Raw genomic sequence first — 57,671 nt, forward strand, 5'->3', positions numbered from 1 at the left:
CCCGGACCGCGATTCGATCATCTTCACCGGCGGCAGCAGCGATGGGCAAGACATCCATGTCACCGGGGTTGGGCCGGGAACCGCCCGACTCGTGCTGAGCGATGCCAAGGGGCGCGCCATTCCCGACACCTCCATCGCCATCACCGTCGCTCCAGCCGCCGTCCATTTGCGATACGTCGGTGCGGTGGGGCCGACAGGTGGCGTCACGGTGGGATTCCGGCAGACGCTGCTCCCGGACGAGCACGTCTACATTGACGTGCCATTAGGCATTCAATATGCAGCGCCGGTCAGGCTGCACAGCTCCAACGACGCCATCATTCAGCCATCTGCCACCACCGTACACGGCATCGATTTCACCGCCGACGACGGCCATTTCGACCTGATTGGCGGCACTGAAGCCGGGACGGCGTGGATCGTGGCAGATGGTCCGGGCATCATCCCCGACAGCCTGCTGGTGACCGTGGGGCAACCGCAGCTTCAACTCGTAGGGGCGACCACGGCCGACACCAACGGATTCGGCTTCGCGCTTCGGGCGATCGACCAGGCGGGACTCCTCCGACGCACCGTCGATTCGCTACGGTTCAATCTCCGCAGCACGAACTGGAGCGTGCTGTCGGTGGACTCTGCCTCGCTCGGCTTGCCGGGCATGGCGAGCGCGACCCCCGGGCACGCGACCGTCCATTTCGCCGGCCAGGGCACCGCGGCGGTTCAGATCAAGGATACGCGAACGGTGCCGTACGGCTACCAGCCCGCGGCCACGCGGCTCATCACGGTGGACGCGTCGCACCATCCGCTCACGGAGCTATTGCTCGACTCGCTCCCGCCGGTGAAACCCGGCGGGAGGTGACGGGACCTTCTGGGCGAGCACGCACGCGCGGCATTCGCGGCGTCTTACCGCTTACCGCCTTCTTTGAGGCACCGCCGGCATCTCGCCCTTCGAGAACCTCGGCAACATCTCATCCCGATTCGCCAACCCAAGCACCACGGCCGCGGTGAGGACTGCATTGTGCATGACGTCCTCCGGCACGATCCGCTCGTAGGTATCAAGGTCCGTATGCCACGTCGTGCTGTTGTACTCGATGCCGTCCTGCTGCGTGCCGATGCCGGGCAGGCCCGCCACCGCGAACGCACCGTCGTCGCTGCCACCCTCCACAGGCGCCGTCGACGCCGCGGCGCCGAACACGCCCCAGTCCTCGAACGGCTTCAGGTACTGCGCGAGGATCGTCGCTTCCGGCGGTCCGAAAATGCTCGCGCCGCGCACCCTGCCGGTGCCGTCGTCGATGTTCCAGTAGGCGTCGAGCTTGTTGAAATCCCTGGTGGGCTCTTCGGCGCTCCCGAAAGGCTGCTTCACGTAGGCGAACGACCCTAGCAACCCCCCTTCCGCACCGCTCCACAGGGCCACGCGGATGGTGCGCCGCGGCTTGGCGCCTACGGCCTCCAGAATGCGCGCGGCTTCCATCATGATCGCGCACCCGATGGCGTTGTCGGTGGCGCCGGTGGCGCTGGTCCACGAATCCAGGTGCCCGCCGAGCATCACGACCTCGTCGGCCTTGTCGGTGCCCGGGATCTCGGCCACGGTCACGTAGCTCGTCTTGCCGTCGGGGAAATACTGGTTCGAGACGTTGAACTCCACGCTCACCGGCGTGCCGTCCGCCATCAGCCGGTAGATGCGCCCGGCGTCGTCGTTGCGCAGAATCACGGCCGGGGGCTGCGGCGTGGTGTCGTCGTAGATCTGCCCGGGCCCGTTCTGGGCCACGATCACCCCGGGAATGCGCCCGCCCCCTGCGAGTTGAGCCGCGGCGCGGGCATATGCGTCTTCAGAAACTCGTTCACGCGCATGGTCACGTCGCGCGCCGAGAGATGGCCCTCCGGCGGAGGAGCACCACGGCCGCGCCCGAAGCCGCGCCCACCGCGCGCCGGCGCGTTCGGGTCCCGCGGCGCGTGGCGCTCGCGCACCTGATCGTCGGGCGTGCGCAGCGACCGCGGGTTGAAGTTCACCGGCACCTCGGCCGGACGGCCCACCATCACGATGCCACCGGTCACCTTGCTCGCCATCGACGCGAGATAGCTGTCCAGCTCCGTCGGCGTGGGCGTCTCCGGTGGGTCGAGGAGCACCACGTTGCCGCGCACGGTCCCCTTGGTGGAGGGCGACCAGCGCACCGCCTCGAACTTGAGGTTCGCCGTGACGGGTGACGTGATGTAGCCGCTCGCCTTGCCGGGCATCCACCCCACGCCGCGCCAGATGAACGGTTCCAGGAGGGATAGGAATTTGAATCCCCGTATGACCTGACGGGCGAGCGGCGCGGGCCAGCCGTCAGGTGCGGTCCGGCGGTGTCGCGGCTGGTCCCGCGTATGGCGAGGGCTGTTGCGACGGCCGGCCTGGGGCAGCCGGGCCTCGTGAAGCGGCCGCCGCGGGCGTCGCGCCCGCCGACGGGCATCGCACAAGCCCCTGGCCCGCCGGCGGGTACGCGATCAGGACGAGCCGCGGGAAGCGCGCCGCGCCGTCGGGGGCGCGGGCCGATCGTCGGGTGGGGACCCCCGCGCGGCTTCGCGGGCGCGGCGCAGGTGCGCCAGGATCCGATCGATCACCGCGCCCTCGGTAATGAAGGCGAGGATGTGCATCGCGCCGCCGCAGGCCGGACAGGCGAGCGGGTCCACTTCTTAATGGATGCGTCGCAGGAGCTCGGCCCAGCGCCGCCGCGCCTCCCGGAGCGGCAGCACGTCCTGCTCCGCCACCGCGACGGGCGCGGGCACGCCGGCTCCGGCGCTCGCCTTGCGCCGAGTGCTACGGGGCCGGTTGGCGTACCAGCCGTAGTAGCGCGTCATCACCTGGTGCTTGTTCGGGATGTGCGTGACGCGGGGCCGGGGTCCCTGAAAAGTGGTCCAGCCGGGGTCACGTTCTGACAGCGAGCTGAGACGAGGCCAGACGCTCGGGAGAGAGGAGGCCAGGGCTGCGGATCAACCGATGCACCGAAGCCCCAATCGTGGCCGCCCGGCGTGTGGCCAGATCCGTGACAAGAGCCATTGTCACGAACGGGTGCTCGTGACAAGGGTGAACGACACGACGTGCAGCCATTTCCCCTATGAAGATCACGCCGATCCCGTCATAACCACGTTTCGTGGCCCGTAGTTCGAGGGGTACAACGACGCCTCGTGGAGCTGCCACAGCGAGCTGACCCTCGCCCGTCGACTCGGCTCATTACCGCTGTTCGGCGTGGGCCGGACGTTCACGGCTTTCCGTGCAGGGCGGAGCCGCTCGGCCGCCGGCGGCGGGTTCACTTAACCCGACCGCCGCGCGGAGCGTGAGCACCATCTGCGGATTGCTTGCCAGCCCCGACGCGCTGAATCCGCTGGAGTCGGAACACCGCGTGCGGGTGTCCGCCATGCAGAGCATGGGGTTCGGAACCGATGGCCAATGGTCAACCACGTGGCCCTGGGAAGCCAACGCGCATCCCGTCCAGCCCCGGCTGTCTAACAGGACGCGGGCGACCGTGGGCTTGGGAATGCTCGCGACGCTTAGTGTCGATCCCGCGGTGCTCCGGTCGACCTACGGATCGCAGACACCCGCGGGGTTCATGGTCTTCCTGCGACTCCGTCCGCTTGCGCCAGGCTTGCGGGGAATGCAGGGGATGGGCGGCATGCCCGCCATGATCGGGGCGGGCCGTGACCGTTAGCCCGTCGTGAACGTGAACACCATGCCGTAGGTGCTGCTCCCGGGGGTCTGCCAACCCGACCCCATCTCGCCACCGCCCATCATGCCGCCGCTGCCCATCATCTGGCCGGTGGCCGCCTGCCCACCAAATTGCGTGCAGGTGCTCAGGTCCACCGCGTCTCCGCGATCGTCCATCATGTCACCTCCCATGTGGAGCGCGTAGGTCGTGTGGGCTTTGAGCGGAGTACTTGGCATGAAGGTCAGTTTCATCGAATCGGTGGACCACGTCGCCGTGCCACTCACGATTGCACCGGTGACCGTCCCTTCATGAAGGGAGACGTATATCTGTGCGCCGGCGCGCATGGCATGCGAGAACGAGACGACGATCGGAGCGGCGGGATCGATCCCGGTCGCTCCGCCCACCGGACTGACGGCCACAACCTGCGTGCGCGATGGGTTGGTAGCCGGGGCAGTGGTGGTCGACGAACTTCCGCTGCACGCGGTCAGGGCCGTGGTGGCAGCGAGCGTGAATAGCATGGACCAAGCGGAGCGGGACACGTTCGGCCTCCTGTTATCGCGAGCGCGCTCGCAAGAGGAAACGCGCGGTTCGTAGTGTGCGTGACCGGTCAACCATGTACTGGGCATGGGCTCAAGTCTGCACCGAACCGGTGGCCACGCAGTCGGGACATCTGGCCGTCCGTGTCAGGGAAACCGCGACCAGGGCTCGACACACTCGTCCGGTAGAAGCCTCGACGACCATGTGCTGGTCCTCCCGATGATCGGTCCCCCGCCAAGTGCGGAGTTTTCAAGAAGGTCGGGAGATCCGCCCGCGTTCGACTCGGGTGATCGTCTGGACGGGATCCGGGGGAGGGGGAGGACAGATGCGCACCGTGAGAAGCTATCTCCTGCTATTTGTCACGTGTGCCTGTGGTGGGCCGACCGTGCTTCCGCCGGCCGCGCCGACGCCGCTACGGATGAGCGGTGCGGCTAATGCCGCCGACTACGCCAAGTACCTCGCCGCGGGCACCGCAGCGATCGACGGCCGGGTCTTCGTGACTACTCAGGGCGACGACGTGACGATCGGGGCTGGCCGCCTAGTCACACTCGACCCGGTGACGCGTTACACCGAGGATTGGTTCCGGCAGATCGGCGCGGACTTCTACCGCTTCGATGAAGCCCCTGCCGATTCTCTCTTCCGGCTCGCGCGACGGATCACGACCTCTGACGCACAAGGACACTTCGGACTGGCTGCGCTCCCGGCCGGAACGTATCTGGTTCGCAGTTCGGTGATGTGGAAGCCCGGTGAAGGGTTTGCCGGACCGCTCGGCGTCGTCGTTGCGGATACGCTCACCGTCGGGGACGGCGAACGCCGCAACATCCTTCTGAATGTGATCGTGATGCACGGCCCCCTGCTGACCAGCGCCATCTTGACGAAGGCGCAGATCGGAGACAGAAGGTTTGCGGTGGTTGGCCGGGTCACCGGAATCTCCTGCAGGAAGGACTTATTGACAGAACCGCCACCGGACCAGTCCGTCGCGCGAAGCCTTCTGGTTGTGAACGCCCTGGTTCTCGGTGCTGGCGCGGTCACGAACGTGATCTGCGAGAAGGGCGGCTTCAGCCTGCGCCATAACTGCTTCAGTTACATCGAATGCAGGGGCGATGCCATCCGGTGGAGTCCATGATGGATGCAAGCGAGACACCGCGGGGCAGCGGGTACCGGCGCGCCCCTGGCGAGGGCTGAGCCGAATGGCGATGATCCCTGCTGATGAATCTCCGGAAGACGGTCGCCGACTATGAGCGCTGGCTAGGCCGGCAGCTGCCCCTCATTCGCGCCGACCTCGGACTCAAGCACCGCCGGATGCGCGAAGGCGCGTTGCCGTTCCTGCGCGCGACGTACTTCCGATGGGCCCAGCTGTGGCCCGACCTCTGTCCGGAATTGAAGGATGCCCCCGCCGTGCTTGCGGTGGGCGATCTGCATGTCGAGAACTTCGGCACGTGGCGCGATGCCGAGGGACGCTTGGCGTGGGGGATCAACGACTTCGACGAAGCGTGGCGGCTACCGTACGCGAACGATCTCGTGCGCCTGGCCACGAGCGTCATGCTTGCGGGCGATGCGTCCGCGCTTCGTCTCGATCCCGGCGCCGCCGCCTCCGCCATCATCACGGGCTACCGGGAATCGCTGGTCGCCGGCGGTCGACCGCTCGTGCTCGCCGAGCATCACCCGGCTCTTCGGCGGATGGCCATCCATCGCCTGCGCGACCCGGAGGCATTCTGGCACCAGCTCGACACGTCCGCGCCGGTGCGGAGCAGACTGCCCCCGAGTGCGACAAGCGCCCTGTCCAAGCTGTGGCCGGCGCGTGAGCTACCGTGGCGCATCGTCCATCGCGTCGCCGGACTCGGCAGCCTTGGCCGGCAACGATTCGTCGCGCTGGCCGAATGGAACGGGGGGCGCATTGCTCGCGAGGCCAAGGGGCTCACGGTGTCGGCGGGCGAATGGGCGGCGGGCCGACGCGAGCGGGATACGCCGCTCTACCGAGAAATCCTCGCCGGCGCGGTCCGTTGCGCCGATCCATTCGTGGCGGTACGCAAGCGGTGGCTCGTGCGCCGGCTCGCGCCGGACTGCTCCCGTATCGAGTTGGCGAGTCTCCCACGCGGCCGCGACGAGCGGCGCCTGCTGCATGCCATGGGCTGGGAAACGGCCAACGTGCACCTGGGAAGCATCCGCGCGCATCGCATCCTCTCCGATCTCGACCGACGGCCCCACGATTGGCTCGTGCGGGCCGCGGATACGATGAGTGCCGCCGTGAAGAAAGACTTCTCCACCTGGCGCCGGGAGACAGCCGCGGGCTTCTGACGGATTGCCGAAGCGTACGACGAGTTCCAGATTGTGCCGCACGCCGATGGCACCTCCGACCTGCACCTGATCCGGATTCCTGGGTATTATCGGGACCCTGGGCCGGCGCGCGTGTTCTCGATGCGCCTGACTCTTCGCAACTCACAACGACCGCCCGGCACAGCCACCCGTGTACTGGATCAGTAAGCTCCTCCATCGCCTCTCCCGCACGAAGCGCCGCTGGGCCATCCTGCTCGCGGTCGTAGGCCCAGGGATCATCACCATGGTGGCCGACAACGACGCCGGCGGAATCTCCACGTATACCCAGACGGGAGCGCTGACCGGCTTCAACATGCTCTGGGCGTTCATCATCCTCGTCCCCATGGCGTACTACGTACAGGAGATGACGGTGCGTCTTGGCGCCGTTACCAAGCGCGGGCACGCCGAAGCGATCTTCGACGCCTTCGGCCCCGTCTGGGGATGGTTTTCGGTGTTCGACCTGGTCGTCATCAACTGGCTGACCCTGGTCACGGAGTACATCGGCATGACGCAGGCCATGCGCCTATTCAATGTGCCCGAATGGGTCACCTTTGTCGGCGTGACAGGCCTGTTGCTGGCGATCGTGATCACGGGCAAGTACTGGACGTTCGAGAAGATCACCCTGTTCTTCTGTCTCTTCAATTTCGTGTACATCCCGGCGGCGATCTGGGCCATGCACACCGGGAACGTGAACGAGGGCTGGCTGCAGGTGGGGCGGGGGTTCTACGCGCCGCGGTTCCTGCTCAGCCCCCGGTTCGACGCGGCCGCTCTGCTCACGCTGGTCATGGCGAACATCGGCACTACCATCACGCCCTGGCAGATCTTTTTTCAACAATCGGCCGTGGTGGACAAAGGGATGGATGTGAAAGACATCCGGTACGGCAAGATCGACACGTTCGTCGGCGCGCTCGTGACCTGCGTCGTCGCCGCGTTCATCATCATCGCCGCGGCCGGCGTCTTCTATTATCATCCGGGCGGGCAGCTGGCCGTCGAGTCCGCCGCGCAGGCGGCGGCCAAGATGCCGGCGGTGATGCCAGGGGCGCACCTCGGACTGTGGGCCCGGACGCTGTTCGCGATCGGATTGTTCGACGCCGGTCTCCTCGGGGCATTGTGCATCTCACTGTCCACGAGCTGGGCGCTGGGGGAGGTGTTCGGCTGGGCCCACTCCCTCAACCGCAGCGTCCGCGAGGCGCCCTGGTTCTATGTGGCGTACGTGGCGATGTTGGGGTCGTCCGGCGTGGTGTCCCTGATCGCGAGTATCAAGATCCAGGACGCCATCACGATCTTCGTGCAGGTCGTCGCAGTCACGCTACTGCCGGCGGCACTCGTCTTCCTGATCCTGCTCCTGAATGACCGACCGCTCATGGGCGACTATGTGAACACCCGTTGGCAGAACATCGCCAATGGATCCATCACGGCATTCGTGATTGTCGTCTCGTCCATGTTCGGTCTGTCCGTGCTGTTCCCCAGCCTGTTCAGCGCACTCGGCAGGTGATGCAATGACGAATCCCATGACCGCTCCAACCCCGCCGGCGACCGGCCCCGACTACGACACGTATTTCTTTTCGGGGCTGCTCGGACGGCACGTGTGCGAAACCCGCGCCGAATTCCGCATCGGAAAGCTCACGGATCTCGTCTTCCGACTCAGCGAGCCGTATCCCGAAGCGGTGGGCATCTTCATCAGCCACGGCTGGGGCAACCCCACCGAGTTCATCCCGTGGGAGCGCGTCAGCCGCATCGACCGGGGCACGATCTTCGTCCTCCCGCCCGTCACCGGCGATCGGTACGCGCCGTTCGTCGACCAGCCGGGATGGATCCTCCTCAACGAGCATCTCGTGGGCAAAGAGATCTTCGACATGGAGGACCGGCGGCTGGAGATCGTGAACGACGTTCAACTCCTGAGCAGTCGGGGACGCATGATCCTCGCGCACGTGGACACGTCGTTCAACGGCTTCCTTCGCAAGTGGCGGCTGGACTGGATCGGCCGCCAGAAGGACCAACTGATCTCGTGGAAGTTCGTGCAGCCGCTTTCCATCGAAGACGCGACGTCGAGCCGCAAGGTGTCGCTCTCCCTCACCCGCTCCCAGATCCATGAAATGCCGAGTGAGGATCTCGCCGACGCCCTCGAAGAGCTGTCGGGACGCGAGCAGGAGGCGGTGTTCTCGGCGCTGGATTCGGACAAGGCGGCTGAAACGTTGCTCGAAGCCGAGCCGCGAGCCCAACGACAGCTCGTGGCCGACCTGCCTCCGGATCGCGCGCGGACGATCCTGTCCGGAATGTCGGCTGCCCAGATCGCCGACCTGCTCGAGGCCCTGCCACTGGATGATCGCCGCGACCTGATCGCGCTGCTGCCGGCCGATCGCGCCGAGCGGGCAAAGGCGATTCTCGCGCAGCACGAGCCCGCCATCGGCGAGCTCATGGCATCCACCTGCGTGGCCCTCGCGCCCGAAACCCCGGTCGCCGACGTCCTGCGCCATCTTCGCGAGTCGCGCCTGAACAGGCGGTTCCTGCACTATGTATATGTCGTGCAGCCGCCCGGCCAGGTGCTGGTCGGGGTCGCCGATCTGTTGGAACTGGTCGCTGCCGAGGTCGGAGCCACGCTCGGCGACGTGATGGCCACACCGGTGGTGTCGGCGGATCGGGACCTGCTGGAGGACGATGTGCGAAAGATGTTCGAGAAGTATCATTACCGCATGCTGCCGGTGGTGGACGCCGCCAACCGCTTGCTCGGGGTGGTCCATTCCAGGGACATGGGCGAATGATCGTGACGCCGGACTAACCTTCACGCCCGGTCAGGGAGAGAGGCCTCATGGCACGCATCGAGATGACGAGAACCGTTCGGACGGCGCTCCTCGTGCTCCGGATCTATCTATTGGGAATGCTCCTCCTCATCCTGGTGAAGTTCCTGCGACTGGGATGACCGGAGGACGCCTTCGAAGCCGCCTCGCGGTTCATGGGCGGGCGTTGGTCACCGGCGGCCTCGCACTGGGCGTCTTCGCCATCGGCTGGGCCGGGCTGCACACCGGCTTCTACCGCGACGGCCAGGTCATCGACACGCCGACCTATCAGCGGTACGGCGATGCGATCGCGAACACGCTGGTGCCGTACCGCGACTTCGGACTCGAGTATCCGCCGGCGGCGCTGCCGGTGTTCGCAATGCCGGCCGTGCTGCGGCCCATCGAGGGCGACTTGTCGAGCTACCAGCGCTGGTTCGAAGCGGAGATGTTCGTCTGCGGCGCGCTCTCACTGGTCCTCATGCTTGTGGTCCTGATCCGGCTGGACGCTGATCCGCTCCGGCTCCGCCTCGCACTCGGTCTCGCCGCCGGCGCGCCGCTCCTCATCGGTCCAGTCATTCTCTCGCGCTTCGACCTCTGGCCAGCGACGCTCACCGTGTGCGCACTGGCAGCACTTATCGTGGACCGGAACCGGCTGAGCGCCGGGGTGCTCGGCGTCGGCTTTGCCGCCAAGCTCTATCCGGCGGTGCTGCTACCCGTGGCGCTCGCGTGGGTGTGGAAGCGCCGTGGTGGGCGCGAGGCGGCCATCGACCTCGCCATCTTCGCGGCCATCGCACTCGCGTGCTTCCTGCCGTTTCTCATCATCGCGCCCCACGGGGTCTGGGACGCGCTCACACGACAGACGAACCGTCCCCTTCAGATCGAGTCGCTGGGCGCCGGCGTTCTGCTCGTCGTTCACGCCATCACCGGGTTCGCGATCACGATGCAGCCTGGGTACGGGTCACAGAACCTCGTCGGCAGCGTAGCTGACACGCTTCCCATCGTTCAGACCACCGTCCAACTCATGGCGATTGCCGGCGTCTGGATCTGGTTCGCGCGGGGCCCCGCCGAGCCCGACCGCCTGGTTCGCGCCTGGGCAGCCGCCGTGTGCGCCTTCGTCGCGTTCGGGAAGGTTCTGTCTCCACAATTCCTGATCTGGCTGATCCCGCTCATCCCGCTGGTTCGCGGCAGGCGCGGGTTCTGGGCGGGCGGACTCCTCGCCGCCTCGCTCGTGCTCACGCAGCTGTGGTTCCCGCGCCACTACTGGGACCTCGCGCTCCGCTTCGCGCCCGTGGAGTCGTGCCTGGTGCTCGCCCGGGACCTCGCCTTGGTCGCGCTCCTTGCCGTACTGGTGCTCCCGACACGGCGCAATCGATTCCGAAGCGGCCAGCGGCCAGCGGTCGTATCGTGACCTGGCGCCGGGCGGGACATCCACGCCCGCCGGACGCCGAGGCTACGGAACGACGTGAATTACCTGCCGTGCGTACACCGTTCCATTGCCGCGCCGCCCCTCCATCGTGTATTCGCCCGGCGCCGGGATCGTGAGGCGGAAGTCGTAGGTTTCGCCGATGCTCACCCGTTGGCGGGCGCGCTCCCGGCGCCGTTGCCAGACGGGAAGGTCGAAGCCGTCCTTGGCGATCGCCGTCCAGAGCGGCACCGCCCCGTTGGCCGCCGTCAACACCATCTGGTTGAACGGCGCGTCGAGCGTGATGTTCATGAGGCGGATGCGATACGGCCGGCCGGCGTGAATGGTCAGCGCGGGCGGCGACGTGCTTCCGTTCAGGATGGGATCGTCCAGCGGATCGGTGCCGGCCATGAAGATCAGGTCCGACGACGGGTCCCACGCCTGGCCCAGCGGGAGGACGATGATCGGCCCGTACAGCCCGTGGCTCTGCTGCCGCAGGTCGTTCACGTGTGTGTGGTACATGAAGCTCCCCGCGCGGGGCGGCGTCACGGTCATCTCGAACGAGTCACGGGGCATGATGAGTGGCGAGACCATCGCTCCGTCGCGACTGAGTCCCGCCACCCCGTCGTAGTAACTGTCGATCTCGAGCCCGTGCCAGTGCACCTGCGACGGTTCCAGCGCCCGGTTGATCACCGTGATGCTCGTGGGCTGTCCCACGTGGAGGATGATGGGCGGCCCGGGCCACTGGATGGCGTTGGGGGCCGGGACGTCGTTGCCGGTGGCCAGGGCGTAGCCGAACCGGCGCAGCGTGTCTCCGGGCTGCGAGTCGCTCTGGATGTAAAGCCGGAACCGCTCGCGCGGGCCCGTGTACGGCCGCCAGGTGGCCGACGGCGCGATGTCGATGCGCAGCACCAGCCCGCCCATGCCTGTCTCCGAATGATTGGCCATGCCCGGCATGCCCGTCATCTTGTGCGTGGCGAACAGCGCGTGCAGGCGCACGCTGTCGGTTTCGCGAGCGGCGCCGAGCGGCGGGTTGGGGACCACGTGCCAGTTGAGGTGGCAATGGAAGATCCAGGCGCCCGGCCGGTCGGCGTACCACGCGAGATTCATCGTCGTGCCCACGTCCATCAGTTCCGTGACGGCCATCCGCTCCTGGGCCGGCCAGTACAGGGTATCCCGATTCGCGTCGCCGCGGGCCGTGATGCGGTAGAAGAACCCGTGCAGGTGCAGCGGGTGCACGTCCGCCGTGGCGTTGATGATGCGCCACCGAACGGAGTCGCCCTGCGCGTACTTCAGGCGCTCGGTGTTGGGCCATGGCATTCCGTTGAACGTGAAGAACCCGTTGATGGCGTCGGCGGCCGTGTCGGGCGGCACCGAACGCGGCAGATACCACTGGATCACGAATACGCGATCCGGTTTCGGGGTCCCGGTGGGCGGATCTACGATCAGCGCGCCGTTGAGTTGCGCGTCCTCATACAGGCGGCCCGAGAACCCGACGCCGGTCGTGGTCCCCCAGTAGAAGTACGTGCCCTGGGCGTCCGCCGTAAACGTCACGTCCCGGGTGGCGCCGGCCGGCACGACCAGCGTGTCCGGCATCGTGGTGTGCCGCGCGGTGAGGCCGTGTACGACGAGCGTGCCGTTGGCCGTGTTGAGCACCCGGACGTGAACGCGCGCGCCTTCCTTGACCCGGATCATCGGCCCCGGAGTTTCGAGCGGCTTGCCGGTTTCACCGAAGGCGAGGATGCGAACCGCGGGCCCCTGCGGGCCATACGGGTGCCATTCGCCCTCTCGGACCTCGAGACTCACTTCGAGCATGCCGCCCTTGGTGACGCCGGCGGCGGTGCGATTCTCGTTGGCCGAAACGGCGGGCGGCGCGACTGGGCGCGGAACGGCGCTGCCTGACGTGGCAAGAGCGGCCGCGATCGCAGCCGGGACGAGCAGCATGTTCACATTCGGCATGGTATCTGGAGTCGACGGGATCCTTCGACGCGCGGCGCCGCGCAGCGGAGCACCGCGCGGTCGCCGAACACGGCCGCACCATTGCGCGTCAACGAGCGAGGTTGAGCGATATGCGGCGGTGCCCGGGGGTGAGGTGGAGGGTCAACCATACGGTTTCCAGGCGGGCCGGGCAAGGATGCATGGTTCTTGCCGGGTGATTCATGTCGCGTTGCGCCCCGCGCGCCGGCGGTTAGCTTGACGCAGCCGCGAACAGCGGCACCCCAGAAACCGAACGAGGCAGGCGAATGACAGCGGTGGCCTGGAGAGATGAGAAAAGCAGAGCGGGGATCGGGGCCGCCGTATGACGAAGATCCGAGCAGCGCTCCTCGGTCACCCGCTGGTGCGGAAGTACACGTCGTTGGTTCACGAGGACCTGTCGGCCACCTATACGCGCGATCTGCACAAGTGGCTGATCATCGCGCCGGTGATGGGAGTCGTGACCGGGCTCCTGATCACGCTTCTGGCCAAGACCATCCTCGTCTGGATGTGGCCACCGGTGCTCCGGGTGTATCTCGCACACCCGTTCGTGATGATCCCGGGGGTAGCGGCGGGCTTCATCGTGGCCGGGCTCATCATGCAGCACCTGACGCCCGATCCGGATGAGCATTCGACGGAAGAAGTGATTCGCTCGTACCACGAGCATCAGGGCGCCATCGACGTCAAGCCGTTCGTCCCCAAGCTGGTGGCGGCGATCGCCACGGTGGGCCTCGGGGGCAGCGCGGCGCTCGAAGGCCCGAGCATCTACGGTGGAGGGGCACTGGGCTCGTGGCTCTGGACCAGGCTCCGCGGGGTCGGCCTCGAACCGCGCGACCGCCGCATCATGCTCATCGCCGGTGCGGCGGCGGGCATGTCGGCGGTGTTCCGCGCGCCGCTCACCGGCATCGTGTTCGCCCTGGAAATGCCGTACAAAGACGATCTCGCCCATGAAGCGCTGTTGCCGGCGCTGATCGCGTCGGTGACGTCGTACGCCACGATGGCGGCCTTTCTCGGGGCCACGCCGCTGTTCGACTTCGCCACCGCTGCGGCGTATACGAGACGAGACCTCCTCTGGTCCGCGGTGCTCGGCCTCATCTGCGGGCTGGCGACGATGGTGTTCACGATCACCTTCCGTCGCGCGCGGGGCTTCGCCGTACGGGCGCCCGTTCCGCACTGGGTGAAGATGGCGGTGGGCGGGACGCTCACCGGAATCGTCGGCCTCGGATTCGTATCGGTATTCCACGGAGCTCTCGTGCCGATCGGGCCAAACTACGAAGCCGTGCCGCAGCTACTGCAGCAGGTGCACGGGTCGGCGCTGCTGGTGGCGTTCGGGATCGCCAAGTTGATCGCAACGCTATTCTCCCTGGGCGTGGGCGGGGTGAGCGCCGCGTTCGTGCCGCTGTTCCTTGCCGGCGGCTCGTTCGGTACCGCCTTCGCGCAGTCGGTGGTCCACAGTGCGTCGCCTGGGATCTTCGCGGCCGTGGGCATGGCGGCCTTTATCGCTGGCGGCTACAAGGCGCCGCTCACGGCGGTGATCTTCGTGGCCGAGGCGACCGGGGGGCATGCGTACATCGTTCCCGCGCTCATCGGCGCGGCAGTGGCGTACGCCGTGTCCGGCGAGTCGTCGATGTCGGGCGACCAGAAGCTGCACGAGATCGCGACCGTGGCGGGCCTGTCCAGGATCCGGGTGCGCGAGGTCATGCGGACGCAGGTGATCGCGGCATACGCCGACAGGACCCTTCGCCAATTCGCCGAGCGCATCGGTGCGCAGTACGCGCACGCCGCGTATCCGGTGTACGATGCCGACCGCGTGGTGGGCACGATCTCGATGCGCGTGCTGGGGCGCGTGAAGCCGCAGGCATGGGATGAGACACGTGTAGGGGACGTGATGGACCGCGACGTGGTGCGAGTGCCGCTCGATTGCGATCTGCAGGAAGCATTGCGCCTCATGATGACGCGCCACGGACAACCGATGCTCCTCGTGTCGTCGAGCGGCGAGAGGCTCGAAGGCATTCTCACCAAGACCGACATCCTGTCGGCGCTGGACGCGCGCGGAACGACCAACGCGGACGCCGGGATCGCGCACGCACCCTGAAGGGCATCGCACTGCAGAAGGAACGATGACCTGACTACTGGCGGAGCGACGCGGCCTCGTGCTCAAGACGGGTGGCGAGCGCCAGGAAGTGGTCGGGTGGGTTGGTCCCGTCGGCCTGCTCGAGCCGGTTGAACGCGGCGACGAGCGCGGCCGCGGCATCGGGTGGAATCAGTTCGTCGGCCATCGGGAACAGGACTTCGTCTTCCTTGGCGATGTGGTCGCGGAGCAGGGCGACGTATCCCCGGGCACTCGCGATGATGCGCCGGCGCGCCGCCGGGTCGCCGTCGCCGAGGCGCTTGGCGGCGTCCCGCATGGCACGGTTCAAGTCGCGTCCTTGCTCATGCTCCTCGAGCATCATGGCGACGGCGCCGCCGTGTGGCGGAGCGCCATGCGCGATCATCGCTCCGAACAGCACGCCTTCTTCCTTGCGGTGGTGGCAACCGTCGGCGAACCCCGACACGAAGTCGGAGGCATCGAGGAAGAATTCCGGCCGCACGGCGCCACCCCGTGCGAGCTCGTCCGCTGCTGCCGCCAGCGCATCGAGCACCCGCTCGATGAGGCGGTGCTCGGCCATCAGCATCTCGGTCGGAGTCATGGGACGAGCACCGCGCGTTTGGAGAGCCGCCCATGGTGGGCCGCCTCGAACACCGCGTTGATCTCGGACAATCGGTGCCGCTCCACGTACGGCTTCACGGCGAGGCGGCCGTCGGAGATCCACTCCAGTAGCTCGGGATAGATCTCCGGGTCGGCGCCCCAATTGCCGTGGGCTTCGGCGTCATAGGCCATGAGGTTCGAGAGGCAGATCTCGATCTTGTCCATCGTGTAGCCAACCACGCCCAGCGACGCGCCGAAGCCGAGCAGCGCGTAGGCGGTCTCCTGGCCGGCCTTCGTGCCGGAGGTCTCGAAGATCTTCCACAGGTGCGGCGGTGCGCCAAGCGACTCGGCGAGAGCCCGCGCTTGCTTGCGAACGTCCTTGAGCGCCATGCCGCGCACGTCGATCACACCGCGCGCCCCCGCCGCCGTGGCCTGTTCCAATTTCCGCGCGTCGATGTCGATGGCGACCACCGTTCCCCCCGCCGCGCGCGCCACCTGCACCGCATGCACGCCGATGCCGCCCACGCCGACGACCACGGCCAGCTCTCCCGGCTGTAGTCTTGAACGCTTCACCGCCTGGAACGGTGTGGACAGCGCATCGGCCACTACGGCGAGTTCCCAGAGTTCGTGTGTCGCCATCGCCGCGGGCGGCACCGGACACAGATATCGCGCCGGCACGACGACGTGCGACGCGAAGCCCCCGTGTCGGTCGTTGCCCGGCATCACCTGCTGGCGGCAAATGGCGCGGCGCCCCGCGCGGCAGAGGTCGCACTCTCCGCACGGAAGCACTGCGGGCACCACGACGGCCTGCCCAACGAGCGACGGGCCGACTCCGGCGCCCACGGCCCGAACGACGCCGCTGATTTCGTGCCCGAGCACCAGGGGCAATGGGCCGCGCGTCTTGACCCCGCCGTACAGATACGACAGGTCAGTGTGGCACACGCCGCACCCAGCGACCTCGATCAGCGCCTCGCCTGCCAGTGGCGCGGTCCACGGCAGTTCGATACGGTCCATGGCGCTGCCCGGCGTCGTCATGACCCAGGCATCGAAGGTCGTTCCAATCGTCGTCGTCATTGGGTCTCTCCGAACATCAGGCTGCCGCACTCGTGGCAGCGATCGAGGGTCTTGGGGCGGCCGCCGAAGCACGGGCGATCGTCACCGGCTACCCGCAGCACCTTTCGCAGGAAACGGCAATCGCATTCCGCGGAGGGCTGGTAGACGGCCTCGAGGTAGTCTTCCGCCTCGGCCAGCACGTTGCGCACCCGGACCTTCAGCGACGGCGTCAGCTCCTGGTCCTCGATCGTCAGCTCCTTGCTGATCACCGCCACCGCCTTGATGTGTTCGTACTTGATGGCGTGCGTGCGGTTGAACTCGGCGATCGTCTCGCGCAGCGAGGCGGCGACCACCCGATCGGCGGTGGCGTGGTCGTGGCCGAACTCCTCGCCGATTCGGAAGAAGTCGGGGTAGATCAGCGCGCAGAGAAAGTCGCGCCCGCCGCCGGCGACGATCACGTGCCGGATGTACGGGTTCATCCCGGCCAATCGATTCTCGATCTCGGTTGGTACGACCTTTTCCGCGTTCAGCATTTTGAACACCCGGTCCTTGCGCGCGACCAGCTTGAGCGCGGGACCGAGCAGCTCGCCGAGATCCCCCGTATGGAACCAGCCGTCTCCGGGAAGCGCTTTGGCCGTGGCCTCGTCGTCGCGGTAATAGCCCCGCATGACGTGCGGACCCTTGACCAGGATCTCTCCGTCGTCGGCGATTTTCACGGTCACGCCGGGCAGCGGGTAGCCCACTTTGCCAGGTTCGGTGCGCGGCTCGTTGAGATCGGTGAGCGTGCAGCAGGGAGACGTCTCGGTGAGCCCCCAACCTTCGGCCACGGGAATGTGCCGGGCCGCGAAGAACTCGGAGAGGTTCGTGGGAAGCGGCGCGGCAGCTGTGAACACGAAGCGCAGTTCGGGATGAAAGATCCGCGCCTCGTCTTCCGGGTGCGACTGGATGTGGGCCACGAGCTGCTGGTACACTTTCGGCACGCTGAAGTAGATCGTGGGCCGGATCTCCATCCAATTCCGGAGCAATACGTCGAAGTCCCGGCCGTACGAGTCGTCGATGGCGAGCGGGGCGCCGTTGTACAGCGCGCTGTACTTCTCGAAGATGCCGCCGAAGCTGTGGTGCCACGGCAGGTACGACAGGAAGCGGTCCTCCGGGCCGATGTCCCAGATCGCCGCCAGGGCCCGTCGCTGCGACAGGATGTTGTCGTGGGTCAATTGCACACCTTTCAGCGCGCCGCTCGTTCCCGAGGTGTACATCATCAGGCACGGCGCGGTGGGATCGAGCGCCACCCCGCGTTCCAGGAACGCGTGACGGCGCGGGTCGCCCGGACTGGAGCGGAATGGCGCGAGCACGTTCCGGAATTCGGCGAACGTGATCACGGCGCGAGCGCTGAGCGGGACGCGAAGGCGCGCGCGCCACTCGGCATCGGGCAACACCACTGCCGCGGGCGCCGCGTGGGCCAGCAGGTCGCTCGTCTGGTCGGGCGAGTAGCCGGCAAACAGCGGCGTGTAGATGGCGCCCAGGCACATCGTCGCGAGTTCTGCCACGAGCATCTCGCCCCGATTGGGCGACACGACGACCACGCGGTCGCCGCTCGTAACGCCGAGTTGGTCGAGGTAACGGCCGAAGGCGACGACGTCGTCGACCAGTTCCCGCCAGGTGACGTTCCGGAAGGCGCCGCCGCGCCTCACGCGGATTGCCGGGCGCGCGCCGTGCCTGGCCGCGTTGCGTTTCATGAATGCGGCGATCGTCTCACTCGTCCCGATGGGCTCGAGCAGCGACCGGATGCGATCGCCCTCCCGCACCCCGGCGCGCGCGTGGGTGCCCCGTCTCATACCGCGACCTCCGGCCCCACCGAAACGGCACCCTCGCGGGCGGCGAGCGCGGCGCCGAACGCGCCCATCTCCTGCGGGTGCGGCGGGACGACCACTTCGGCGTGCATATCCTCGCCGAGCAACCGCGCCACGGTCGGATGGTACGCAACCACGCCGCCGGTCGCGACGACCCGACCCTGCAGCACGTCCATCGCTACCACGCGCTTCACGAGCGATCGGTACGCCGCCATGGCCAGGTCCGAGGGCCGCTTACCGGCGCGGATGAGCGTGAGCAGCTCCGTGCCGGCGAATACCGTGCAGAAACTGGAGAGTTCCAGGACCTCGGTGGATTGCGCCGCCAGGTGGTCCAGACGATCGACGCCGATACCCAGCCGGAGCGCGATTTCGTCGAGAAAGCTGCCCGTCCCGGCGGCGCACTTTCTGTTCATGCGATGCGCCAGACGTTGACCGTTCGCATCGAGGCGAATGACCTTGGCGTCCTGGCCCCCGATGTCGATGACGAGCAGCGGCCCCTTGACGTAGAACGCCGCGCCGCGGCCGTGGCAGTCGAGTTCGGTCCGCGAACCATCGGCGAACGGTACGGCTTGGCGGCCGAAGCCGGTGGCCCAGATCGCGCGGACGTCCCCCCGCCCACCGGGCGCACGCGCGAGGGCGAGGGCCAGCGCTTGCTCCGCCGCGCCGGCCAGATCAGCGCCCGAGCGGACCACGGCGCTCGCCAGCACGCGCGCCTCGTCGTCGATGATGACGGCCTTGGTGTTCCACGACCCGCTGTCCACGCCCACGAATCGCTTCATGCACGCGCTCCAGCCGGCCGCGCGTCGGCGAGTTGCTCGACGAACCCCTCGACGTTGGTGCGCACCTGTTCGTCGGAAAAGCACCGGAGGTCGTTGACGTCGCCGTCGAGTGCGAGGGTCGGGATGCCGAGTCGCTCGGCGATCCGCCTCGGCATGCCGTAGCGCGTGTTCGAATTGTTCGGGCAGGTGCGGCAGTCGTGGAAGACGATGCCGTCCACCTCATAGAGCGCGAGCATGCGCTCGATGTACGCTTCCTTCGCCTCCTCGGAGCGCACGATGAACAGTTCCAGCGACGCTCGCGCCATCGATCGTATGGGATCGGCCGGATCGAGGGACGAGAAGATCCAACTGTTGCAATAGGTGGATGCGACGACGGCGGTGCGGAATTCCGCGAACAGCGACGAAAGCGCGCGCAGGCGTCCCCACACCGGCATCCCTTCCCAGTACAGACGGAACGCCTCACGGGGCACCGCAGCCTGCCCGAGGCGCGCCGCGTCGTCCAACTCGGCGAGCAGCAGCCGGTAGTACTCACACGCCTCAGCCGTGCCGCGCAACACCACCGCCGGCCCCATGTGGATGGTGCCGTCGAAGAACGTCAGCGGGGCAGGGCGATGGGCGGCCGTACGCAGGCACGCCTCCCAGAGGTCCGAGCACTCGCGCGACACGCGTACCGCATCCGCCAGGCGTCCGGCATCCAACCTCGTGCCCGCCACGGCCTCGAGCGTCGGGACCAGGCGCTCGAGCTGTATCGCGACTCCATCCACGTCGCCGTCGTATACCTCCTCGATCGCTCGCGGCGACCGCACCCCGATCACGGGCACGTTCCAGGCCCGGCCGTACCACTCGAACCAGTCGCGCACGTCGCGGCACTGGTTGGTGTTGAACACGAGTACGTCGGCCCGCGGTGTTGCGCTCAGGCCGAAGGCGGCGAGCGGCGTCTCGCCCGCCAGGTACGCGCCGACGTCACTGGTGAGATACGAACACACGTCCTGTGAATAGCCCTGGGCGTGCGCCAGAGGCATGTAGCGGTTGGCGCTGCGCGCGGTGCCCAGCATGGCCGCATGATTCTCCGGAAAGAACACCTGGAACCCGAGCGCGCGAAGGAGTTCGGCGGGACCAACGCTCGAACACCAGGCCACGGGCGCGGTCTTCTGCTCGGCGGCCGCGCCGACCGCGCGGTAATACCGGCCCATCGTGTCCTTGAGCGCCGCGGTGCTCCGTAGCGCCGTCATTGGAGGACCTTGAGCGCGGCGCCGAGCGCACCGGTGTAGATCGCATCGGGGACGGCGCGGGCCTCGACCCCGGACAGTTCCTCGAGGGCGCGGAGCACCCCCGGGAAGAACTCGACGACTCCGCCGCAGACGACGATGGGATGCGTGAAGCCCCCGATCTCGACGATGCGCTCGGCCACCGAGTGCATGCAGCCGAGAGCGACCGCCTCGCGTGAGGCCCCCTCGCGCAGCCGCTCGAGTACTTCGCTGCCGGAGAACACCGAGCAATAGCTGCTCACGGGCGCCGGCATCGAGGCCGCGGCGGCGAGTTCCTGCAGCCCCGCGGGCGCGATGTCGAGGTGGCGGGCGGCGAACATCAAGAAGCTGCCGATCCCGACGGCGCACCGTCGCACGCCGCGCGCGTCCACCCGGCGGCCGTCATCACCCACGTGCATCACGTGCGGATCACGGCCGCCGATATCGACCAGCGTCATCGCGTGTGGCGCGTGATGGAACGCGCCGAGGGCGTGGCAGCTCTCCTCGGTGGCCGTGGTCGTCGCGTCGCGCACGCAGTTCATCGCGAACCCCGTGGCGCCGATGCCCGAGAGGTCGGACGGCTGGAGCTGCGCATCCTCCAGCGCCGCGGTGAGCACCTCGTAGCTGCACGCCTGGAAATACCCCCGCGTAGGGGCCACCGCGCGCCCGAGAATCCGACCGTCGGCACCGGCGACCACTGCCTTCACACACTCCGTTCCGACGTCCACGCCGGCTGCGGCCCTCGCTCCATTTTCCAGCATCGGCACTGCTCCTCGCCGCCTAATGGGCGGCCAACCCCTCGACGTGTTGCTCGATGAACGCGGACAGCTGGCCCTGCAACCGCTCGGTGGAGAACAGGCGCAGATCGTGCGAATCGGCTTCCAGCACGAACGCCGGAACCCCGGTGGCGCGCTCCGCCCGTACGGCGAGACCAAACCGCACGTGGCTTGCCTCCGGCGTCGTGCGGCAGTCGTGGTAGACCGCCGCGTCCACCCCGAACTCGTCGAACTTCGAGGCGAGATACGCCGTCTTGAAGTGCTCCGACCGGTTGCCGAACACGCCGGTGTACGCGCGTGCCATGCTGGCGATCGGGTCATCGGCATCGAGACCCGGCAGCACGAACTCGCCGCAGAACGTCGAAGCCACGACGGCGACCCCGGCATCGGCGAACAGCCGTGAAAGCGGTCGCAGCGCGCACCAGATGGGCGGCCCATCCCAGTAGAAGCGAAGCGTCTCGTTGGGGACGGCGCCGATTCCCCGGGCCACGCGATCTTCCAGTTCGTCCTTCAGTTCCCGGTAGTACGACACCGCTGTCCGCGTCCCGCGCAGCAGCACCATCGGTGCGAGATGCACGACCGAATCGAAGAAGGTCATCGGCGCGGGCACGGCCCGCGCCAGTGTGAGAATGTCGTCCCAGAGCGCACTCGCTTCCCCGCTGTAGCCGACCGTTTCGCTCAGCCGGTCGATTTCGAGCGCACGGCCGGTCGAGCGTTCCAGCCGCGACGCGAGCCGCAGCAACTGGTCCACGGCGGCGTCGACGTCGATGGGCTCCAGATCGTGCAAGGCCGGCGGTGGATGCAGCCCGTCCACCGGCACGCCGTAATGCGACCCGTAGAACTCGAACCAGCGCAGAAGCTGGTGGCCGGTGTTGGTACTGTAGACCACGACATCGGGGCGGGGCACGCCGGCAATGCCGTGCGCCGCGATGAGCGGACTCGTGCCCTCGAGTAATGCGCCGACGTCGGCGCGCATCGCCGAACTGGCGAACTGCGAGAAGCCGTGGGCCGTGGCGCGCGCGATCGCATGGCCGCCCTGTCGGGTCGCCGCGATGAGAGCGGCGTGGTTCTCCGGGAAGTACGGCACGATGCCCAGCGCGCGCACGATCTCCACGGGGCCCAACGCCGAGCACGCCGCCACGAGACGCGACCGGTCGGCCGAGGCCGCCGCGAGATCGCGGTAGTAGTCCCGCATGAGTTCCTTGAGGTGCCGGGTGCTCTCGAGCGGCGGCCCACTAGGCGTCATCCCGCCGTCCACGCCGCGCAGCATGGGCGTTCCACCGGTGGGCGGCTGGTCCAGGCCCAACTTCTCGGCGGTCGCCTGCTTGAGCAGGAATTTCTGGCGCTCGCGCGAATGGATGAAGTCCACGATGGCCCGGTTGTGCGGCGCCGAAAGGCCGAGACGAGCGGCCTCAGCGGCCACCGCGCCGTTGAGGGCATCCACCTCGGTGCGCTTGCCGCGCGAGAGATCCTGCCACATCGACGGGCGGTTCTTGCCGAGCGCCTTGAGCGAGCCGATGATCGGCCGGAAGGGATCCTCTTCGTCCACGATCGGGATGCCGCGCGCCCGCATCACTGCGACGATCTCACCGCAGAGGTCGCGCATGAACGTCATCAGGTGCTCGTCGGCGAGCATCTCACGACAGGTGAGTCCCGTGAGCGCCGACGTCGGATTCACCACGGCGTTGTGCAGCAGCTTCTGCCAGATCGCGTGGTCGACGTTCGGCACGACTTCGGTGGCCATTCCGGCGGTCCGGAACACCTCCGCGATCGGCTCGATCTGATCCCGATCCGCGCCGCTGAACGGCGCGATCTGAATGGGTTTGATCCCCGCGCGATAGTTGAGGCGCCGAGGCCCCGCGTGTTGGATGCTGTGATACGTGATGCCGCACAGCACGCGCTCGGCGCCTACGAGCCCGGCGATCTTCTCGGCATTGCCGATCCCATTCTGGAGTGAGAGGAACAGCGTCCGCGGCCCGCACGCCGGCAACACGGACCGCACCGCGGCCTCGGTCTCGTACGTCTTCACGGCGACGAACACCAGATCGAATGGCGCCAGACCGTCCACGGTGGATACCACGGTCACCGGGACGCACACCTCCTCCTCGCCCATCCGGCTGACGAGCAGCCCGGCCTCGTTCAACAACGTCGCGCGCGCCGTGTTCACCTCGAGCAGAGCAACATCCTCGCCAGCACGCGTCAGATTCGCGCCCACGAGCCCACCCAGAGCGCCGGCTCCCACAATCAGCGTTCGCATACTCGCCCGCCTCCCGCCGCGCCCATGGCGCCGCTCACCGATTGTGCCATACCGGCCTTCGTTTGCCGAAGAATGCCGCGACTCCTTCGTTCACATCGTCGAGCGCCATCAGCTCGTCCAGAAACACGCGCTCGGCTTCGAGCCGCCCGGCCTCGAACGGCCGTCCCTGCAGTTGCCGCACGAGCCGCACGTTCAGCCGCATCACGGCAGGGCTCGCCCGCCGCAGTTCACCAAGCACCGACGCGAGCGTATCGGTCAATTCCGACGGCGGTACGACCCGCGACACGAGCCCCATGGCCGCCATCTCGGCGGCCGGATAGGAGTGCCCGGTGGCCGTGATCTCGACGGCGCGGGCCGGCCCGACGCGCGCTGACAGCCACGACACGCCCACCGGCGCGAAGAACCCCAGCCGGATCTCGGGTTGGCCGAACGTCGCCCTGGTGCTGACAAGAAGGATGTCGGCCATGAGCGCAAGCTCGAAGCCGGCTCCCAGGGCGGGGCCGTCCACCGCCATCACGATCGGCACCTCGCAGGCTCCGAACGCCGAGAACAGGCGGCTGAACGCCGCGATCATCGCCGGCGCGTTTTCCGGGCGGTGCTCGCCCACGTCGGCGCCCGCCGAGAACGCGGTGCCGTTCGCCGTAACGGCGATGGCCGCGACCGAGCGGTCCGCCTGCGCGCGCTCCACGACCGCCGCGAGCTCCGTCATCATGGCGCCGGTGAGAATGTTGAGCGGCGGCGCGTCGAGCGTGACGTGCGCGATCGCATCGCGCACCTCGTATTGCACCGTCGTCTGGGCCTGCGCCGTGGAGGCCGCCATGTGCTTACCCCTGCCGCGAACCGCGGCTATATGTACTGGCCTCCGTCCACCTTGATGACCATCCCCGTGACATGCCGGGCCTGCGCGGAGCAGAGGAACGTGACGACCTGCGCCACATCCTCCGGCTCGGCGACGCGGCCAAGCGCTGATTCCCGCTTTGCGTTGTCCACGATCTCGGCCGGCAGCGCCGCCGTCATCTCCGTGCGCACGAGCCCAGGCGCCACGCAGTTCACGGTGACGCCGGCGCCGCCCAGTTCGCGGGCCAGCGACTTGGTCAGGGCAATGACCCCCGCCTTCGATGCCGCGTAGTTGGACTGGCCGAACTTCCCGCGGAGCCCATTGATGCTCGCGATCGTTACGATCCGTCCACGCCGCTGGGCCCGGAGGATCGGAGCGATGGCGCGGCAGTAGGCGAAGCAGCCCTTGAGGTTGACGTCCAGCACTTCGTCCCACTGGAGTTCCGTCATCTTCCAGATCACGGCATCGCGGGCCACGCCGGCATTGGCTACGAGAATGTCCAGCCGCCCGAACTCCTGGCGGGCGGCCTCCACGCACTCTTCCGCGGCGGCGACGTTCGCGACGTTGGCCTCGAGGACGAGCACCCGCCGCCCGCGCGCGCGGATCCGTTCCGCCACCGCCCGGGCCTCCGTGATCGCGCCGGAGTCGACGAGGGCGACGTCACATCCCTCGTCGGCCAGCCCCAACGCGATCGCCGCACCGATGCCGCGCCCGCCACCGGTGATGATCGCCGAACGTCCCGCCAGCTCCAGGTCCATCGTGCTCCCGCTCGTCAGGCGCCGGAGGCGCCGTTCAGCTTCGCTCCGCACTGGCCGCAGTACGCGAACGCGGAGGGAATACCCTTGGCCCCGCAGTGCGGGCAGGTGTGCTCGTACGGTCCCCACAGAAACTCACTGCTTCCGCCGTCGGTCGCCCGGCCGCGAATCCCGCGGTAGTCGATCTTGCGCTTCTCGACGAACGCCTGCATGCCTTCGTAGGGTTCGAGCGTCGTGAAGTGCGTGGACAGCCAGTCGCGGGCGTGGCCGATGGTCGCGAACCACGCCGACTCCTTCCAGTAATTCACCTGTTGCTTGGTATAGCGCGTGCACTCGGGGAACGTGTTCAGAAGCTTCTGCGCCAATTCGTTCACCGTGTCGTCGAGTTGCGCCCGCGGCACCACGCGGTTCACCAATCCCCACTCCAGGGCCTGCGCCGCCGGAATGCGCGGGTTGAGGAACAGCATTTCGCGCGCGCGCCGATCGCCCACGTGGATCGACAGCCACTGCGTAGCGCCGCCGGCCGCCACACTGCCCACGCTGGATCCCACCTGGCCCAGATAGCAGTCGTCGGCCATCACGGCGAGGTCGCACGCGAGCTGCGACTCGTTCCCGCCGCCCACCGCCATCCCGTTGATGCGCGCGATCGTCACCTTGCCGCTGCGGAAGATCGATTCGATGTAGCGGCTGAACAGACCCATGTACTTGAAGTATTCGTGAGGCCGCTTCGTGTAGACCGACGCGTATTCTTTGACGTCGCCTCCGGTGCAGAACGCTTTCTCTCCAGCGCCAGTGTACACGATCACCCCTACCTGGTCGTCTTGCGACGCGTCGTCGAACGCGCGAATCAGCTCCCGCAGCGTGTCGGTGGTGTACGCGTTGTAGGCTTCTGGGCGGTTGATCGTGATCCGGGCGACGTAATCCTTCTTGTCGTAGAGGATGTCCTTGAAATCCATGCTGCGAGGCGATTTCGAAGTGAAGTAGTCGATGAGCGAGGTCATGTGGTAGGTCTGGTTGGCGTCAGCCCGATGGTTCAGTGCGTGGTCACCTTCACAACGACCGCCGCCGCCGAATCGCCGGCGGCGCATCCGGTGAACAGGCCGTATCCTCCGCCCTGATTCACCAGGTCCTCCACGAGTTCGATGATCGCTCGCAGCCCGGTCGGGCCTTGGGGATGGCCCCAGACCAGCGAAGACCCGAACCGGTTCATCATTTCCGGGTCGAGGTGCAGGGAGCGGGACAGCAGGACGTCGTTCACCGCGAACGGATTGTGAGTCGTGGTGCTCGCAAGTTGGTCGGCGCCGATGCCCGCCCGCGCCAACGCCATCTGCGCCGCCGGGACGATGGCCATGGGCATGAAGCCCGGCTTCACGCGCGCCTGGCCGTACGAGAGCAGTCGGACCTCGACGTGCTCGTTGCGCGACAGCGCACGCGCGCGATCGCGGCTCCCGGTGAGCACCATGCCGGCACTGCCGTCGGCCGGATGCGTCTGGGTGCCGAACGTGACGCTCCCGCCCTCGGCGACCGGCCGCAGCGCGGCCAATCCGCTCGCCGTGGTCGGGAATACACCCTCGTCGTCTTTGATCGTGGCTGCGACCTTCTTGCCGCGCTTGACCTCCACGGGCCGCACCATGAATCGGCCGTGAAAGGCGCCGTCGTCGGCCAGCGCACGGGCGTACTGTGCGTACCGCAACAGCGTCATCTCCTCCTGCGCCTGGCGCGTGATCGCGCATTCGCGGGCGACGTTCTCAGCCGTCTGGAGCATCGAGTTCTTGGCGTACGGATCGTGGCCGAAGCTGTCGAGCACCAGGTCCTCGTGCTCCCCCGTGCCGCCGGCGCCGCCGGGATTGGGGTAGTACACGTGCGGCCCGTTGCTCGTTCGGTCGGCGGCCACGGCCAGGTACACGCTGGCGCTCCCGGTAGCCAACTCCTGCGCGCCCTCCACCACGCACCGCGCCGACGTGGCGCAGGCCTGATTGATGGTCGGACCACTGACGTGGCCGAGCCCCGCAAGCCCGGCAAACCACGGCGCGCCGTAGAACGAGCCCTTGCTCGGCACCGTCGTGCCAAGGCTCATGCCGTCGATGTCGCTCGGCGCGATGCCCCGCTCATCGAGCGCCCGGTGGGCCAGCTCGGCGGCAAGCGGAATTGGCGCGAGGTTCGCAAACGAACCCTGCCACGCGCAGAACGGCGACGACCAGTAGCCGCCGTAGGGAATATAGATGCTCTCGAATTGCATATCGCTCATCGTTTGCGCACTCCATTCAGAATCAGATCGATCATCTCCGTGCCGATCTCCTCGACCGTGCCGAACCGGGCCGGGTCGTACCACATGAAAATCCAGTTCAGCATGCCGAACACGAACAGCGCCGCGTGGCGGCTGCGCCGCGACCGGCCGTCACCCTTCTCGCCCATCAAGGCGCTCACCGCGCTGGTCATGAGTTGGTAGTACCGCCGCCGCAGCGCCTCCGTGGCCTCGTACCGTTCGCCCTGCAGCGAGGCGAGTTCGTAGGTGCACACCTTGAGCTCGTTCGGATGGCTGGTGAAGAACGCGAGGTGCCCGATCACCAGGCGGCGCAACCGCTCCTCCGGGGTACCGGACACCGCCGCGCGCTCCTCCTGCGCCGCGAGCAGCGCCGCGAACGTCCGGTACTGGATCTGATAGAGCAACTCCTCTTTGGAGTCGAAGTAGTGGTAGAGGCCGGCGAGACTCACCCCGAGCGCGCGGCTCACGTCGCGCATGGATGTCGCCTCGAATCCCTTGTCGGCGATCAACCCAGCCGCCGCTTCGAGAATGGCTTCCAGCTTCTGTTGCGTCGCGGCCCGGGGACCCCGACGGCGTGGGGCGGTGGACGTGCCGCCGTTGCTGCTTGGATTCATCGGCTCGGAGCTCCCTCGGTCGGCCGCACGACTGACAAGAGGTCGCGCGCCGCGGCCGGTGACGTCGCGCGCTGTCTGAGGCCATGCAGAATCTTTTCCGGTGTGATCGGAAGTTCGGTAACGCGAACGCCGCAGGCGTCGTAGATGGCGTTGGCGATGGCACCGAGCATGGGAAGCAATGAGCCCTCGCCGATTTCCTTGGCGCCGAACGGCCCGCGCGGCTCGTAGCTCTCCACGGCCACAGACCGCACCTGAGGCGCGTCCCAGATCGTGGGGATGAGATAGTCGTGCAGGTTGGGGTTCACGAGACGCCCGCCAGCGCCGACGACCGTATCCTCCATCAACGCTTCGCCGAGCCCCATGATGACGGAGCCTTCGACCTGGCCGTGAAACGTGAGCGGATTGATCACCGTGCCGGCGTCGCTGAAGTCCGTGACCCGGTCGACGGTCACGAACCCCGTTTCGAGATCGACCGTGACCTCGGCCACCGCCGTAGAGAAGCTGTAGGCGGGCGACGTGCCCACCGTGCTCCCCTTGAATCCGCCGCCGAGGTCCTTGGGCGGTTGGTAGGAGCCGGTGCCCACGATCGGGCCATGCTTGGCGAACGCCAGCCGGCCGGCAGCCGCCCAGTCCATGCCCACGTCAGGGAACTGCTGCACGAATATCCGGCCGCTCCGCGCGACGAGGCCGCCCACATCGCACGCCAGCGCCCGCGCCGCGGCCTCGAGCACCTGCCGTTTGACGGCGAGCGCCGCTTCGCGCACGGCGTTGCCCGCCATGAGCGTGACGCGGCTGGAATACGAGCCGAGATCCAGTGGGCTCAGGGTCGAATCGCACTCCGCCATCCATACCCACTCGAACGGCACGCCCAGCTCTTCGGCGGCGATCTGCACGAGCACCGTGTCCGATCCCTGACCGATCTCCGCCGCGGCGATGTGCAACGACACGGCCGTGCCATCCTCATGCACGCGGATCATGGCGTTCGAGTGGGGAAAGTCGGAGCGGTAGATCGGATATCCGGCGCCGGACACGAAGCCGCCGCTGCCCACGCCGATCCCTTTGCCCGGCGGCAGATGGCCACGCTTGGCTCGCCAGTCGGTGGCCTCGCGCGCCTGCTCGAGCGTGCGCGTGAATTCGCACGACGACACGTCGAGGTCGTTCACCGTGCGCGTATTGGGCTGCATCGCATTCTTGAGCCGGATGTCGATCGGATCCATGCCCAGCTCTCCGGCGATCATGTCGAGGAGCGACTCGAACGCGAATCGCGGCTGCGGAACCCCGTGCCCCCGGAACGCTCCGCTCGCCGGTAGATTCGTGTAGACGCGCACCCCGTCGTACTTGTAGTGCGGCATCCGGTACAGCGTGGGGAGCATGGACCCGGCGTAGTACGCCGTGATCACCCCGAACGATGTGTACGCGCCGCCGTCGAGCACCACGCGCTGCTGCACCGCGGTGATCGTCCCGTCGCGCTTCACGCCGATCTTGAGGTCTATGGTCTGCTTGTGCCGGCCGCGGAAGTGCCGGAACATCTCCTCTCGCGTGTATTCCATGAGCACCGGCCGGCCGGTCTTGCGCGACAGAATCGCGGCGCAGAAGTCCAGCGGCGTCGCCTCGGCCTTGGCCCCGAACCCGCCACCGACCGCGGGACGGATTACGCGGATGTTGCCCATCGGAATGCCGAGTGTGCGCGACAGCGACCGGTGCAGGTAGTGCGGCGTCTGCGTCGAGGACCACAGGGTGAGGCGGTCGCCGTGGGCCTCCCATTGGGCGAGCGCGGCGTGTGGCTCGAGCGGCGCCTGATAGGTGCGGTTGCCCACGAAACGCTGCTCGCGCACGAGGTCGGCCTCGGCGAATCCCTGCGCGACGTCGCCGAAGTGCCACTCGACCCGCGTGTTCACATTGTTGGCGTAGCGCGGACGCTCGGGATGGATCAGTGGCGCGCCGGGCGCCATCGCCGCATCCGCGTCGAAGACGGCCGGGAGTTCCTGGTAGTCCACTTCGATCAACGCCAGCGCGCGCTCCGCCGTCGCCTCGTCCACCGCGGCCACCGCGGCCACCTCGTCGCCGATGTAGCGCACTCGCTCGCGCGCGAAGATCTGCTCGTCCTCTCGCGCCGGGCTCACGCCATACCACGTGTCGGGCACGTCGGCGGCCGTGATCACCGCGAGCACGCCAGGCAGCGCCCGCGCCTTGGTGGCGTCGATCCGCGTGACGATCCCGTGCGCGATCGGACTGCCAAGAATCTTCCCGAAGATGGTGCCCGGCGGGCGATAGTCCGCCGTGTACTTCGCGCGCCCCGTGACCTTGTCCGGCCCGTCGTAACGGGTCACCCCGTGTCCGACGATCGCATGATCGCGCTTCTGATCGCGCTCACCCTCGTCGTGCGGGCGCGCGTCGAGCGGCACGCCGTCGAACTCCCACCACGACCGCACGGCGCGGATCATCCGCGGGTACGTGGCGCAGCGGCAGAGATTCCCACTCAGCGCGTCCTTGACGTCGTCCTCACTCGGCGACGGATTGCGGTCGATGAGCGCCTTGGCCGACATCAGCGCCCCCGCGGTGCAGAACCCGCACTGCAGCGCGCCGTGCTTGACGAACGCTTTCTGCAGGGGATGCAGGTCGCCGCCCGTCGCCAGACCTTCTACGGTCGCGATCGCCTTGCCGTCCGCCTCCACGGCGAGCTGCAGGCAGGCGTTCACCGGCTCGCCGTCCACGTGCACCGTGCACGCACCGCAGTCGCCCGTGCCGCAGCCGCGCTTGGTGCCGGTGAGACCGAGTTCATCGCGCAGGACGGCGAGGAGCGTCGTCTCGGGAGCGACCGCCACCGTGTGGGGCTCGCCGTTCACGTCAAGGTGTACGAGCTGCCCCGCCGTCATGCCACGCCTCCCGCTTCGCGCGCCCGGGACACTGCTTGCGCGAGCGCCCGCCGCACGAGCACCGCAACGATGTCGCGGCGGAACCCCTCCGAGCCACGGATGTCGGAGATCGGGAGCGCGGCATCGGCGCACACCGCGCCGGCCACGGCGAACAACTCGTCGGTTGCGAGCTCGCCCTCGAGCAGGCTCGACACCTGCTTCACCATCACCGGTACCGGGCTCACGGCACCCAGCGCAACCGCCGCGCGCGCAATCCGGTCGCCGGCGAGCACCACGGCCGCCGCGGCCGACGCCACGGCAAGCGCCATCCCGCGGCGCTGCGCGAACCGCTGAAAGCTGGTGCCGCTGTGCGCTGCGGACGCCGGCACGAGGATCTCGGCCAACACTTCCCCGGGTGCGAGCACCGTCCTTCTCGGACCGGCGAACAGCTCCGCGGCGCCGATCGTCCGCTCGCCGGTGCCCGAAACGATGCGCAGCCGCGCCTGTCCCACCATGGCGGCCGGCGGCAGGTCGGCACACGACACCGCGCGACAGAAGTTCCCGCCAATGGTCGCCAGACTCCGGATCTGCGGGCTGCCCAACGCGCGCGCGGCCTCGGCGAGCGCCGGCAGCCACGCTTGAACGTCGGCCGACGCGGCGATCGCGCCCACCGTGGTCAGGGCGCCGATATGCAGCGTGTCGCCCTTGCGCGCGATCCCGCGCAGTTCGGAGATCCGGCCAAGCGCGATCAGATGGGTCGCCTGCTCGCGGCCACGCTGATAATCGGGCACCAACTCCGTACCCCCGGCCAGGAACGCCGCGCTGCCACCAAGCCGCTGGCCCAGCGCGCAGGCTTCGGCCAGGGTCGTCGGTCGGTGATAGGTCAGGGGCAGGGTGGGCATGCTGGGTCTCAGCTCACTGCCGCCGCCGACCACGCGACGTCGGAGAGCTCCAATTTGCGGAACCGGAAGCCACCCCACAGCGCTGCCCCGATCGCGCCAGCGTAGATCGCGGATTCGTCCGTGATGACCTCGGCCGCCCCTTCGCCCGTAACCGGCGCCTTCTTGCTCATGGCATCCCGGAGTGCGGCGAGCATCCCCACATCGCCCGCCAATCCGCCGCTGACGAACACCGGTCCGTCGAACTGCAGCGACCGCAACAAGCGCGCGAATCGGTCGGCCATGCTCTGGTGCACTCCCCGCAGGATGTTGGCCGTGGTGATTCCTCGCGACACCATGTTGATCACGTCGGTTTCGGCCAGCACGGCGCAGATGGAACTCACCTTCTCCGGCTCGTCCGCCTGGAGCGACAGCGGACCGATCTCGTCGTGCGAGACACCCAGGTACCGGGCGATGTTCTCGAGGAACTGTCCAGAGCCCGACGCACACTGGCTCGTCATCTTGTAGTCCAGCACCCGGCCGCGCTCGTCCATCGCCAGCGCGCGTGTGTGCAGGGCCCCGACGTCGAGCACGGCGCGGGCCGGAGGGGCCAGATGCAGTGCGCCCCGGGCGTGCGCCGTCATGCCGTAGAAGTGCCCGGTGGCGTATGGGAACTCCGCGCCCTCGCCAGTGGTCGCGATGTAGTGGATCGCATCGACGCCAGCCGCATCCGTGGCGGCCTGGAAGACTTCGTCCACGACCTTGGCCACGACCCGGCGGCGGATGCGCGACGATTGCTGCGTGAGCATCGTGGCGTCACCGTCGGCGTCCGTCCGCATGATCACCACTTTCACGGCGCCGCTGCCTACGTCGATCCCTGCGCTCAGAGTGCTCATCAGGCCACCATCCGATTGGCGAACAGCGCGGCGCCCAGCGCCCCGGTGTAGATGCTGTCCGCCGAGATGTTGATCGTGCGCGCCCCATAGTTCTCGTCCACGAGGTCGCGAATGGCCCTCACGGCCGCGGCGTTCTTCGCAACGCCGCCGGTGAAGGTGAACTCGTCGCTCACGCCGCCCGAGCGGGCGAGCAGGCTCATCGCGCGGAGAATGATCGCGCGATGCAATCCGGCCAGGATGTCCTCCCGCTTCTGGCCGAGGCCGAGCAGTTCGCGCAATTCGGCTCCCGCGAACACCGTGCACGTGGAATTGATCTTCACCGCATGCCGCGACTGCTCGGCGAGGGGTCCCAACTCGTGAAGCCCGAGGTTCATCTCATCCGCGATGTAACCGAGGTACCGCCCGCAGCCGGCCGCGCAGCGATCGTTCATCTGAAAGCTCGTGACGATCCCCTCGGCATCCACCTGGATCGCCTTCGTGTCCTGGCCGCCGATGTCGAGCACCGTCCGCGTATTCGGAAACAACACGTGCGCCCCGAGCCCGTGGCAGAGGATCTCGCTCCGGATCTGTTCCTTCGGAAACGGCAGCCGCGCGCGGCCGTACCCCGTGCCCACGGTCGCCACCGGCGTGAGGTCCGTGGCTACCGCGTGGTCCACCGCCGCGGCCAGACCCTCCGGCGTGCCCACGCGCTTCAGGGCATCGGCGATGTGATCCCGGAAGTCGAGATCGAGCGGCTCGTTCTCCACGCGGATGATGCACTTGTCGTACACGCCGATCAGCCGGTCGAACGTCACCCCCGTCGGCTCGGCCACCTCTTCGGCGATGCGCATGAACGCCGACCCGGCGGCGTCGCGGAAGAAGTCCGAGCGGGTCGCCGGCGGCTGCCGGAAGAGCGCGACCTCCTCGTCGGCGATGCGGCCGCAGATCCGCTCCAGCGCCTCCGTGAATGCCGTGCGGAGGTCCGGCGGCGCCGCGCGGGCCACCTCTTCACGCATCAACTCTTCGAGTCGCCGCAGTTGATGCAGCATCTGCTCCAGCACGAATGCCCGCCGGAGACGCGCCACGGAATCCTCCCGTTCGGCCCCCGCCAGCCGCTGCTGGATCAGCCCGAACCGCGCGTTGATCAACGCCTCGGTGCGCGCCACCGCCGCGGCCAGATCGTAGTTGGAACGCGAATTGGTGATCCCGCGCCCCAGCATCTCGCCGTTCCCGTCGAGCACCACGGCCTTGGTCGTCGTCGACCCGAGATCGATCCCGATGACGCAGCTCATGCGGCCGACCTCCGGCGAGCGTCGATCATCTGGAAGTAGCTCTCGAGGCGATTCTTGATGTTGGCCGACGAGAAGTACCGCGGATCCACCAGGTCGCTCTCGATGAACGCGCCGGGAACCCCCGTCCGCTTCTCCACCTCGCGCAAGATCATCAGCTGCCCGGCCGAGAATGAATTGCACGACTTTATGGAATTGATCACGAAGCCGTCCGCCTCGTACTCGCGGATGTACCGCGCGATCGTGTCGATGCGCGACGGGAGATTGAGGTTCGTGTAGCACCCGCTGCAGTAGTCGGCCATCGTGCCGAGCGGGTCGTTGGGATCGTGGCGAAAGCCGGTGTCGTACGTCCCGCCCACCTTGGTGTACGTGGACGCCACCACCACCGCCTTCTCGTCGGTGAACATCTTCCAGAAGTCGCGAAAGTGCGTCCAGCTCGGCGGCCCCTCCACCACGAGCCGGTACCGTTGGTCGTCGAGCGAGCCCGAGGGCGTGATCGGACCCAGCCCCGCCGCGGCGCGCGCCTCGATCTCCTCGCGCAGCGCGCGGTAGTACTCCACGCCCTCCTCCGTGCCGCGGAAGGCGCTGAAGATCGGCCCCACGTAGTACACCGTGCCGAAGTAGCCGTCGATGGGACTCGGCCGCTGCTTCGCCGATTCCAGCACGGCCACCAGGTCGTCCTCGGCGCGCGCCGAGAGCGCCAGACGGCGACGAAGTTCCTCCTCGTCGTACTTGCGGCCGGTAGCCTTCTCCAGCGCCGGGATCACCGTGTCGCGGAGTTGCCGGATCATGTACTCGCGATGCTCCGGCTCCAGCACGCCGTCGCCCTGATACGGCACGTGGAAGAACACCGCCGGACAGTCGTACTCCTCGCGCAGCAGTTCGAACCACTTCATGAACGTGTAGCACCCCGTGTACGACAGCAGCAGCAGGTCGGGCTTGGGCAGCTTGGTGCCCGCGGGCGAGATGTTGCCCGACTTCATCATGCCGATGTCACACTTCACGTACGCGCACACGTCCTCCGAGTGGCCCGACCGCTCCGCTTCGGCGATGTACTCCCCCGACTGCTTCCGCATGCCCGATTGCAGGGCGTTGATCTCGGGCAGCACGGGCAGCGCCCCGAACGAGCGGATGAGCTCCGTGAGATTGCCCGGCACGAACGTGTAGACCACGGGCTCGTGCCGCGCCGGAGCCTGCTCCAGCCGCGCGAAGTGCTGCGCAATCATCTCCTTCTGGAGCAGCATCGATTGATCCTTGAGCACCTCGGCCATCAGGCGGCCCCCCAGAGCTTGAGCGAATCGGAGAACGTTCCGGCCTGCTCGCGGAACTGTTGGAACTGGCCCGTGTTCTCCGCATACTTGAACGCGATGCAGGGCAACCCCGCGCGCTCGGCGCCGTTGCGCAGCATCGGCTGGTCGAGCAGCGCCGGATCGCAGAAGCTGGGGGTCGCGAAAATGATCCCGTCGGCGTGCGCGGCGTCGGCACGCTGCTTCATCAGGTTGCGCTTGCCGTCCGGATCGCCCTCGAACAGCACGGAGGTCTTCAGGTCGTTGCGCACGAACGCGTCGGCCAGATTGCGCAGCGGATCGCCGTCCAGCGGCACATCGCGCGTCATGAACCGGTCGCCGAGCAGGAAATCGTCGTCCACCACGTAGCAGCCCGCCTTCTCGATCGACTTGATCAGCCCCAACGGCGGCTGCTCGCAGAACGCGCCGGCGATCACCACCCGGCTGTTGTCGCGCGGCCGGCGGCGGTCGGCATTCACCCCGTCCAGGTACTCGCCGACGCAGGCGATGAACTCCTCCGGCGGCACCACCTCGCCGGCACGGAGCAGCAGGTACAGCTCCTCGGTGGGCACGTCCCACGGCCGCTCCTGCCGCACCGCGTACAACGCCCGGATCGCCGAGCGCATCGCGTTGTACAGCCCGATCGATGCCGCGAGGTCTTCGGGCGTCGGCACCTTTCCCGAGACCGCACCCAGGTCGTCCACGAGACGGTGCAACTCCCCTTCATAGAACTGCGCTGCGGCCGCCGCGTCGGGTACCTGCGGAATGTCGATGTACCGGACGTAGGTGCCGGGGTAGAGAAGCTTCCACATGCCCGACAGGTTGCGGATCACGTCGCACGTGGACGGAAAGAGCACCGCCGAGAGCATGTCCAGCCGCCCCGATTGCGCCAGCTCGATGACCGACCGCGGCAGGTGGCAGATGTACGACTGATAGAAGGCGTCGCCGCGGATGATCTCCAGGCGGTCGCCGCCGCCGTGGATGCCCACGGGCAGAAACCCGCAGGCGTGGAGCACCTCGCGGGGGACGTAGACGGGGAGATAGCCGGCCGCCTTGCGGCCCGGATGCTGCTCGAGCCACCGGTGCACGGCACCGAAATCGAGATCCTCGTACAGTTCACGTGCCCAGGCGACGACAGTGGCTCGAGACACTCGGCCTCCTGAATGGAGGGGCAACCGGTCGAGGACGAGAGCCCAGAGCTTGCCGGCCCCCTCCCCGAACCATCTATTCCGAACGAACGTTCGAACGATTATAATGGGGACGTTGGCTCCGCTGTCAATAGCGACTTTTCGGCGCCTGGTACTTTCTGGGTGCCTTACCGCCGTCCTGCGCCTCGGCCCGGACGGCAGGAGTAAGGGTGCGGCCATGACATACCAGTTCCGCGGTCTGACCCTCTCGAAGGTCGGCATCGTCGGCTCCGGCAACATCGGACCCGACATCGCCCTCCATTTCGCCAAGACGCTCGCGTCCTCCAACGTCGCCGTGGTGGTCGTCGATGTCGCCCCCGAGGCGCTCGCCCGCGGTCGCGCGAAGCTCGAACAGAAGGTGCGCAAAGCGCGAGAGGGCGGGGCGTTCACGGACCGCCAGGCCGACGCCATCCTCCACGCCGTCACGTTCACGGACGACTACGCGCTGCTCGGCGACGCGGGATTGATCGTCGAAGCGGCGACCGAGAATCTCGAGGTCAAGAAGCGCATCTTCGCACAGCTCGAGTCGCTGGTGTCGGCCGATGCCGTGCTTGCATCCAACTCGTCGCACATCGAGCCGGAGCTGATCTTCGCCGGATTGCGCGATCGCCGGCGGGCGCTGGTGCTTCACTACTTCTTTCCCGCCGAGCGAAACCCCGTGGTGGAGATCGTCTCGGGGCCCGATACCAGTGCGACGCTGGTCGACGATCTCCTCGGCTTCTACGAAGCGATCGGCAAGGTTCCGGTGCGCGTGGGCGGCCGGTACGGCTACGCCGTCAATCCCGTGTTCGAGGGGCTGTTCCTCGCCGCAGCGCTGTGCGTCGAGGAAGGCCTGGGGACGGTGAAGGAGGTCGACGTCGCGGCCAGACGCGCGCTCGGCCTGGGCATCGGCCCGTTCACCGCGATGAATCTCACCGGCGGCAATCCGATCACCGACCACGCGCTGGACGAGATGACGACCCGGGTAGGCCCGTGGTTCCGCTCGCCCCAGTTAATGAAGGACGCGATGGCCTCGGGCCGGCCCTGGGACGTAGCCAGACGGGACGAGCCGGTGGCGCTCCCCACCGAGCGCGAGGAGCCGATTGCCGACGCGATGATGGGCGCGTATTTCGGTCTCGTCGGGGAGATCCTCGACAGTGGCATCATCTCGCTCGGCGACCTCGAACTCGCCGTCGAGATGGGCCTCGCCGTGCGGGCGCCGTTCGCGTTCATGAACGCGCTCGGCGTGGAGCGCGCGTTGGCGCTGGTCCAGGCATACGCGGCCGGTCACCCGGGCTTCGCGGTGCCGACCGCCCTTGCCAGGCAGGCGCGCGGCGGCCGGCCATTCGACATTCCATATGTCCTCCGGCGCGACGTCGGCGACATCGCCGTGCTCACTATCCGGCGGCCGCAGGTGCTCAACGCGCTCAACGACGATGTCTACCGCCAACTCCACGACCGGTTCACCCTACTGCGGGACGAGGCGCGGATTCGTGCCGTCGTGCTCACCGGATTCGGGACCAAGGCGTTCGTGTCGGGCGCGGACGTCAACTTCCTCGCGGCGATCGCGACGCCGGACGAGGGGTTCCGCACGTCGGAGCGCTCCAAGGCGGCCGGGAACCTGATCGAGAACCTCGGGAAGCCGGTGATCTGTGCGCTCAACGGTTCGGCGTTCGGCGGCGGGAGCGAACTCGCCATGTGCTGTTCGGCGCGCATCGCGCGGTCGGGCTTGTCTGTGGCGATGGCGCAGCCGGAGGCGAACCTGGGCATCGTGCCGGGCGCTGGCGCCACACAACGGCTTCCGCGCCTCGTGGGCGTGGAGCGTGCAGCCGAGATGCTGCGCACGGGACGCGGGCTATCGGGACGGGAGGCCGTCGCGTGCGGGCTGATCCGGGAGGAGGTGGACGGCGACGTCGTGGAAGCGGCAATCCAACTGGCACGCGCGGCGGCGGACGGCCGTGTAACGCTGGCCCGGATCGACCGGCGGCCGCTCGATGTCCCGGCGACTCTGCCGGACGTCGCACTGGGGCACCTCAGCCGGGCAATCGACGGCCTCATGTGCAGAGCGATTGTCGAGGGCTGCCGGCAACCGCTGGACCAGGGTTTGCGGTTCGAATCCGAAATGTTCGGGGAATGCTGCGCAACCGAAGACATGCACGTCGGGATGCGGAACTTCTTCGAGCATGGACCGCGGGCACCTGCGGAGTTCGTCCACCGATAGCACAGGAGGGGCCGGTCATCCCGGCCCCTCCGCAGTCTGCCCAACCGCACTCGACCGATGGATCCGCGGCCTGCCTAGTGCGTGCTCGCCTGGATGACCGGCTTGAAGAGCAGCCCGTTCTGCGTGATGGAGTTTCCGCGCATGACGAAGCTGTTCCCAACCTGGAAGTCGAGGAGCATGGTGGTCGTATCGTTCGCGGATACGGTCACCGCAGAGGTCAGGTTGATCTTGATCCCCGACCGGTTGCCGCTCGGGAACATGATGCCCGGGCTGCTCGCACCGGTGAGGGTCATGCCGTTCATGAGGATGACATTGGACCTGGTCGGGTCGATCACCATCCGGAATCCACTATAGCTGCCCGGCGCCAGTCCGGTTGAACCAAGAGCCAGCGTGTTGCCGTTCTGGTACGACAGCAAGTCCACCGTGGTATCGGGCGTTGCCAGAGTCGTCCACCCGCCGGCCGAGGCACTGTCACCCGCGGTTGCCGAGTCGGCCGCGGCAGAGTCCGCAGCGACCATGCGACCGTCCACACGCACGACGAATACGTTCACGCTCTGGACGGAGTCGGTGGAGAAAGGCGCGTCGGTGAGTTGCAGCTTCAATGCGCCCTGCTGCGGCGCCGTGGAGGCACCGCTGGCACCGGTGCCGCTGCACGCGGCCAGCGCGGCCGCGAGACCCATCACCACCGCGGTGTATCCCATTGAACGAGTGAGCGACATCGTATCCCCTGCGTGTGCGCGGCGCTGCGATCCGCGGGCCTCATTCGTCGAGATCCCAGACGGTTGGGCCGGTCCGCGCTTGAACCCGGCGCTGGTCCGCTTACACGGGAAGTATCGCTGATGTTCCGGATTCGGCGCAGTGCGCGTCGTCACTGAGCATCAGGTCGCATGGCTGGCGACTGATTGCTCGCGCTCCGGCGCACAGGTGGCAGTCAGAAATAGCGCTGGACGACCAACATCGCGATGAGGGTGAGCGCCGTGACGAGGCCCACTGTGCGCGACCACGCCTGTTGGTAGGCTTCCGGGAGCAGCTCCACGAGCACCATGAAGAGCATCGCGCCGGCGGCGAAGCCAAGACCGTACGGAAGCGCCGCGTGGATGTGGGCCACGAAGAGGAAGGCCGGCACCGCCGCGATGGGCTGCGGGAGCGACGAGAAGAGGCTCCACCAGGCGCACGACAGCAGGCTCGCTCCCTGCGGTCGCATGACGGCGCTGATCGCGAGCCCCTCGGGAATGTTGTGCACCGCCACGGCAAGGGTGATCGCGGCGGCGAGCGCGGTCCCCCCACCGAACGACACGCCCACTGCCGCACCTTCGGCAAAGGAGTGCACGGTCATGATGACGATCACGAGCAACATCCGCTGCGCCCCCGCGCCTCGGACCCCGAGGAACTCAGCCTCGTGCTCGTTCCCGCCGAGCAGACGCTGGGTCACGAGGATGAACAGGACGCCAAAGTTCGTCCCGAGGAAAGTCGCCCAGCCGGAGTGGCGCGTACCTTCTACGAGCAGGCCGAAGCTGGCCCCGAGCATGAGACCCGCGGCGATCGCGTTCGCCAGTGCCATGCCCTTGGCCGATACCGTGCGAATGAAGAGGAACGGCAAAGCGCCCAGCGACGTGGCAAGCGCGGTGAGCAGCGCAAAGACGAACACGTGCGCCGTGGGATTCGCCGCCATCCACGCGCTCACGCGATGCGCCCCCCGAGCAGGGCGACGACGCCGGCGGCCACGCTCACCACGACCGCGATGCTCGTGCGCCCGGTGGATCGGTAGCTTTCAGGGAGCAACTCGGCGAGGCAGAGATAGGTGAGCGCACCAAACCCGAAGCCGAGGAGGGGGGCGCCGGCCACCGGGACATCGACGGCCAGCGCGAAGGCCGCGACGGCCAACAGCACCTGGGGGACATTGGTCAGAACGCCAAGCGCGCCCGCTGCGGACCGAGAACGGCCATGCGCGAGCAGGAGCGACCCGAGGACCTCGCTCTCCCAGACGTTGTGCACGGCAAGCGTGCCGACGAGAAATAGCCCGAACCGCAGGTCGACCGCCATCGCGGCGCCGATCGCGACGCCTTCCGGGGCCGCGTGCAGCGCGCTGGCCGCCACGGCGCGCCCCGGGCGAAGCACCTGTTGGCCGGTGCCGAGCCCGAGCCAGAGATGCGACGCGTAGCTCGCGGCGACCCCGGCCACCGCTCCGAGTGTCGCGGCAGTTCCGTCGTGCGCCAGGCCGACGCTCATCAACGCGTAGCCGACGCCCAGCATCGCGCCAGCCGCGAGCGCGCTGTAGATGCCGAGATGGGCGGTACGGCGCACGGGGCGTGCGCCGAGCAGGAAGGGACCCGGCGCCGCCGCGAGCGCGGCGAGAGACGCCCAGGCAGAGAGTCGCAGGACAGTGATGGTCGGCAGCACCGCGAACAAGATAAGGCGAATTCGCCGCCGCGCCGCCCAGGGTCCCGCTGGCCACGCGGCCACGCGAGGGGTCGAGAATCCCGAGATTGCGGTGCAGGGGACGGGTCCGTAGGGCTTCTCCCTATTGTGCGATGGCGCTACGGCGCGGCAACGATCATGGTCGCTTCTGGCATTCCTCGTTCACGGGACGGTTCGCGGTGAAAGTCCTCTTCATTTCTCCAGAGTTCCCCGAAACGTTCTGGAGCTTCACCCATGCCCTGCGGTTCATCCGGCGCAGGGCCTCGCATCCGCCCCTCGGGCTGCTCACGGTGGCCGCCATGCTGCCCGCCGAGTGGGAGAAGCGTCTGGTGGACCTGAACGTCGCGCCGCTCACCGATGCCGATCTCGCGTGGGCCGATTACGCCTTCGTGGGTGGGATGGTCGTCCAGCGTGCCTCCGCGGTCGCGGTCATCGCGCGCTGCAACGCGGCGGGCCTCCCGGTGGTCGCCGGCGGGCCGCTGTTCACGATCGAATACGAGCAGTTCGACGGCGTGAGCCATTTCGTGCTCGACGAGGCCGAGGTGTCGCTGCCCCCATTCCTGGAGGACCTCATCCGGGGGTGCGCCCAGCGGGTGTACCGAGCGCCCGAGTTCGCCGACCTCACCACGACGCCCATGCCGCTCTGGGAGCTGGCCGATCTCTCGCGCTACGCCAGCGTCGGCGTCCAGTACGGCCGCGGTTGCCCGTACGACTGCGACTTCTGCAACGTGACCGCGATGCTCGGCCACCGGCCCCGGACCAAGCGCGTCCCGCAGGTGATCGCGGAACTCGATCGGCTGAGCGAACTCGGCTGGCGGGGCAGCGTGTTCTTCGTAGATGACAACCTGATCGGCAACAAGCGCGATGCCAAGGCGCAGCTCCTGCCCGCCCTGATCGCATGGCGCGGCCGCCACCCCCACGTCCCGTTCAACGCCCAGGTGTCGATGAACCTCGCCGATGACGTGGAATTGCTGGACCTGATGGCGGACGCCGGCTTCGACACCGTGTTCATTGGCATCGAGACCCCGGACGAAACCGCCCTTGCCGAGTGCCGGAAAAAGCAGAACCTCGCGCGCGATCTCGTGGCCGATGTGAAGCGGATCCAGCGCGCGGGAATCGCGGTCCAGGCGGGGTTCATCGTCGGGTTCGACAGTGACACTCCGTCGTCGTTCCGGCGACTGTCCGAGTTCATCCAGAGCAGCGGCATCGTCACGGCCATGGTCGGCATGTTGCAAGCGCCGCCGGGCACGAGGCTCTTCGAGCGCATGCGACTCGAAGGGAGAATCACGGACGCGATGAGCGGAGACAACGTGGACGGCACCACGAACATCCTGCCGGTGATGGGCCTCAACACGCTGCGGGGGCACTACCGCGCGCTGATCGGGCAACTCTACGAGCCCAAGCACTACTATGCTCGCGTGCGGACCTTCCTGCGAGAGTATCGCGCGCCCGCCGTTCGGCCGCGACTCGACACCCAACGCGTGCTCGCCTTCTTCCGGTCGACGGCCCGTCTCGGCGTCTTGGGACGGGAACGCCTCCAATACTGGCGGCTCCTCGGCTGGACGCTGTTACGGCGTCCCCGGCTGCTCCCGCATGCCGTCACCCTCGCCATCTATGGCTACCACTTTCGCCTGATCAGCGAAGGGGTGAACCGGTAGAACGCCCAGCCTCCGCCTGGCGACCTGCGCCGAAGACTCCTAGGATGTAAGGGGCAATCGCGCCCAACCAGGAGAGGCCATGCCGTTCGACGCCGCGCACCTGCACCTGATGGTCAACCATTTTCCGGTCGTCCTGAGTATCGTCGGGATGGCATCCCTCGCCGTAGGGGCCGTCACGCGACGCGATTTCTACTGGCGGGCAGGGCTGATCCTGATGGTGTTGGCCGCCATCGCGGCTGGCGTGGCGATCCTCACGGGCGAGTCCGCGTCCGATGAGATTCGGCAACGCGCGTTCGTGGTGCGCGGAACGATCGGCGCGCATTCGTCCGCTGCTTACGCCGCGCTCTGGGCGCTGCTGGTCGCCGGCGTGATTTCGGGCTACGCCTGGTGGAGTGCGCGCGCCCGTGAGGTGATGGCGCTGCCGGCGTGGCTGCGGGAGCTCGTGCTGATCCTGGCGCTCGTCGGCGCCTCCCTCGTCTCGTATGCCGCGTACCGCGGCGGGATCATCGTGTACGATGCGCCGGTGCTGCAGACGCTCAGGGCACCGTCGGCGCCCTGAGCGCGATGGCGGCGTTGGCCGCGGAACACCTGCCGGCGCCGAGGTGCACGCGCGCGTCATACCGTCATGCGCGCTAGTCTATAGAAGAAGCTGAACTCCGATCGCCGCTGGGATTCGACCCGCGTACGGAAATGCCGGACGACGAGGGGGCGGAATCCAGACGGCGCGGTTCCACAAGCCTCCCGTTATATTCGGACATGGCCTCCAAGGGCTTTCGCGCGTTCGCGGTCACGATGGCGCTCGTCTTCGCCCAGTTCGGAACGATGACGGGAGCCGGGCCGTGCGAATGTGGCAATGCTGACATGGCCCCGATGGCCACGATGGCGCCCGCTTCGCCGCACGACCACATGCCCGCCCGAACCGGAACGCATCAGCCCGTCCCGTGTTCGCAGTCGATGTCGCACAGCGAATGCGGGAGCATGGCGTCGTGCGGCATCCCGGTCATGGCCGCATCGGCCGTGCAGCTTCCGGCCGCTCCTGTGCCAGCGGTCGACTCCTGCCTCGTCGTGATCACGACTCCGCGGAGCGTCGCGCGCGGGCCGGAACCGCCCCCCCCGCGAAGCTGATCCCACCCATCTGATACGCACCGCCGCGGCGCATTCCGCGCCCGCGGCCCATGGGGACGCGCTCCGGTCATCGATCGGCGCGCCATTGGGAGACGAACATGGAAGCGATCATGCGGCGCATAGCGCGCCGTGCCCGCTGCGCCACGTGCGCGGCCCGCATCACTGGCGCGGCCGCCGGCGCCGCCGTGCTGCTCGCGCCGCGCGCGGCCGGGGCGCAAGCCGCGCCCGCGGGGCCCGCCCTCCGATTAGGGGACGCGTATGACCAACTCGACGCAGCCAGTCCTCGCATCGTGGCCGCCCGCGCGTTGGCGGCCGCGAGCGCCGCCACCGTACGGTCGGCCTCACTTCTGCCCGATCCACAGGTCCAATTCGGCTTCATGAATTACTCCCTGCCGGGCCTCGGACCGATGGCGCCGCTCTCGATGGCGCAGCTGCAGGTCATGGAGGTGATTCCACTTCCCGGCAAGCTCGGTCTCGCGGGCGCAGCGGCGCGCGCGCAGAGCGACGCCGCCCGTGACCGGGCCGACGCGACGTTCTGGACGGTGCGCGTCGATCTCGCGAGCGCATTCTACGATCTGTATCAGACCGACGCGCAGTTGGCGGTGGCCCGTCGCACGCTCGCGCTGCTCCGCGACATCGAGAACACCGCGCAGGCAATGTACCGCGTGGGCGAGGCGAGCCAGCCCGACGTCCTGCGCGCGCAGGTCGAACGTGCGAGAATGGCGGAAGACACGCTGCGCATGGTGGCCATGCGGAGCGCCGCAGCGGCCCGATTCGACGCCGAACTCGACCGCGCCGCCGACAGCACACTCGGCACGCCCGTCCTTCCCGCGTTTCCCGCCACGGTCCCCTCCGTGGATTCGGTCCTTTCGCTCGCGCTCCGCGATCGCCCGGAACTGCGCGCGGGCGCGGCCGACGTATCCGCCGCGGAACGCCAACGCGATCTGGCGGCGCGGAACGTCTGGCCGGACATCACCGTCGGCATGCAACTCGGTCGCCAGGCGGGCGGGGTCGGGAATCTGATGGGAAGCGCCATGATCGCCGCTTCGATCCCCGTGTTCGCGAACGCCCGTCAGGGCGGCACCCGCGATGCGGCGGCGGCGATGGCGGCGATGAGCCGCGCCGAACTTCGCGCAACGCAAGCCGACACGCGCGCCGCGGTGATCACGGCCTACGCCGAGCTCGTCCGCGCCCGCCGCCTCACGGCGCTCTACCGGAACACCGTGCTCCCCGAGGCCGATGCGGCGGCCACGTCGGCCCTGGCCAGTTACCGAGTGGGCCAAGTCGACTTTCTCACGGTCCTCGACGATCAGCTGACCGTGAACCGATACGACCAGGCGGTGCACGAACTCGAAGCCGACGAAGGCAAGGCATGGGCCCGGCTCGAAGCCCTCGTCGCTCGCCCCCTCATGAACGCACACTCCACGGCCGCCGCGGCGGCCGGAGGTGATCGATGACCGAAGTTCTTGGACGGCGCCACACGCGCCGCGATTCGATACTCCGTTGGACGGGCGGTGTTCTGGTGGTCGCTGGCGCCGCCGTGGTGGCGCATTTCGCCGGGCGGCGCCCGGAATCCCAGGCGGCACCAGTGGTGACGGGGTCCGACTCCGCCGGCACGGCTGGCCGGCAGGCGGTCATGCTCTCGTCTGCCGAAGCCCACCGCATCGGCGTGACCTACGCGCCGGTCACCATGGACCCGGTCGTGCGCGAGGTGCGCACGGTCGGGCAGGTGTCGTACGACGAGGAGACCGTCTCCACCATCGCGCCGAAGCTGGATGGGTGGGTGGACTCGCTGTTCGTCAATTACACGGGGCAGACGGTGAGACGTGGCGATCCACTCCTCACGATCTACGCGCCGATGGCGGTGGCCGCGGAGGAGGAACTCGTCCTCGCCCGACACCTCCGCGATCGCGTGCGGCACGGCACCGCCGATGCGCAGCGCGGGGCCGAAGAACTCCTCGTAGGCGCGCGGCGGCGCCTCGCGTACTGGGACATTCCCGCCGCGGAGATCGCACAGGTCGAGTCGACCGGGGTGGTGCGAAAGACGCTCACGCTGCGGTCACCGGTAACGGGCGTGGTCGTGCAGAAGGCCGTCGTGGCGGGTCAGCGCATCTCGGCTGGGGACGCGCTCTATCAGATCGTCGATCTGCGAACGGTCTGGATCCAGGGTGAGGTGTTCGAGCGCGATCTGCCCGCCGTGCGCCTCGGCCAGCGCGTGCACGCGACCTTCGAGGCACTGCCGGGTACCGTGCGCACGGGACGCATCACCTTCATCGATCCCACCATCAATCCCGACACGCGGACGGCCCGGGTGCGCGTGGCGCTGGCCAATCCAGGCCTCGAGCTCAAGCCCGGGATGTACGCCACGCTCACGGCAGCCGCGCGCGAATCCCCGAACACCCTGAGCGTGCCGCGCAACGCCGTGCTCTCGACGGGCGAACGCAACATCGTGTTCGTGAAGCGTCCAGACGGCATGCTCGAACCGCGGGAGGTGGTGCTCGGCATGGCCGGGGATGACCGCATCGCCGTGCTGCGCGGGCTGGCCATGGGCGATACGGTGGTGTCGTCCGCCACCTTCCTCATCGATGCGGAATCGAATCTCGCCGAGGCGATGAGTGGCATGGGCGGCATGCCCGGCATGGACATGGCGCCGCCGAAACCGACCACCGGTCGCCACCACTAGGAGACGACGATGTTGACTCGCATCATTGGCTGGTCGGTGCGCAACCCGCTGCTCGTCATCCTCGGAGCGGTCGCCGCGGTGGCGCTCGGAATCTGGGCGCTCGAACGGACGCCCCTCGACGCGCTTCCCGACCTCAGCGACGTGCAGGTGATCGTGCAGACCGACTATGACGGTCAGGCACCAAGGATCGTCGAGGATCAGGTCACCTATCCGATCGCCGCCGAGATGCTCAAAGTGCCCGGATCGAAAACGGTACGCGGGTACTCGTTCTTCGGGGTCTCGTTCGTGTACGTGATCTTCGAAGACGGCACCGATCTGTACTGGGCCCGCACGCGCGTGCTCGAATACCTGAACGGCATCAAGGCCAAGCTGCCGGCCAGCGTCACCCCCATGCTCGGGCCCGATGCGACGGGGCTGGGATGGGTGTACCAATATGCGCTCGAGGACACCAGCGGCCGGCTCTCGATCGCGGATCTGCGCAGCCTGCAGGATTGGAACATCCGGTATGCGCTGACCGCCGTGCCGGGGGTCGCTGAAGTCGCGTCGGTGGGCGGCTTCGAGAAGCAGTACCAGGTGGACGTGGATCCCGCCAAGCTCCTCGCCTACGGCATTCCCATCACGCGCGTGATGGATGCCATCCGGAACGCCAACGGCGATGTCGGTGCCATGGTCATGGAGCTGTCGGAGCGCGAGCAGATGGTGCGGGGGCTCGGCTACCTCAAGTCCGTGGCCGACATCGAGGACGTGGACGTCGGCGCCACCGCGAACGGGACGCCGATCACGGTGCGCGATGTGGCCCACGTGTCCATCGGGCCGGCGGTACGCCGCGGGATTGCCGACCTCGACGGCCGCGGGGACGCGGTCGGCGGCATCGTGATCATGCGCTTCGGGCAGAACGCGCTGACCACGATCCGCGCCGTCAAGCAGCGCCTGACCGCAGTGGCCAAGACGCTGCCGGCCGGAGTCGTCATCGTTCCCGTCTACGACCGGAGCGATCTCATCCAACGCGCCATCGCGACGCTGCGCAGCAAGCTGTTCGAAGAATCGCTCATCGTCGCGCTCGTCTGCGTGCTGTTCCTGGTACATGTGCGATCGGCGCTCGTGGCCATCCTGACCCTGCCCGTGGGGATCCTGCTCGGATTCATCGCCATGCGGCTGGCCGGCGTCGGCGCCGACATCATGAGTCTCGGCGGCATCGCCATCGCCATCGGGGCAATGATCGATGCGGCGATCGTGATGATCGAGAACATGCACAAGCATCTGGAACGCGCCGCTCCGTCCGAGAGCGCAGACGGCGGGCGAACGTTCGACACGCGGTCCCTCACCGCGGCCCAGCGCTGGCAGGTGGCCCTCGATGCGGCGCGCGAGGTCGGGCCCTCGCTGTTCTTCTCATTGCTCATCATCACGGTCTCGTTCCTCCCCGTATTCAGCCTGCAGGGCGAGGAGGGGCGGCTGTTCCGCCCGCTCGCCTTCACCAAGACCTTCGCGATGGCGGCGGCCAGCCTGCTCTCGGTGACCCTCGTGCCGGTCACCATGGGGCTGTTCATTCGCGGGCGCATGTACCGCGAGCACGCCAATCCCATCAATAGGTGGTTGATCCGTCTATACCGCCCAATAATCGACGGCGTGCTGCGGCACCGGGGCGCCGTCGTCACGGGTGCCGTGGCCGTGCTCGTGCTCACCTGGATTCCGTGGTCGCGCATGGGGAGCGAGTTCATGCCCCCATTGCGGGAGGGCACGCTGCTGTATATGCCGACCACCATGCCGGGCATCAGCATTGCCCGCGCCCGCGAGATGCTCCAGGTGGAGGACTCGATTCTCAAGAGCTTCCCGGAGGTCGTACACGTCTGGGGGAAGACGGGGCGAGCGAACACCGCCACCGATCCCGCCGGATTGGACATGACGGAAACGACGATCACGCTCAAGCCCGAGTCAGATTGGCCGAACGGCATGACGCAGGACCGGCTCGTGGCCGCGATGGACTCCGCCGTACGCACTCCGGGGATCGTCAATTCGTGGACGATGCCGATCAAGGGCCGCATGGACATGCTGGCGACCGGGATCCGGACGCCGGTGGGCGTGAAGATCTTCGGGCCGAACCTCGACACGCTACAGCGTATCGGGCAGGACGTGGAACGAGCGGTCCAACGAGTGCCCGGCACCCGGAGCGCGTTCGCCGAACGTACGGTCTCAGGCTACTACCTGGACATCAGCATCGATCGGGAGAAGGCCGCACGGCTCGGACTCAACGTGGGTGACGTCCAGACGGTGATCGCCGCCGCGATCGGCGGCGTGGCCGTGACGCAGACCGTCGAGGGACGCGAGCGCTATGCGGTGCGCGTGCGCTATCCGCAGGAACTCCGGGATACGCCTGAGCGGCTGGCGGAGGTACTCGTGCCAATGGACCATCAGGCGAGCGCGGCCACGGGCATCAGCGCCGGCCCGGCGCTGGGAACCGCGCTGACCGGTGCGGCAGGGCCATTTCCGACGATGGCCGGCCGCGTGGGCCAGGTGCCGCTCGGTGAGGTCGCGACGATTCGCGAGGAGACCGGGCCGATGGTGGTGCGTACGGAGAACGCGTCTCCTACCTCCTGGGTCTACGTCGACGTGGTCGGCCGCGACATCGGCAGTTACGTGGCAGATGCGCAGCGGGTGGTTGAACGGGAGGTCACCCTGCCAGCGGGCTACCGGATCGAATGGAGCGGGGAATACGAATACATGCAGCGGGCCAAAGCACGCATGAAGCTCGTGATCCCTGCCACACTCGGGATCATCTTTCTCCTGCTGTTCCTCAACTTCCGCACGGTGGGCGACACGCTGCTCGTCCTGGCGTCGCTGCCCTTCGCGCTGGTCGGCGGCTTCTGGCTGGTCTGGCTGCTCGGCTACAACTGGTCGGTGGCCGTGGCCATCGGATTCACTGCATTGGCCGGCGTGGCGGCCGAGACCGGCGTGGTGATGCTGATCTATCTCAATCAGGCATGGGAGGCACGCCTCGCACACGGCACATCTCCCACGGTGCACGACCTCTACGCAGCGATCATCGAGGGCGCCGTGAACCGCGTGCGGCCGAAGATGATGACGGTGACCGCGATCATGGCCGGCCTGCTCCCGATTCTCTGGGGCAGCGGCGCCGGGGCCAGCGTGATGAAGCGCATCGCGGCGCCGATGGTGGGTGGCATGATCTCCAGCACCGTACTCACCTTGATCGTGATTCCAGCCCTCTATTCCTGGTGGAAGGAGCGCGCCTTGTGAGCGGTCCCGAATCCCGCGCACGCCACGCTCCTCGGTCGTCAACGATACGGGGACGCGTAGCGTCCGCGAGCCAGGTATTCATGCGCGATGAGCGCGACGACCGCGAGGTCGATGACGGTAATGGCCCAGAGAAACGCCGACGGGCGAACGGCAATCTGGTACGATTGATAGGCTATGAATCCGCCGAACACGACGATGGCGGTTGGATACGCCCAGCGGTGGCCTCGCGCAACCGCCGCCACCAGCAGGACCTTCATCACGCCATGCGCGACGAGCACAATTCCCGCAAAGACTTGTACGGGGAACACGTCTCGACTCGCCCGGAGGAATAGATTGGCCAGAAGGTCTTTCGGATCCTCTCGCAGTTCCCCCCGAATGAAGAACAGCACGATGGCATTGATCGCCCTTGGGGACAGCAACAGCAGGGCAAGCCCGCCACCGAGTTCCAACACACCGTCCACGGCTTTGGCGAGCATGCCAAGCCGAAACAAACGGTGCCACACGGGCAGTGGGATGGATCGAGCGCTCGTCATCGTACCGGTTGCTCCTCGTGGGTGATGCCGGCGGAATACCATACCCGACCCGCGCGCGTTCGATCCGGCGTGTTATCGGACTGACAGGAGCGCGGCCTAGGATGTGACATGGCGCGCATTGCGACGAGGCGCCATCTCGGTATCGAACGCACCCATATGGCATGAGGGCACGGCGTGGATAGGCCGCGAGGCTTGACGTGGTACGCAGCGGCGGGCTTGCTGTCGATTGCGGCGCCGGCGTTGAAAGCGCAGCATCCCGGCGCCACGGTTCGGCTGTCGGTCCGCAGTGATCGAGGAGCGCTCCCTGGATCGCTGGCGCGCAGCGGCCGCCTGACGGCGCGCACGGACTCAACTGGTCGTGCCACCCTGCAGCTGGCCGCAGGCGCAACGCAACTGACCGTGACGAAGTTCGGCTTCACACCGGACACGCTCGCACTTCAGCTTTCCACCGGCACCGATACGTCGATCGTGGTCGAACTTCAACCCACGGCGCAACTCGTGGCGCCGGTGATCGTCACCAGCACGCGCGCCGACCGCCGGATCGAGGACGAACCGCTCCGCGTGGAGGTGTTGGGCGGCGACGACATCAGCGAGAAGAACGAGATGCGACCGGCCGATCTCAGTTCGCTCCTCGACGAGCTCAGTGGTGTTCGTATGCACACCACCTCGGCTTCACTCGGCGCCACCAACATCCGGCTCGAGGGCCTTCCCGGGCGCTACACGCTCGTGCTCAACGACGGGCTGCCGCTCTTCGGTACCGTGGCCAGTGGATTCGGGTTGGTGGAGCAACCACCGCTCGATCTCCGTCAAGCGGAAGTGATCAAAGGCGCGGCGTCGGCGCTGTACGGGCCGGCAGCGCTCGGCGGGGTGGTGGACTTGGTCTCGCGGCGCCCGCCCGACACGTCGCAGGCGCTGGTGAACGGCACATCGCAGGGCGGGGCCGACCTTCTCGTCTTCGACGCACGGTCGCTCACGCCGCACCTCGGGCTGACCGTGCTTGGTGGCCTCCACCGTCAGCCCACGGTCGATCCCGATCACGACGGGTGGACGGATGTTCCAGGCCTGCGCCGCGTGGAAGTACGGCCGCGCATCTTCTACGACGACAGCGCCGGCCGGTCGTTCATGATCACCGCTGGCGCACTCAGCGAAACCCGCACCGGCGGCGCGCTGTTCGGTCGAACCGGGCTTCCCGGTTTCCTCGGCCGTGACAGCCTGGCCACGCGCCATGTCGATGTCGGCGCCACGGGCAAGCTGCGCATTTCGGATGGGTTCTCGCTCGCCCTCCGCACGTCTGCGAACCTGCAGGACCGTCGCCGGATGGTGAACGGCGCGGCGGAACGAGAGCGCGAAGGTACCACCTTCGGCGAGTTGTCCGGGACGACCGTCTGGCAGCGGCAGGTCCTGATCGTGGGCGCCGCATGGCAACGCGATCAGTACTCCAATCGCACTGGACCATGGGCGGACCAGACGACCTCCACGCCGGGCCTCTTCGTCCAGCACACGTACGCGCCGGCCTCGTGGATCGCGTCCACGCTCGACGGGCGGTGCGATGCGTCGAGCGTATTCGGAACAATCTGCACGCCCCGAGCGTCGCTGCTGTTTCGGCCGACGGCCGTGTTGAACGTCCGGGCCTCCGTGGGCGGCGGATGGTCAGCGCCGTCGGCGCTCAACGATCAGACCGAGGCGATCGGGCTCGCGCACGTGCGCGAGCCGGTGCCTCTCGAAGCCGAGCGGGCGCGTTCGGCATCGCTCGACGTCACCGCGTCGCACGGACCACTCCAGGTGAGCGGGACGTTGTTCGCAGATGCGGTCCGGCATCCGGTCGGCCTTCGGCCGGTCCCGGGCGACACCAGCGGGCTCGTGGACCTCGTGAACGCAGCGGGCGATCTGCGCACGCATGGCGGGGAGCTGTTCGCCGTGTACAACCAGGACCCATTCGTGGTCACGGCGTACTACGCGGCTACACGCAGCCGCGAGATCTCGCCCGCCACCGGGCGACCGCGCGAAGCACCGTACGTGCCTCGTGAGGAGGCCGGCCTCGACGCCGCCCTTGAAGACGACGACTCAGGCACGTACCTGGCGACCGAGATCTTCTATACGGGCCGGCAGGCCCTCCAGGACGATCCTTACCGGGCCGTCTCGGCGCCATACACCACGCTCGGTATCCTGGCGGCGCAGAGGTTCGGACGGGTGACCGTGTTCGTGAACGCCGAGAATCTGACCGGCGTGCGACAGACCAGCTTCGAACCGTTGATGAGGACCACCGTTGGGGACGGCGGCCAGTGGTCGGTGGAGCCGTGGGGGCCGCTCGACGGCCGGCGATTCAACGCCGGCGTCCGATGTGACTTCTGAGACGACCCACAGCGCCCACGGGATTCCCGCGCACGGGTGATTCCCAGCATTTCGAGCGTGCTGGACCTCGACATCCGCAACCGAATGGCCGTAGCTTCACGCGTCTTCCACCAGAAGGTGCGCCCCGCCATGTCGCCTGTGCTTCGTACTGCTCGCCTCCTGATCGTAAGTGCGGCGTTGGCCGCCCCGCTGGCGTCTCTCACCGCGCAGGGCGAGTCCATCGACACCGCCATGATCGCGAAGATCCGCGAGGTCGGACTGAACCACTCGCAGGTCATGGACCACATGGAGTGGCTGGCCGATGTGTACGGACCACGGCTCGAAGGCAGTCCGGCCACCGAGAAGGCAGGGCAGTGGGCGATGCAGACCCTCAGGTCTTGGGGATTGTCCAACGTCCACGAGGAGCGGTTTCCCTTTGGCAAGGGATGGTCGCTGGTGCACTTCTACGCCGAGATGGTGTCGCCGCAGGAGCAGCCGATCATCGGCATGCCCAGGGCGTGGACGCCGGGCACGAACGGCCCGGTGGAAGCCGACGTCGTGCGGCCCGACATCGAGAGCGAGGCGGACTTCGCCAAGTACCATGGCGCATTGCGGGGTAAGATCGTGCTCACGCAACCCGCGCGGCCGGTCCGGATGCTCACGGGACCGATCATGCTCGAGTACACGCCCAAGATGATCGACGAGATGATGACTCCCCTGCCGCCGGGGTGGAAGCCGCCGGTGCGGCGGCCGGGTCCGGCGCAGCGCTTCCAGGCCGAGCTGCTCCGTTTCTACCAGAACGAAGGCGTGGTGGCATTGCTCGACCGCGGAATGAACGCCGATACGGTCACGGGCGGCAGCGACCTGTCGTGGTTCGCCCAGCACACCGACGGCGGCACGTTCATGGTCCAGGCCGGCGGACCGCGCGACTCGACCGCGGGGCGGGGACTGCCTGAGATCACGCTCGCCGTGGAACACTACAACCGCATGGTGCGCATTCTTGCCCTGGGCGTGGCGGTAAGGATGCGGCTCGACGTGGACACGAAGTTCTACGACGAGGCCACGCCGCGCGGGTTCAACATCGTCGGCGACATCCCGGGTACTGACCCCCAGTTGAAGAACCAGATCGTGATGATCGGCGCGCACTTCGATTCGTGGCACGGCGGCACGGGCGCTACCGACAACGGCGCCGGTGACGCGGCGATGATGGAAGCGGTGCGCATTCTCGAGGCGGTCGGCGCGAAGCCGCGACGCACGATCCGCATCGCACTCTGGGGCGGCGAGGAGGAGGGCCTGCTGGGCTCAAAGGCGTATGCCACGGCACACATTGGCGACGCGGCCACGGGCAAGGTCGAACCAGGGTACGAGACCTTCGACGCGTACTACAACCTGGACAACGGTACGGGAAAGATCCGCGGCATCTGGATGGAGGACAACGCCGGCGTCGCCCCGATCTTCAGGGCGTTCCTGGCGCCGTTTCGTGATCTGGGCGTGGATCTGTTCAGCCCGCGTCCGGTGCGGTCCACCGACCACGAAACGTTCGAGGCGTTCGGGCTCCCGTCGTTCCAATTCGTGCAGGATCGACTGGAATACGCGGCTCGCACCCACCATACGAACATGGACGTGGTGGATCGCGTGCAACCCGGCGACATGAAGCAGATGTCGACGATCGTCGCGGCCATGGCCTGGCTCACGGCTCAGCGCGATGGGATGCTGCCGCGCAAACGTCTGCCCAAGGCGACCTCGCCGGGCGCTATTTGACGAATGTCTTGTGCTCCCGCAGCACTTCCCAGTGCTTCCACTTCTTTCCCACGAGCCCGACCACCAGGGTGTAGTTCACACCGCCCAGGTGCGACTTGCCGTCCCGTGCCTTGTCGGCCCAGCGAACCGAGGCCTCGATATGGTACTCGCCCTCGCGCACGCCCTTCGTATCCACCGCGTCGATGGTGAAGAACACCCCACCATGGGTGATCGTGCACTCCTCCTGCGCCTTGTCGCACAGGATCGCCGCACTCCGCGTCCTGAGGAGCGCGGGTAGCGTGAGCGCGAAGTCGCTCTCTTTCAACTCCCCGAGCAAGGGCCGGAACGCTTGGATCGTCGCCGTCTGATCGAAGACGATCGGACGGTAATTGAGGGGGCCGTCGCCGATGTCGCCGGCGTGCGGCACCACATGATCCGCCACGGCCCGTACGATGGTGCCGGCTTGCGCCGACGTCATTCTCGGCGCTTGCATGGCGAACAACATGAGAATAAGCGAGAACATCACGGTCGTCCTCTCCCACGTGCAAGAAATGGTATCAACCTCCGGCGCCCGGCCGAGCCGGTCCCGCGCCGACACGCTTGAAATATTGCCGACGCGGGGCGCCGGCGGGACTGGTGCCGGCAGATTCGTACGGAATTTGTGCGGGCCCGCGCCGTGGACGGCCGTCGGGCCGTGAATGGGGGGGCGGCATTGCCGCGCGCCACGCAGGGTCGCAAGTTTCGAGCATGACGCAATCGCTTCGACTCTCGCACTTCATCGGCGGCGTATGGACCCCGAGTACCGGCGACGAGTGGATTTCGGATCTCAATCCATCGGACCCTCGCGACGTCGTGGCCACCGTGCCGCGCGGCATTTCTGCGGACGCCCACGCCGCCATGAGCGCGGCCCAACGCGCCCTGGATGCCTGGCGCAACCTTTCCGGGCCTGCGCGTGCCGAGCACCTGCATCGTTGGGCGGCCGTGCTCGCCGACCGCCAGGAGCCGCTGGCCCTGGCCATGACCCGCGAGGTGGGAAAGCCGATCACCGAGTCGCGCGGCGAAGCGGCGCGCTGCGTGGCCATTCTGCGGTATTACGCGGGCGAAGCGGTCCGAAACATGGGCGACGTGATTCCCGCGCAGACCGCGGGCGCGCTCCAGTTCTCGCTCCGCGAACCGCTGGGCGTGGTGCTGCTCATCACGCCGTGGAACTTCCCCGCCGCCATCCCACTATGGAAGGCGGCGCCAGCCCTGGCGTTCGGCAATACGGTGGTGCTCAAGCCCGCCGAGGGATCGTCGTACGTGGCCACGCTGCTGGCCGAGAGCGCGCACGCGGCTGGCATGCCGCCCGGCACGTTCAACATCGTGCTGGGCTCGGGGGCGGCGCTCGGTCCAACGCTCCTGCACGCACCCGAACTGCGCGGGGTGAGCTTCACCGGATCGGCGGCCGTCGGCGCGCAGATCGCCGCCGCCGGTGCCGATCGCAATATCCGCTACCAGACGGAGATGGGCGGCAAGAACGTCGCTATCGTGCTTCGCGACGCCGACCTCGCGCAGGCCGCGGCGCTCACCGCCGCGGGCGCCATGCGGTTCGCGGGCCAGAAGTGCACGGCGACGAGCCGAGTGGTCGTGGCACGCGAAGTCGAGGACGCATTCCTGGCCCTACTCAAGCAGCAGATCGCCGGGCTGCCCATCGGCCCCGTGACCGATCCCAAAGCGGCCGTGGGCCCGGTCATCTCGGAGCAGTCGCGACATTCCCTGCGCCACGCGCTCGCCAACGCCGGCGGCGACCAAATAGTCGCCGCCCCGATTCCCGGTGGGCCGGAATTCGCCCACGGCTACTTCGTGGAGCCTACGATCGTGCGCGGACTATCGCCCGACGCGCCGGTGGCGCAGCAGGAGCTGTTCGGCCCGGTGCTGGCGTGGCTCGCCGCCGACGATCTGGAACACGCACTCGCGCTCGCCAACAACACGGTGTACGGACTGAGCGCGTCGCTGTTCACGCGCGACGTGCGGAGCGCGCTGACCTATATTCGCCGTATCAACGTGGGCCTTGTGCGTGTGAATGGCGACACGACCGGGGTGGACCCGCACGCGCCGTTCGGCGGCATGCGTGGTTCCAGTTCCGGAAGCCGCGAGCAGGGACCGGCGGCCCGCGAGTTCTACACCGAAACCAAGACCGTCCAAATCAATCCCTGAGGGCGCGCCATGCAACCGCACGACTGGTCGGGGGTCTTCTCCGCCATCACCACGCCGTTCCGCGGCGACCTGTCGGTGGACCACGCGTTCCTGGCGCGCCACGTGTCGTGGCTCGTCGACCGCGGAGTGCGCGGCATCGTGCCGCTCGGCTCCCTGGGCGAAGGCGCCACGCTGAGTGCTGCCGAGAAAGTGGAGGTGCTCGCCACCTGCCGCCGGGCGACGGCCGGTCGCGTACCCCTGGTGGCCGGCATCGGCACACTCGCCACCGCCGACGCCGTGGCGCTGGCATGCCAGGCGGAACGCCTGGGGTGCGACGGCTTGATGGTGCTGCCGCCGTACGTGTACCGCGGCGACGCCCGCGAGACGCTCGCCCATCTGAGCACTGTCATTGCGGCCACGCCACTGCCGTGCATGCTGTACAACAATCCGATCGCCTACGGCACCGACGTCACGCCCGCCCAACTCGGCGCGCTCGCGCGCCACGGGAACCTGCACGCGGTGAAGGAATCGAGCGGCGACATCCGCCGCGTGACCGAGATCATCGAACGGCACGGCGACCGGTTCCGGGTGTTCGTGGGCATGGACGACGTGATCGTGGAAGGCATCGCGGCCGGCGCCGTGGGATGGATTGCCGGGCTCGTGAACGCCCTCCCCGACGAATCGGTGCGCCTGTTCGAACTCGCCGCGAGTGGCCGGGCCCACGAGGCGCGGGAACTGTACCACTGGTTCCTGCCGCTGCTTCGCCTCGACACGGTCCCCAAGTTCGTACAACTCATCAAGCTCGTGCAGCAGGAGGTGGACATCGGAAACGCGCGCGTGCGGCCGCCACGATTGGAACTCCTGGGCGCCGAGTTGGACGGGGCGCTGGCCATCATTCGCGCGCAGCTGGCCGCCATCCCACAGTCGGCGGCATGATGCCGCGGGAGCTGGCGACGGAGGTCCAGGTCGTCGATTCCCACACGGAAGGCGAGCCCACGCGGGTCGTGATCGCCGGGTGGCCCATGCCCGCTGGCGCCACGATGGCGGCTCGGCGCGATGATATGCGAACACATATGGAAGCCCTCCGCCGCGGCGTGGTGCTCGAGCCGCGGGGGCACGAGGCGGTGGTCGGGGCCCTGCTCACGCCTCCCGTCGAGGCCGGATCAGCGGCCGGCGTGGTGTTCTTCAACGACGTCGGCTACCTGGGCATGTGCGGCCACGGCACGATCGGCGTGGTGCGCACGCTGCAACACCTGGGACGCCTGGCGCCGGGCGACGTGCGGCTCGACACCCCGGTGGGCACGGTGAGCGCCCACCTCGAAGCCGACGGCGCCGTGACGATCGCCAACGTGCCCGCCTACCGCGCCGCGGCCGACGTGGAAGTG

At 67.8% G+C, this 57,671-nt stretch carries 45 protein-coding genes (1 of these 45 running past the window's edge); 18 read left to right on the plus strand and 27 right to left on the minus strand.

Translation table 11 applies throughout. The features are described from left to right. On the plus strand, positions 1-847 hold an 847-nt coding region (locus VNF92_05810), incomplete at its 5' end, for a hypothetical protein (GenBank protein ID HVA57385.1). Positions 848-898: 51 nt separating this feature from the next. Here the strand turns inward: VNF92_05810 and VNF92_05815 are convergent. From VNF92_05815 to VNF92_05825, 3 genes are all read right to left on the minus strand, one after another. Beyond that, complete coding sequence (locus VNF92_05815; GenBank protein HVA57386.1) at positions 899-1,762, minus strand: M28 family peptidase; 864 nt, start codon at positions 1,760-1,762, stop codon at positions 899-901. After that, positions 1,759-2,223 (minus strand): hypothetical protein, encoded by a 465-nt coding sequence (locus VNF92_05820; protein HVA57387.1) that lies wholly within the window; start codon positions 2,221-2,223, stop codon positions 1,759-1,761. Before VNF92_05820 ends, VNF92_05815 begins: the two co-directional genes overlap by 4 nt. A 1,447-nt stretch (positions 2,224-3,670) precedes the next feature. Further along, on the minus strand, positions 3,671-4,210 hold the full coding sequence (locus VNF92_05825; GenBank protein HVA57388.1) for an Ig-like domain-containing protein: 540 nt from the start codon (positions 4,208-4,210) through the stop codon (positions 3,671-3,673). A gap of 383 nt (positions 4,211-4,593) precedes the next feature. Here VNF92_05825 and VNF92_05830 point away from each other — a divergent pair, with 383 nt between their 5' ends. The 5 genes from VNF92_05830 (at position 4,594) to VNF92_05850 (ending at position 10,709) form a co-directional block, all read left to right on the plus strand. Beyond that, positions 4,594-5,334, plus strand: a complete 741-nt coding sequence (locus VNF92_05830) for a hypothetical protein (protein ID HVA57389.1) — start codon at positions 4,594-4,596, stop codon at positions 5,332-5,334. 83 nt (positions 5,335-5,417) lie between these two features. Continuing rightward, positions 5,418-6,506 carry a DUF2252 family protein gene (locus VNF92_05835; protein HVA57390.1) on the plus strand — a complete coding sequence of 363 codons (1,089 nt, stop codon included), beginning with the start codon at positions 5,418-5,420 and terminating at the stop codon, positions 6,504-6,506. A gap of 169 nt (positions 6,507-6,675) precedes the next feature. After that, entirely contained in the window at positions 6,676-8,019 is a 1,344-nt protein-coding gene (locus tag VNF92_05840) for an NRAMP family divalent metal transporter (protein ID HVA57391.1), read from the plus strand. Positions 8,020-8,035: 16 nt separating this feature from the next. Then, positions 8,036-9,286, plus strand: a complete 1,251-nt coding sequence (locus VNF92_05845; GenBank protein HVA57392.1) for a CBS domain-containing protein — start codon at positions 8,036-8,038, stop codon at positions 9,284-9,286. 154 nt (positions 9,287-9,440) lie between these two features. Beyond that, entirely contained in the window at positions 9,441-10,709 is a 1,269-nt protein-coding gene (locus VNF92_05850) for a glycosyltransferase 87 family protein (GenBank protein HVA57393.1), read from the plus strand. Between the two features lie 42 nt (positions 10,710-10,751). Here VNF92_05850 and VNF92_05855 read toward each other — a convergent pair whose 3' ends face one another. Continuing rightward, positions 10,752-12,662, minus strand: a complete 1,911-nt coding sequence (locus VNF92_05855; protein HVA57394.1) for a multicopper oxidase domain-containing protein — start codon at positions 12,660-12,662, stop codon at positions 10,752-10,754. A gap of 340 nt (positions 12,663-13,002) precedes the next feature. Between VNF92_05855 and VNF92_05860 the strand changes: the two genes are divergently transcribed. Next, positions 13,003-14,772, plus strand: a complete 1,770-nt coding sequence (locus VNF92_05860; protein ID HVA57395.1) for a chloride channel protein — start codon at positions 13,003-13,005, stop codon at positions 14,770-14,772. A 34-nt stretch (positions 14,773-14,806) separates the two neighbouring features. On the opposite strand, the gene VNF92_05865 is transcribed toward VNF92_05860, so the two are convergent. Genes VNF92_05865 through bcrC form a run of 18 tightly spaced genes read right to left on the minus strand, consistent with a single transcriptional unit; the run spans position 14,807 to position 36,135 of the window. Further along, positions 14,807-15,367, minus strand: coding sequence for a hemerythrin domain-containing protein (locus VNF92_05865; protein HVA57396.1), 561 nt, complete (start codon positions 15,365-15,367; stop codon positions 14,807-14,809). Beyond that, complete coding sequence (gene had / locus VNF92_05870) at positions 15,364-16,440, minus strand: 6-hydroxycyclohex-1-ene-1-carbonyl-CoA dehydrogenase (GenBank protein HVA57397.1); 1,077 nt, start codon at positions 16,438-16,440, stop codon at positions 15,364-15,366. The genes VNF92_05865 and had overlap by 4 nt, the downstream gene beginning before the upstream one ends. Then, entirely contained in the window at positions 16,437-18,254 is a 1,818-nt protein-coding gene (locus VNF92_05875) for an AMP-binding protein (protein ID HVA57398.1), read from the minus strand. The genes had and VNF92_05875 overlap by 4 nt, the downstream gene beginning before the upstream one ends. Beyond that, positions 18,251-19,048: an acyl-CoA dehydratase activase gene (locus VNF92_05880; GenBank protein ID HVA57399.1), complete on the minus strand. Its 798-nt coding sequence runs from the start codon at positions 19,046-19,048 to the stop codon at positions 18,251-18,253. Before VNF92_05880 ends, VNF92_05875 begins: the two co-directional genes overlap by 4 nt. Then, entirely contained in the window at positions 19,045-20,280 is a 1,236-nt protein-coding gene (locus tag VNF92_05885; GenBank protein ID HVA57400.1) for a 2-hydroxyacyl-CoA dehydratase family protein, read from the minus strand. Before VNF92_05885 ends, VNF92_05880 begins: the two co-directional genes overlap by 4 nt. Further along, positions 20,277-21,056: an acyl-CoA dehydratase activase gene (locus tag VNF92_05890; protein ID HVA57401.1), complete on the minus strand. Its 780-nt coding sequence runs from the start codon at positions 21,054-21,056 to the stop codon at positions 20,277-20,279. The genes VNF92_05885 and VNF92_05890 overlap by 4 nt, the downstream gene beginning before the upstream one ends. Positions 21,057-21,075: 19 nt before the next feature. Then, on the minus strand, positions 21,076-23,328 hold the full coding sequence (locus VNF92_05895) for a 2-dehydropantoate 2-reductase (protein ID HVA57402.1): 2,253 nt from the start codon (positions 23,326-23,328) through the stop codon (positions 21,076-21,078). Between the two features lie 34 nt (positions 23,329-23,362). Beyond that, positions 23,363-24,148 carry an enoyl-CoA hydratase/isomerase family protein gene (locus tag VNF92_05900; GenBank protein ID HVA57403.1) on the minus strand — a complete coding sequence of 262 codons (786 nt, stop codon included), beginning with the start codon at positions 24,146-24,148 and terminating at the stop codon, positions 23,363-23,365. A 26-nt stretch (positions 24,149-24,174) separates the two neighbouring features. Continuing rightward, a complete protein-coding gene (locus VNF92_05905; GenBank protein ID HVA57404.1) occupies positions 24,175-24,924 on the minus strand; it encodes an SDR family NAD(P)-dependent oxidoreductase in 750 nt (249 codons plus the stop codon). A gap of 14 nt (positions 24,925-24,938) precedes the next feature. Continuing rightward, positions 24,939-25,922 carry an enoyl-CoA hydratase-related protein gene (locus VNF92_05910; protein HVA57405.1) on the minus strand — a complete coding sequence of 328 codons (984 nt, stop codon included), beginning with the start codon at positions 25,920-25,922 and terminating at the stop codon, positions 24,939-24,941. Positions 25,923-25,954: 32 nt separating this feature from the next. Beyond that, on the minus strand, positions 25,955-27,169 hold the full coding sequence (locus VNF92_05915; GenBank protein HVA57406.1) for a thiolase family protein: 1,215 nt from the start codon (positions 27,167-27,169) through the stop codon (positions 25,955-25,957). Beyond that, entirely contained in the window at positions 27,166-27,801 is a 636-nt protein-coding gene (locus tag VNF92_05920) for a TetR/AcrR family transcriptional regulator (protein HVA57407.1), read from the minus strand. The genes VNF92_05915 and VNF92_05920 overlap by 4 nt, the downstream gene beginning before the upstream one ends. Then, positions 27,798-30,677, minus strand: coding sequence for a molybdopterin cofactor-binding domain-containing protein (locus VNF92_05925; protein HVA57408.1), 2,880 nt, complete (start codon positions 30,675-30,677; stop codon positions 27,798-27,800). Before VNF92_05925 ends, VNF92_05920 begins: the two co-directional genes overlap by 4 nt. Then, the gene (locus VNF92_05930; protein HVA57409.1) at positions 30,674-31,558 is read right to left on the minus strand and encodes a xanthine dehydrogenase family protein subunit M; all 885 of its coding nucleotides are present in this window, start codon (positions 31,556-31,558) and stop codon (positions 30,674-30,676) included. The genes VNF92_05925 and VNF92_05930 overlap by 4 nt, the downstream gene beginning before the upstream one ends. Positions 31,559-31,566: 8 nt before the next feature. Next, positions 31,567-32,430, minus strand: a complete 864-nt coding sequence (bcrD, locus tag VNF92_05935; GenBank protein HVA57410.1) for a benzoyl-CoA reductase subunit D — start codon at positions 32,428-32,430, stop codon at positions 31,567-31,569. Further along, positions 32,430-33,701 (minus strand): BadF/BadG/BcrA/BcrD ATPase family protein, encoded by a 1,272-nt coding sequence (locus VNF92_05940; protein HVA57411.1) that lies wholly within the window; start codon positions 33,699-33,701, stop codon positions 32,430-32,432. The genes bcrD and VNF92_05940 overlap by 1 nt, the downstream gene beginning before the upstream one ends. Beyond that, positions 33,698-34,969: a benzoyl-CoA reductase subunit B gene (bcrB, locus tag VNF92_05945; GenBank protein HVA57412.1), complete on the minus strand. Its 1,272-nt coding sequence runs from the start codon at positions 34,967-34,969 to the stop codon at positions 33,698-33,700. Before bcrB ends, VNF92_05940 begins: the two co-directional genes overlap by 4 nt. Then, positions 34,969-36,135, minus strand: coding sequence for a benzoyl-CoA reductase subunit C (gene bcrC / locus VNF92_05950; GenBank protein HVA57413.1), 1,167 nt, complete (start codon positions 36,133-36,135; stop codon positions 34,969-34,971). The genes bcrB and bcrC overlap by 1 nt, the downstream gene beginning before the upstream one ends. A 214-nt stretch (positions 36,136-36,349) precedes the next feature. On the opposite strand from bcrC, the gene VNF92_05955 reads away from it, so the two are divergent. After that, positions 36,350-38,371 carry a 3-hydroxyacyl-CoA dehydrogenase/enoyl-CoA hydratase family protein gene (locus VNF92_05955; protein ID HVA57414.1) on the plus strand — a complete coding sequence of 674 codons (2,022 nt, stop codon included), beginning with the start codon at positions 36,350-36,352 and terminating at the stop codon, positions 38,369-38,371. 74 nt (positions 38,372-38,445) lie between these two features. On the opposite strand, the gene VNF92_05960 is transcribed toward VNF92_05955, so the two are convergent. The 3 genes from VNF92_05960 to VNF92_05970 all read right to left on the minus strand — a co-directional run bounded on the left by VNF92_05960 (position 38,446) and on the right by VNF92_05970 (position 40,771). Beyond that, positions 38,446-39,072 (minus strand): DUF4382 domain-containing protein, encoded by a 627-nt coding sequence (locus VNF92_05960; protein HVA57415.1) that lies wholly within the window; start codon positions 39,070-39,072, stop codon positions 38,446-38,448. Between the two features lie 230 nt (positions 39,073-39,302). Then, a complete protein-coding gene (locus tag VNF92_05965) occupies positions 39,303-40,055 on the minus strand; it encodes a ZIP family metal transporter (GenBank protein ID HVA57416.1) in 753 nt (250 codons plus the stop codon). Then, positions 40,052-40,771, minus strand: a complete 720-nt coding sequence (locus tag VNF92_05970; protein HVA57417.1) for a hypothetical protein — start codon at positions 40,769-40,771, stop codon at positions 40,052-40,054. Before VNF92_05970 ends, VNF92_05965 begins: the two co-directional genes overlap by 4 nt. Before the next feature lie 197 nt (positions 40,772-40,968). Between VNF92_05970 and VNF92_05975 the strand changes: the two genes are divergently transcribed. From VNF92_05975 to VNF92_05995, 5 genes are all read left to right on the plus strand, one after another. Then, positions 40,969-42,447 carry a B12-binding domain-containing radical SAM protein gene (locus VNF92_05975; GenBank protein ID HVA57418.1) on the plus strand — a complete coding sequence of 493 codons (1,479 nt, stop codon included), beginning with the start codon at positions 40,969-40,971 and terminating at the stop codon, positions 42,445-42,447. A 79-nt stretch (positions 42,448-42,526) separates the two neighbouring features. Then, positions 42,527-43,006: a DUF2231 domain-containing protein gene (locus VNF92_05980; protein ID HVA57419.1), complete on the plus strand. Its 480-nt coding sequence runs from the start codon at positions 42,527-42,529 to the stop codon at positions 43,004-43,006. 664 nt (positions 43,007-43,670) lie between these two features. Next, complete coding sequence (locus VNF92_05985; GenBank protein ID HVA57420.1) at positions 43,671-45,029, plus strand: TolC family protein; 1,359 nt, start codon at positions 43,671-43,673, stop codon at positions 45,027-45,029. Then, positions 45,026-46,255: an efflux RND transporter periplasmic adaptor subunit gene (locus VNF92_05990; GenBank protein HVA57421.1), complete on the plus strand. Its 1,230-nt coding sequence runs from the start codon at positions 45,026-45,028 to the stop codon at positions 46,253-46,255. Before VNF92_05985 ends, VNF92_05990 begins: the two co-directional genes overlap by 4 nt. A 9-nt stretch (positions 46,256-46,264) precedes the next feature. Further along, positions 46,265-49,507 carry a CusA/CzcA family heavy metal efflux RND transporter gene (locus VNF92_05995; protein ID HVA57422.1) on the plus strand — a complete coding sequence of 1,081 codons (3,243 nt, stop codon included), beginning with the start codon at positions 46,265-46,267 and terminating at the stop codon, positions 49,505-49,507. Between the two features lie 38 nt (positions 49,508-49,545). On the opposite strand, the gene VNF92_06000 is transcribed toward VNF92_05995, so the two are convergent. Beyond that, a complete protein-coding gene (locus VNF92_06000; GenBank protein HVA57423.1) occupies positions 49,546-50,040 on the minus strand; it encodes a DUF2127 domain-containing protein in 495 nt (164 codons plus the stop codon). 399 nt (positions 50,041-50,439) lie between these two features. Here VNF92_06000 and VNF92_06005 point away from each other — a divergent pair, with 399 nt between their 5' ends. Together VNF92_06005 and VNF92_06010 are read left to right on the plus strand one after the other, a co-directional pair. Then, positions 50,440-52,392, plus strand: a complete 1,953-nt coding sequence (locus VNF92_06005) for a TonB-dependent receptor (GenBank protein ID HVA57424.1) — start codon at positions 50,440-50,442, stop codon at positions 52,390-52,392. A gap of 36 nt (positions 52,393-52,428) precedes the next feature. After that, complete coding sequence (locus VNF92_06010) at positions 52,429-54,132, plus strand: M20/M25/M40 family metallo-hydrolase (GenBank protein HVA57425.1); 1,704 nt, start codon at positions 52,429-52,431, stop codon at positions 54,130-54,132. Here the strand turns inward: VNF92_06010 and VNF92_06015 are convergent. Then, complete coding sequence (locus VNF92_06015; protein ID HVA57426.1) at positions 54,125-54,637, minus strand: hypothetical protein; 513 nt, start codon at positions 54,635-54,637, stop codon at positions 54,125-54,127. The genes VNF92_06010 and VNF92_06015 overlap by 8 nt on opposite strands. Before the next feature lie 221 nt (positions 54,638-54,858). Between VNF92_06015 and VNF92_06020 the strand changes: the two genes are divergently transcribed. The 3 genes in view from VNF92_06020 to VNF92_06030 are tightly spaced (at most 9 nt apart) and all read left to right on the plus strand, a layout consistent with a single transcriptional unit that may run on beyond the window. Further along, complete coding sequence (locus VNF92_06020; protein HVA57427.1) at positions 54,859-56,307, plus strand: aldehyde dehydrogenase family protein; 1,449 nt, start codon at positions 54,859-54,861, stop codon at positions 56,305-56,307. Between the two features lie 9 nt (positions 56,308-56,316). Beyond that, positions 56,317-57,222 carry a dihydrodipicolinate synthase family protein gene (locus VNF92_06025; protein HVA57428.1) on the plus strand — a complete coding sequence of 302 codons (906 nt, stop codon included), beginning with the start codon at positions 56,317-56,319 and terminating at the stop codon, positions 57,220-57,222. After that, positions 57,219-57,671, plus strand: partial view of a proline racemase family protein gene (locus VNF92_06030; protein ID HVA57429.1) — the start only. 507 nt of this gene lie beyond the right edge of the window; the window shows 453 of its 960 coding nt (coding positions 1-453); it begins with the start codon at positions 57,219-57,221; its stop codon lies off the right edge, out of view. Before VNF92_06025 ends, VNF92_06030 begins: the two co-directional genes overlap by 4 nt.

The organism is Gemmatimonadaceae bacterium (genome assembly GCA_035533015.1).
Taxonomy (GTDB): Bacteria; Gemmatimonadota; Gemmatimonadetes; order Gemmatimonadales; family Gemmatimonadaceae; genus JAGWRI01.

What these genes read in the sequence shown, in the direction of transcription:
- VNF92_05930 (HVA57409.1), bottom strand. Translation starts at nt 31,558, where the DNA reads ATGCCCACCCTGCCCCTGACCTATCACCGACCGACGACCCTGGCCGAA.
- VNF92_05955 (HVA57414.1), top strand. Translation starts at nt 36,350, where the DNA reads ATGACATACCAGTTCCGCGGTCTGACCCTCTCGAAGGTCGGCATCGTC.
- VNF92_05890 (HVA57401.1), bottom strand. Translation starts at nt 21,056, where the DNA reads ATGCTGGAAAATGGAGCGAGGGCCGCAGCCGGCGTGGACGTCGGAACG.
- bcrD (HVA57410.1), bottom strand. Translation starts at nt 32,430, where the DNA reads ATGAGCACTCTGAGCGCAGGGATCGACGTAGGCAGCGGCGCCGTGAAA.
- VNF92_05845 (HVA57392.1), top strand. Translation starts at nt 8,036, where the DNA reads ATGACCGCTCCAACCCCGCCGGCGACCGGCCCCGACTACGACACGTAT.
- VNF92_05855 (HVA57394.1), bottom strand. Translation starts at nt 12,662, where the DNA reads ATGCCGAATGTGAACATGCTGCTCGTCCCGGCTGCGATCGCGGCCGCT.
- VNF92_05900 (HVA57403.1), bottom strand. Translation starts at nt 24,148, where the DNA reads ATGGCGGCCTCCACGGCGCAGGCCCAGACGACGGTGCAATACGAGGTG.
- VNF92_05925 (HVA57408.1), bottom strand. Translation starts at nt 30,677, where the DNA reads ATGACGGCGGGGCAGCTCGTACACCTTGACGTGAACGGCGAGCCCCAC.
- VNF92_06000 (HVA57423.1), bottom strand. Translation starts at nt 50,040, where the DNA reads ATGACGAGCGCTCGATCCATCCCACTGCCCGTGTGGCACCGTTTGTTT.
- VNF92_06025 (HVA57428.1), top strand. Translation starts at nt 56,317, where the DNA reads ATGCAACCGCACGACTGGTCGGGGGTCTTCTCCGCCATCACCACGCCG.
- VNF92_05880 (HVA57399.1), bottom strand. Translation starts at nt 19,048, where the DNA reads ATGAAGCGATTCGTGGGCGTGGACAGCGGGTCGTGGAACACCAAGGCC.
- VNF92_05910 (HVA57405.1), bottom strand. Translation starts at nt 25,922, where the DNA reads ATGACCTCGCTCATCGACTACTTCACTTCGAAATCGCCTCGCAGCATG.
- VNF92_05995 (HVA57422.1), top strand. Translation starts at nt 46,265, where the DNA reads ATGTTGACTCGCATCATTGGCTGGTCGGTGCGCAACCCGCTGCTCGTC.
- VNF92_05905 (HVA57404.1), bottom strand. Translation starts at nt 24,924, where the DNA reads ATGGACCTGGAGCTGGCGGGACGTTCGGCGATCATCACCGGTGGCGGG.
- VNF92_05915 (HVA57406.1), bottom strand. Translation starts at nt 27,169, where the DNA reads ATGAGCGATATGCAATTCGAGAGCATCTATATTCCCTACGGCGGCTAC.
- VNF92_05985 (HVA57420.1), top strand. Translation starts at nt 43,671, where the DNA reads ATGGAAGCGATCATGCGGCGCATAGCGCGCCGTGCCCGCTGCGCCACG.
- VNF92_05990 (HVA57421.1), top strand. Translation starts at nt 45,026, where the DNA reads ATGACCGAAGTTCTTGGACGGCGCCACACGCGCCGCGATTCGATACTC.
- VNF92_05820 (HVA57387.1), bottom strand. Translation starts at nt 2,223, where the DNA reads ATGCCCGGCAAGGCGAGCGGCTACATCACGTCACCCGTCACGGCGAAC.
- VNF92_05920 (HVA57407.1), bottom strand. Translation starts at nt 27,801, where the DNA reads ATGAATCCAAGCAGCAACGGCGGCACGTCCACCGCCCCACGCCGTCGG.
- VNF92_05885 (HVA57400.1), bottom strand. Translation starts at nt 20,280, where the DNA reads ATGACGGCGCTACGGAGCACCGCGGCGCTCAAGGACACGATGGGCCGG.
- VNF92_05835 (HVA57390.1), top strand. Translation starts at nt 5,418, where the DNA reads ATGAATCTCCGGAAGACGGTCGCCGACTATGAGCGCTGGCTAGGCCGG.
- VNF92_05860 (HVA57395.1), top strand. Translation starts at nt 13,003, where the DNA reads ATGACGAAGATCCGAGCAGCGCTCCTCGGTCACCCGCTGGTGCGGAAG.
- VNF92_05960 (HVA57415.1), bottom strand. Translation starts at nt 39,072, where the DNA reads ATGGGATACACCGCGGTGGTGATGGGTCTCGCGGCCGCGCTGGCCGCG.
- VNF92_05895 (HVA57402.1), bottom strand. Translation starts at nt 23,328, where the DNA reads ATGCGAACGCTGATTGTGGGAGCCGGCGCTCTGGGTGGGCTCGTGGGC.
- VNF92_06020 (HVA57427.1), top strand. Translation starts at nt 54,859, where the DNA reads ATGACGCAATCGCTTCGACTCTCGCACTTCATCGGCGGCGTATGGACC.
- VNF92_05980 (HVA57419.1), top strand. Translation starts at nt 42,527, where the DNA reads ATGCCGTTCGACGCCGCGCACCTGCACCTGATGGTCAACCATTTTCCG.
- VNF92_05865 (HVA57396.1), bottom strand. Translation starts at nt 15,367, where the DNA reads ATGACTCCGACCGAGATGCTGATGGCCGAGCACCGCCTCATCGAGCGG.
- VNF92_05875 (HVA57398.1), bottom strand. Translation starts at nt 18,254, where the DNA reads ATGAGACGGGGCACCCACGCGCGCGCCGGGGTGCGGGAGGGCGATCGC.
- VNF92_05940 (HVA57411.1), bottom strand. Translation starts at nt 33,701, where the DNA reads ATGAGCTGCGTCATCGGGATCGATCTCGGGTCGACGACGACCAAGGCC.
- VNF92_05850 (HVA57393.1), top strand. Translation starts at nt 9,441, where the DNA reads ATGACCGGAGGACGCCTTCGAAGCCGCCTCGCGGTTCATGGGCGGGCG.
- had (HVA57397.1), bottom strand. Translation starts at nt 16,440, where the DNA reads ATGACGACGACGATTGGAACGACCTTCGATGCCTGGGTCATGACGACG.
- bcrB (HVA57412.1), bottom strand. Translation starts at nt 34,969, where the DNA reads ATGGCCGAGGTGCTCAAGGATCAATCGATGCTGCTCCAGAAGGAGATG.